The 46,427-nt window shown below is 59.4% G+C and carries 38 protein-coding genes and 1 pseudogene (1 of these 39 cut by a window edge); 15 read left to right on the top strand and 24 right to left on the bottom strand.

Going from position 1 to position 46,427, the window contains the following annotated elements; translation table 11 throughout:
- Nucleotides 1-586: 586 nt before the first annotated feature.
- A complete protein-coding gene (locus tag H8F22_RS08740) occupies nucleotides 587-964 on the bottom strand; it encodes a DUF6124 family protein (RefSeq protein ID WP_194939958.1) in 378 nt (125 codons plus the stop codon).
- A gap of 332 nt (nucleotides 965-1,296) precedes the next feature.
- On the bottom strand, nucleotides 1,297-2,265 hold the full coding sequence (locus tag H8F22_RS08735) for a LysR family transcriptional regulator (RefSeq protein WP_027924598.1): 969 nt from the start codon (nucleotides 2,263-2,265) through the stop codon (nucleotides 1,297-1,299).
- Between the two features lie 272 nt (nucleotides 2,266-2,537).
- Here H8F22_RS08735 and H8F22_RS08730 point away from each other — a divergent pair, with 272 nt between their 5' ends.
- From H8F22_RS08730 to H8F22_RS08715, 4 genes are all read left to right on the top strand, one after another.
- A complete protein-coding gene (locus H8F22_RS08730; protein WP_027924599.1) occupies nucleotides 2,538-4,049 on the top strand; it encodes an efflux transporter outer membrane subunit in 1,512 nt (503 codons plus the stop codon).
- A gap of 139 nt (nucleotides 4,050-4,188) precedes the next feature.
- Entirely contained in the window at nucleotides 4,189-6,381 is a 2,193-nt protein-coding gene (locus H8F22_RS08725) for an FUSC family protein (RefSeq protein ID WP_027924600.1), read from the top strand.
- Nucleotides 6,371-6,571, top strand: a complete 201-nt coding sequence (locus H8F22_RS08720; RefSeq protein ID WP_007896379.1) for a DUF1656 domain-containing protein — start codon at nucleotides 6,371-6,373, stop codon at nucleotides 6,569-6,571. The genes H8F22_RS08725 and H8F22_RS08720 overlap by 11 nt, the downstream gene beginning before the upstream one ends.
- A 24-nt stretch (nucleotides 6,572-6,595) precedes the next feature.
- Nucleotides 6,596-7,459, top strand: coding sequence for an efflux RND transporter periplasmic adaptor subunit (locus H8F22_RS08715; RefSeq protein ID WP_194939957.1), 864 nt, complete (start codon nucleotides 6,596-6,598; stop codon nucleotides 7,457-7,459).
- A gap of 46 nt (nucleotides 7,460-7,505) precedes the next feature.
- On the opposite strand, the gene H8F22_RS08710 is transcribed toward H8F22_RS08715, so the two are convergent.
- The 3 genes from H8F22_RS08710 to H8F22_RS08700 all read right to left on the bottom strand — a co-directional run bounded on the left by H8F22_RS08710 (nucleotide 7,506) and on the right by H8F22_RS08700 (nucleotide 9,289).
- Complete coding sequence (locus H8F22_RS08710; RefSeq protein WP_027924602.1) at nucleotides 7,506-7,904, bottom strand: DUF4440 domain-containing protein; 399 nt, start codon at nucleotides 7,902-7,904, stop codon at nucleotides 7,506-7,508.
- A gap of 64 nt (nucleotides 7,905-7,968) precedes the next feature.
- Entirely contained in the window at nucleotides 7,969-8,793 is an 825-nt protein-coding gene (locus H8F22_RS08705; RefSeq protein ID WP_027924603.1) for an SDR family oxidoreductase, read from the bottom strand.
- 31 nt (nucleotides 8,794-8,824) lie between these two features.
- Nucleotides 8,825-9,289, bottom strand: a complete 465-nt coding sequence (locus H8F22_RS08700; protein ID WP_027924604.1) for a hypothetical protein — start codon at nucleotides 9,287-9,289, stop codon at nucleotides 8,825-8,827.
- Between the two features lie 166 nt (nucleotides 9,290-9,455).
- Between H8F22_RS08700 and H8F22_RS08695 the strand changes: the two genes are divergently transcribed.
- Nucleotides 9,456-12,263, top strand: coding sequence for an RHS repeat domain-containing protein (locus H8F22_RS08695; protein ID WP_194939956.1), 2,808 nt, complete (start codon nucleotides 9,456-9,458; stop codon nucleotides 12,261-12,263).
- 94 nt (nucleotides 12,264-12,357) lie between these two features.
- Here the strand turns inward: H8F22_RS08695 and H8F22_RS08690 are convergent, their stop codons facing one another.
- The 13 genes from H8F22_RS08690 to yaaA form a co-directional block, all read right to left on the bottom strand.
- The gene (locus H8F22_RS08690; RefSeq protein WP_027924835.1) at nucleotides 12,358-13,809 is read right to left on the bottom strand and encodes a mannose-1-phosphate guanylyltransferase/mannose-6-phosphate isomerase; all 1,452 of its coding nucleotides are present in this window, start codon (nucleotides 13,807-13,809) and stop codon (nucleotides 12,358-12,360) included.
- 209 nt (nucleotides 13,810-14,018) lie between these two features.
- Entirely contained in the window at nucleotides 14,019-14,675 is a 657-nt protein-coding gene (locus H8F22_RS08685) for an alginate O-acetyltransferase AlgF (protein WP_027924836.1), read from the bottom strand.
- A 14-nt stretch (nucleotides 14,676-14,689) separates the two neighbouring features.
- Complete coding sequence (locus H8F22_RS08680; protein WP_027924837.1) at nucleotides 14,690-15,865, bottom strand: alginate O-acetyltransferase; 1,176 nt, start codon at nucleotides 15,863-15,865, stop codon at nucleotides 14,690-14,692.
- Between the two features lie 11 nt (nucleotides 15,866-15,876).
- Entirely contained in the window at nucleotides 15,877-17,442 is a 1,566-nt protein-coding gene (locus H8F22_RS08675; protein ID WP_027924838.1) for an MBOAT family O-acyltransferase, read from the bottom strand.
- Nucleotides 17,443-17,653: 211 nt separating this feature from the next.
- Nucleotides 17,654-18,778, bottom strand: coding sequence for a mannuronate-specific alginate lyase (locus tag H8F22_RS08670; RefSeq protein ID WP_027924839.1), 1,125 nt, complete (start codon nucleotides 18,776-18,778; stop codon nucleotides 17,654-17,656).
- A gap of 8 nt (nucleotides 18,779-18,786) precedes the next feature.
- Nucleotides 18,787-20,235 carry an alginate O-acetyltransferase gene (locus H8F22_RS08665; protein WP_027924840.1) on the bottom strand — a complete coding sequence of 483 codons (1,449 nt, stop codon included), beginning with the start codon at nucleotides 20,233-20,235 and terminating at the stop codon, nucleotides 18,787-18,789.
- A gap of 10 nt (nucleotides 20,236-20,245) precedes the next feature.
- Complete coding sequence (gene algG / locus H8F22_RS08660) at nucleotides 20,246-21,835, bottom strand: mannuronan 5-epimerase AlgG (protein ID WP_059181587.1); 1,590 nt, start codon at nucleotides 21,833-21,835, stop codon at nucleotides 20,246-20,248.
- Between the two features lie 26 nt (nucleotides 21,836-21,861).
- A complete protein-coding gene (locus tag H8F22_RS08655) occupies nucleotides 21,862-23,349 on the bottom strand; it encodes an alginate export family protein (RefSeq protein ID WP_027924842.1) in 1,488 nt (495 codons plus the stop codon).
- Nucleotides 23,346-24,857: an alginate biosynthesis TPR repeat lipoprotein AlgK gene (algK, locus tag H8F22_RS08650; RefSeq protein WP_081743983.1), complete on the bottom strand. Its 1,512-nt coding sequence runs from the start codon at nucleotides 24,855-24,857 to the stop codon at nucleotides 23,346-23,348. Before algK ends, H8F22_RS08655 begins: the two co-directional genes overlap by 4 nt.
- A 9-nt stretch (nucleotides 24,858-24,866) precedes the next feature.
- A complete protein-coding gene (locus H8F22_RS08645; RefSeq protein ID WP_027924844.1) occupies nucleotides 24,867-26,036 on the bottom strand; it encodes an alginate biosynthesis protein Alg44 in 1,170 nt (389 codons plus the stop codon).
- 35 nt (nucleotides 26,037-26,071) lie between these two features.
- Entirely contained in the window at nucleotides 26,072-27,553 is a 1,482-nt protein-coding gene (alg8, locus tag H8F22_RS08640; RefSeq protein ID WP_032833612.1) for a mannuronan synthase, read from the bottom strand.
- 152 nt (nucleotides 27,554-27,705) lie between these two features.
- Nucleotides 27,706-29,022 carry a nucleotide sugar dehydrogenase gene (locus H8F22_RS08635; RefSeq protein WP_027924846.1) on the bottom strand — a complete coding sequence of 439 codons (1,317 nt, stop codon included), beginning with the start codon at nucleotides 29,020-29,022 and terminating at the stop codon, nucleotides 27,706-27,708.
- Nucleotides 29,023-29,847: 825 nt separating this feature from the next.
- Nucleotides 29,848-30,627 carry a peroxide stress protein YaaA gene (gene yaaA / locus H8F22_RS08630; RefSeq protein ID WP_027924847.1) on the bottom strand — a complete coding sequence of 260 codons (780 nt, stop codon included), beginning with the start codon at nucleotides 30,625-30,627 and terminating at the stop codon, nucleotides 29,848-29,850.
- A 238-nt stretch (nucleotides 30,628-30,865) separates the two neighbouring features.
- On the opposite strand from yaaA, the gene H8F22_RS08625 reads away from it, so the two are divergent.
- The 6 genes from H8F22_RS08625 to H8F22_RS08600 all read left to right on the top strand — a co-directional run bounded on the left by H8F22_RS08625 (nucleotide 30,866) and on the right by H8F22_RS08600 (nucleotide 36,217).
- Entirely contained in the window at nucleotides 30,866-31,990 is a 1,125-nt protein-coding gene (locus tag H8F22_RS08625; RefSeq protein WP_194939955.1) for a polysaccharide deacetylase family protein, read from the top strand.
- A gap of 345 nt (nucleotides 31,991-32,335) precedes the next feature.
- A complete protein-coding gene (locus H8F22_RS08620; RefSeq protein WP_027924849.1) occupies nucleotides 32,336-33,730 on the top strand; it encodes a PhoH family protein in 1,395 nt (464 codons plus the stop codon).
- 234 nt (nucleotides 33,731-33,964) lie between these two features.
- Nucleotides 33,965-34,438, top strand: coding sequence for a cyclic pyranopterin monophosphate synthase MoaC (moaC, locus tag H8F22_RS08615; RefSeq protein WP_027924850.1), 474 nt, complete (start codon nucleotides 33,965-33,967; stop codon nucleotides 34,436-34,438).
- Complete coding sequence (gene moaD, locus H8F22_RS08610; RefSeq protein ID WP_027924851.1) at nucleotides 34,435-34,677, top strand: molybdopterin converting factor subunit 1; 243 nt, start codon at nucleotides 34,435-34,437, stop codon at nucleotides 34,675-34,677. Before moaC ends, moaD begins: the two co-directional genes overlap by 4 nt.
- 3 nt (nucleotides 34,678-34,680) lie before the next feature.
- Nucleotides 34,681-35,133 (top strand): molybdopterin synthase catalytic subunit MoaE, encoded by a 453-nt coding sequence (gene moaE, locus H8F22_RS08605; protein WP_027924852.1) that lies wholly within the window; start codon nucleotides 34,681-34,683, stop codon nucleotides 35,131-35,133.
- A gap of 307 nt (nucleotides 35,134-35,440) precedes the next feature.
- A complete protein-coding gene (locus H8F22_RS08600) occupies nucleotides 35,441-36,217 on the top strand; it encodes an ABC transporter substrate-binding protein (protein ID WP_027924853.1) in 777 nt (258 codons plus the stop codon).
- Between the two features lie 127 nt (nucleotides 36,218-36,344).
- Here the strand turns inward: H8F22_RS08600 and H8F22_RS08595 are convergent, their stop codons facing one another.
- The 5 genes from H8F22_RS08595 to H8F22_RS08575 form a co-directional block, all read right to left on the bottom strand.
- Nucleotides 36,345-36,971 carry a helix-turn-helix transcriptional regulator gene (locus H8F22_RS08595; protein ID WP_027924854.1) on the bottom strand — a complete coding sequence of 209 codons (627 nt, stop codon included), beginning with the start codon at nucleotides 36,969-36,971 and terminating at the stop codon, nucleotides 36,345-36,347.
- Between the two features lie 90 nt (nucleotides 36,972-37,061).
- A complete protein-coding gene (locus H8F22_RS08590) occupies nucleotides 37,062-38,189 on the bottom strand; it encodes an NAD(P)/FAD-dependent oxidoreductase (RefSeq protein ID WP_027924855.1) in 1,128 nt (375 codons plus the stop codon).
- Nucleotides 38,190-38,336: 147 nt separating this feature from the next.
- Nucleotides 38,337-39,284, bottom strand: coding sequence for an ornithine cyclodeaminase family protein (locus H8F22_RS08585; RefSeq protein WP_027924856.1), 948 nt, complete (start codon nucleotides 39,282-39,284; stop codon nucleotides 38,337-38,339).
- 138 nt (nucleotides 39,285-39,422) lie between these two features.
- Entirely contained in the window at nucleotides 39,423-40,910 is a 1,488-nt protein-coding gene (gene rhlB, locus H8F22_RS08580; protein WP_027924857.1) for an ATP-dependent RNA helicase RhlB, read from the bottom strand.
- 84 nt (nucleotides 40,911-40,994) lie between these two features.
- Nucleotides 40,995-41,651 (bottom strand): alpha/beta hydrolase, encoded by a 657-nt coding sequence (locus tag H8F22_RS08575; RefSeq protein WP_059181583.1) that lies wholly within the window; start codon nucleotides 41,649-41,651, stop codon nucleotides 40,995-40,997.
- A gap of 467 nt (nucleotides 41,652-42,118) precedes the next feature.
- Between H8F22_RS08575 and H8F22_RS08570 the strand changes: the two genes are divergently transcribed.
- From H8F22_RS08570 to H8F22_RS08555, 4 genes are all read left to right on the top strand, one after another.
- The gene (locus H8F22_RS08570) at nucleotides 42,119-43,150 is read left to right on the top strand and encodes an amino acid ABC transporter substrate-binding protein (RefSeq protein WP_027924859.1); all 1,032 of its coding nucleotides are present in this window, start codon (nucleotides 42,119-42,121) and stop codon (nucleotides 43,148-43,150) included.
- Nucleotides 43,151-43,215: 65 nt separating this feature from the next.
- Nucleotides 43,216-44,397, top strand: a complete 1,182-nt coding sequence (locus H8F22_RS08565) for an amino acid ABC transporter permease (protein ID WP_059181582.1) — start codon at nucleotides 43,216-43,218, stop codon at nucleotides 44,395-44,397.
- 10 nt (nucleotides 44,398-44,407) lie between these two features.
- Entirely contained in the window at nucleotides 44,408-45,505 is a 1,098-nt protein-coding gene (locus tag H8F22_RS08560) for an amino acid ABC transporter permease (protein WP_027924861.1), read from the top strand.
- A gap of 10 nt (nucleotides 45,506-45,515) precedes the next feature.
- Complete coding sequence (locus tag H8F22_RS08555) at nucleotides 45,516-46,280, top strand: amino acid ABC transporter ATP-binding protein (protein WP_010463090.1); 765 nt, start codon at nucleotides 45,516-45,518, stop codon at nucleotides 46,278-46,280.
- Between the two features lie 57 nt (nucleotides 46,281-46,337).
- Here H8F22_RS08555 and H8F22_RS08550 read toward each other — a convergent pair.
- A pseudogene (locus tag H8F22_RS08550) lies at nucleotides 46,338-46,427 on the bottom strand (type II toxin-antitoxin system MqsA family antitoxin) (its annotated part continues 345 nt past the right edge of the window); the annotation flags it as partial.

Below are 46,427 nucleotides of genomic sequence, written 5' to 3'. Positions count from 1 at the left end.
ACTGGAAGCTGGCAGATGCGGTGTATTTGAACCCAGAACGCCCTGAAGTTAACGGCGCAATGGGTTAGCAGCGGAAGTACCAAGGCGACAGGTACCTTGACACGTACCGAACGCCAAAAAAGTACCCAAAAAGGCTCGCCCCGAGCGTCCGGCCCCTCGCTTAGGCTCGGCGTTCCTTCGCTCCGGTATCCATCCGGGGACACTGCCCGCAGGTTGGCTTCGCTACGACCTACATGCAGCGTGTTCGACTGTGTCGAACGGCGCTGCGCGCCACTCCCCGGATGCACACCTCCACTCAGCCTCCCGAGGGGGCGGGTGAATCAAAAGCCAGATCAAAAGCTTTCAGGCGAGCTAACGCTCGGCCTGATGAGTGGTGAGAAGCGGCGGGTGTACACCGATGTATGTAGGAGCCTGGCTTGCCAGCGATGGCGGCCTGACAGCCGACCAATCTCCATCAGGTGTACACAACCCAACTGTGGGAGCGAGCCTGCTCGCGAAAGCGGTATGCCAGACAACATTGATGTTGAATGTTAAATCGCATTCGCGAGCAGGCTCGCTCCCACAGGGATTGGCGTTTACTGGGGGATTAGCGATGTGGCGCGGGTTTGGGCAGTTCGAGGTTGTCCATCATCCGGTTCGCGGCCAGTTCGGCGAGCATGACGATCTGCTGGATGGCCATGGCGGTGTTGCGGTGCGGGCCTTCCAGGTAGGTGGCAAAATCGCCGGCCATGACGCTGGCCTGGGCCAGGGTTTCACAGGTGTGGGCCAGCAGATCTTCGTCTTTGAGGTCCGGTGCGAGTAGGAACATGGTGCTGGGTTTGCGGGTGGGCGGTGATTTCAGGGCTGCGGGGTTGAGGTAGTGATTCAACGCGCGTTCGGCGGCGTCGTGGAATTTTTTGGAATCGACGGAATCGTAGGGGGAAACGTCGTCGGTTTCCGGGGGATTCGGAGTTTCTTTAATCATATGGAAGTTACTCAATGGCGATGAAATGGAGCTGCCATCTTTCGATTTCCAGGCGAAAGGGTGGCAACTGTGCGCGGACTGGAAAAACCGGACCACCATCACACCCGGCAGACCTGAAGGTCTCCCGCGCACAGCCGCCATAACAAAGAACTGCGTGCAAAAAAAGCGCCGCAGTATGCCATGAGGTGTGATGGAGGGTTGTCAGGTTTTCCAGACCTGATCGCTGATTTGGCAGCGACACCCAAAGCCTACCCATTTCCCGTCTGACCCAACAACCGACAGAACGCGTCGGAATCCTTCCTCAAAATCAGCGCGTCTGTAGGACCGTGAGATCAGTTCGCCAGCCGAGCCCCGCCCAGACTCCCGCTCAATTCATACGCCGCCAGCTCCGCCTGATGCGCCGCCAGAATCTCCGGCAACGAGCCGCGCAAGTACTCGACCCAGGTCTTGATCTTCGCGTCGAGATATTGCCGTGAAGGGTAGATCGCATACAGGTTCAGTTCCTGCGAGCGGTAGTTCGGCATCACCCGCACCAACGTGCCGTTGCGCAGCCCTTCAATCGCCGCATACACCGGCAGCACGCCAACGCCCATGCCGCTGGTGATCGCGGTTTTCATGGCGTCCGCCGAGTTGACCAGGAACGGTGAGCTGTTGATGGTCACGGTCTCCTGGCCATCGGGGCCGTCGAAGGCCCATTTCTCCAGCGGGATCACCGGGCTCACCAGGCGCAGGCACATGTGGTTCAGCAGATCGCTGGGCTTTTGCGCGCAACCGTTGGCTTTCACGTACGCCGGCGAGGCGCAGACGATGCTGTAGGTGATACCCAGCCGCTGGGACACGAAGCCGGAATCCGGCAGTTCGCTGGCGAGGACGATGGACACGTCGTAGCCCTCGTCGAGCAAGTCCGGCACGCGGTTGGCCATGGTCAGGTCGAAGGTCACGTCCGGGTGCGTCTTGCGATAACGGGCGATGGCGTCGATCACGAAGTGCTGACCGATGCCGGTCATGGTGTGCACCTTGAGTTGCCCGGCCGGCCGCGCATGGGCGTCGCTGGCCTCGGCTTCGGCTTCTTCTACGTAGGCGAGGATCTGCTCGCAGCGCAACAGGTAGCGCTTGCCGGCCTCGGTCAACGCGATGCGGCGGGTGGTGCGGTTGAGCAGGCGGGTTTGCAGGTGGGCTTCCAGGTTGGAGACCGCGCGCGAGACGTTGGCGGTGGTGGTGTCCAGTTGCACGGCGGCAGCGGTGAAGCTGCCGGCCTCGGCCACGTAACTGAAGGCGCGCATGTTTTGCAAAGTGTCCATGGGGTGCTCTCAAGGGAGATGGCAAATTGTGACACAAGGTTTCAAGGTCTGAGACCCCGACCAAGGGATTATCGCGTGAACGGTAACAAAGATTCACAAGAATCCCAGCTTATCGCCAACCAGACCCACCCCTAGAATTGCGCCACTGCAGGAGCCGGGCTTGCCCGCGATGGCAGCACCGCGGTCATCCAGACCCACCGCGGTGCTGCCATCGCGGGCAAGCCCGGCTCCCACAGGATTTCGTACCTCCCCTATTTCAGGAAATCGCAGCAGTGCCGCGTCGCATCAGCAGAGCGCTTCAGACGCTCAGTGTTTTGGCTTTAACCCTGGCAATCAGCGGCTGCATCGGTACCGGAGGTATTGCCCCGCAGGGCAAGGCACTGGAGGCTGATTCACTGGCCACCGACGAAGCTATTCAACACGCTGCGCAGGACGCGCACTGGCCCACCGCTCAGTGGTGGCGGGCCTATGGTGACCCACAACTGAACCGCTGGATCGACCTCGCCGTGCAAGGCAGCCCGAGCATGGCCATGGCGGCGGCGCGGGTGCGCCAGGCCAAATCCATGGCCGGCATCGCCGAGTCAGCCGAGTCGTTGCAGATCAACGGCGAATCCACCCTCAAGCGCCACAACTGGCCCACCGATCAGTTTTACGGGCCGGGCGAGCTGGCCAACACGACCACCTGGGACAACAACGCCGCGCTGGGCTTCAGCTATGCGCTCGACCTCTGGGGCCGCGAAAGCAATGCCACCGAGCGCGCCGTGGACATGGCGCACATGAGCGCCGCCGAAGCGCGTCTGGCGCAGCTCGAATTGCAGAACAACATCGTGCGCGCCTACATCGAGCTGTCGTTGCATTACGCCCAGCGCGACATCATCGAGGCGACGCTGCAGCAGCAACAGCAGATTCTCGACCTCGCACAGAAGCGTCTGAACGGAGGCATCGGCACGCACTTTGAAGTCAGTCAGGCACAAACGCCGTTGCCGGAAACCCATCGCCAGATTGATGCGCTGGACGAAGAAATCGCCCTCAGCCGCAACCAGCTTGCGGCCCTGGCAGGCAAGGGGCCGGGCGAAGGCGCGCAATTGCAGCGGCCAACGCTGTCGTTGGGCGCCGCGCTGAAATTGCCGTCGTCGTTGCCCGCGCAATTGCTCGGCCAACGCCCGGACGTGGTTGCCAGTCGCTGGCAAGTGGCGGCGCAGGCTCGCGGTATCGATGTCGCCCACGCCGGTTTTTACCCCAACGTCGATCTGGTTGGCAGCCTCGGCTACATGGCCACGGGCGGTGGGGCGCTGGAGTTTTTGACCGGCAAGAAACTCAACTACAGCGTCGGCCCGGCGATCTCGTTGCCGATTTTCGACGGCGGGCGTTTGCGCTCCGAGTTGGGCGAAGCGTCGGCGGGGTATGACATCGCGGTGGCCAAGTACAACCAGACGCTGGTCAACGCGCTGAAAAGCATCTCCGATCAGTTGATCCGCCGCGAGTCGATGGACAAGCAACAGACTTTCGCCGCCGAGTCCGTGGCCACCGCGCAGAAGACCTATGACATCGCGATGATCGCCTATCAACGCGGGTTGACCGACTACCTCAATGTGCTTAACGCGCAGACGTTGTTGTTCAAGCAGCAGCAAGTTCAGCAGCAGGTGCAGGCGGCGCGGTTGAGTGCTCATGCGGAACTGGTGACGGCGTTGGGTGGCGGGCTGGGTGCGGGTAATGATGTGCCGAAAGATAGCCAGACCGCAGCGCCGAAAACCCCAGCCCTGCTTAAGAGCCTCTCGAATTGAACACGAACCCTGTGGGAGCGAGCTTGCTCGCGATGAGGCCGTGTCAGTCAATGCATGTGTCGCCTGACACTGCGCCATCGCGAGCAAGCTCGCTCACACAGGTTCTGCGACTTAATCGAATCTCAATGAGCAGGATTTCATGACTCCCTTGCCCGCACCCTTGCGCTGGCTGTATTCCCTTGAATGGCGCCGGGGCTTTTTCGACTGGGCACGCAGCGATGGCGTGACCTGGGTCTACATCTTCAAGGTGTTGTTCGCCGCCTTCCTGACCTTGTGGCTGGCCATGCGCCTGGAATTGCCGCAACCGCGCACGGCGATGATCACCGTGTTTATCGTCATGCAGCCGCAAAGCGGTCAGGTGTTCGCCAAGAGTTTTTACCGCTTTCTGGGCACCTTGACCGGCTCGGCGGTGATGGTGGCGCTGATTGCCTTGTTCGCGCAAAACACCGAACTGTTCCTCGGCTCGCTGGCGATCTGGGTCGGCATCTGTTCGGCCGGTGCGGCGCGGTATCGTAACTTTCGCGCCTACGGTTTTGTGTTGGCCGGCTACACCGCCGCGATGGTCGGTTTACCCGCGTTGGCGCACCCGGACGGCGCGTTCATGGCCGCCGTTTGGCGGGTGCTGGAAATCTCCCTCGGCATTCTCTGCTCGACGCTGGTCAGCGCCGCGATCCTGCCGCAAACCGCCAGCGCGGCGATGCGCAACGCCTTGTACCAGCGTTTCGGCGTGTTTGCCCGGTTCGCCACCGATGGCTTGCGCGGTCGCAGCAAACGGGAGGCTTTCGAAGCCAGCAACGTGCGTTTCATCGCTGAAGCGGTTGGGCTGGAAGGCTTGCGCAGCGTGACCGTGTTTGAAGACCCGCACATGCGTCGGCGCAACGGTCGGCTCAATCGTTTGAACAGCGAGTTCATGGGCATCACCACCCGCTTCAACGCCTTGCATCAGTTGCTCGAACGCTTGCGTAGCAGCGGTGCCGAGCCTGCGGTTGCGGCAATCAAACCGGGTCTGCAGGACCTCGCGGAAGTGCTCGACGGTTTCAGCGGTCGTGCCCTGACCGATGCGGACGCGGCACGCCTGGTTGTCGAGTTGAGCGCTTATAAAGAAGGTTTGCCGGCGCGGGTTCGCCGCTTGCGGGCGACTTTCCAGGAGAGCAACCCGAGCGACGCCGAGCTGCTGGATTTCCACACCGCGTACGAGTTGCTCTATCGCTTCGTCGACGACCTGCACAGTTATGCACAGACCCACGCCTCACTCGCCGATCACAGCCACGCGCGCGAGCAATGGGACGAGCCGTTCACCCCGCAAACCAACTGGATGGCCTCGGCGGCGTCGGGGATTCGGGCAGCGTTCATTCTGGTGGTGCTCGGCAGCTATTGGGTGGCGACCGCATGGCCCAGCGGCGCGACGATGACCTTGATTGCGGCAGCAACTGTCGGCCTTTCAGCCGCCACGCCGAACCCGAAACGCATGGCGTTTCAGATGGCCTGCGGGACGTTCCTTGGCGCACTGATCGGTTTCGTCGAGATGTTTTTCATCTTCCCGTGGATCGACGGATTCCCGTTGCTGTGCGTGATGCTCGCGCCGGTGATCGTGCTCGGTTCGTTCCTCACGTCGCGACCGCAATACGCCGGTGTCGGTCTCGGCTTGCTGATCTTCTTCAGCACCGGTTCGGTGCCGGACAACCTGACGGTCTACAACCCTTACGCCTTCATCAACGACTACATCGCCATGGTGCTCGGCATGCTGGTGTGCGCGGCGGCCGGGGCGATTATTTTGCCACCGAACAGTCGCTGGTTGTGGCGGCGGTTGGAGCAGGATTTGCGAGGGCAAGTGGTGTACGCGATCAGCGGCAAGCTCAAGGGATTGGCGTCGAGTTTTGAGAGCCGCACGCGGGACTTGCTGCATCAGGCGTATGGCCTCGCAGCGGGGCAACCGCAGGTACAAAGCAACTTGCTGCGCTGGATGTTCGTGGTGCTGGAAGTCGGCCACGCGATCATCGAGTTGCGCAAGGAGCAGGCGGTTCTGCCGGTGCATCCGGCCTACGCCGAATCGCAGCCGTGGCGCCAGGCAATCCGGGTGATGGGGCGTTCGCTGGTGCGGCTGTTTCTGCAACCGAGCCAGAACAATCTGGAGCGCAGTCTGGTCGCGGTCGACCATGCGATCAGCCGTGTGCAAGCCACTGACGAACCTTTCGCACCGCACTTCGACACCTCCGCCTTGCGTCGGGTGAAGAGCTACCTGCACTTCATTCGCACCTCGTTGCTGGACCCGCAATCACCGCTCTCGGCCTACACGAAAACCGCGCCGCAAGGACTTGAACATGCCTCGTGAAATCGCCTTCCACGGCGTGTACATGCCCACCATGACGCTGATGTTTTTCATCGCCGCCGCACTGGCCTGGGCGCTGGACCGGTTCTTGTCCGGGTTCGACCTGTACCGCTTCTTCTGGCACCCGGCGCTGCTGCGCCTGAGCCTGTTTACCTGTCTGTTCGGCGCCCTGGCGCTGACCGTTTACCGTTGACTCTCTTTCACTGAGAACGCCCTGATGAAAAAGCTTTTCAGCCTGCTCGCCACCCTGTTGGTGCTGGCCCTCGCGCTATGGATCGGCCGGACCTTGTGGGTGCATTACATGGACACCCCGTGGACCCGCGATGGCCGGGTGCGCGCCGACATCATCAACGTCGCCGCCGACGTCACCGGGGAAGTGGTGGACGTACCGGTGCGTGACAACCAACAAGTGAAGAAGGGCGATCTGCTGATGCAGATCGACCCCGAGCACTATCGCATCGCGGTCAAGCAGGCGCAGTCGCTGGTCGCATCACGCAAGGCAACGTGGGAGATGCGCAAGGTCAACGCCCGCCGCCGTGCGGACATGGACAACCTGGTGATCTCCCGGGAAAACCGTGACGACGCCAGCAACATCGCCGACTCGGCACTGGCCGATTATCAACACGCGCAGGCGCAACTCGAAGCCGCCGAGCTGAACCTCAAACGCACCGAAGTGCGGGCGGCGGTGGACGGGTACGTGACCAACCTCAACGTGCATCGCGGCGACTATGCGCGCATCGGCGAAGCGAAAATGGCCGTGGTCGATATGAACTCGTTCTGGGTGTATGGCTTCTTCGAAGAAACCAAATTGCCGCACGTGCGCGTGGGCGATAAGGCCGACATGCAGTTGATGAGTGGCGAGGTGCTGAAAGGGCATGTGGAGAGTATTTCTCGCGGCATCTACGACCGGGATAACCCTGAGAGCCGCGAACTGATTGCCGATGTGAACCCGACGTTCAACTGGGTGCGATTGGCGCAGCGAGTGCCGGTGCGGATTCACATTGATGAAGTGCCAGAGGGGGTGCTGTTGGCGGCGGGGATTACGTGTACGGTGGTGGTTAACTCAGCAGTTGGCGAGTAACCCTGTGGCGAGGGGGCAAGCCCCTTCGCCACAAAAAGCGACCGAGTCAGCCTTTGCAAAACGTCTCATGCAAGTGCCGCCAGATCAGCGTGCCGTCGGCGTCTTTCTCAAACACCACGGTCGAACGCCGATCCGAATGCAGCCCGGTGGCATCGGTCTGTTGCTCGCGATAACTCACCACCGCGCCGCCGTCATACAGCGCCACACCGCGCAATTCACTGAGTTCGATCCTGAACCCGAGCTTCTTGCCGCCCGCCAGTTGAAACAGCTCGCTCAATGCCTCGAAATCCAGCACCCGGCCCAATGGCGAGATCATGGAAAACTGCGGTGAAAACCGGCTCAGCAGTTGTTCAAGTTCCGAGTCGTCTTGTTCTTCGGCCAACCATTGCTCGATGGCGACGTGGGCCTGGATGACTTCGTCGAAGTAGTGGGTGTAGTCGGTCATTGAAGTGTATTCCTGAAATGTTCTGTGTTTGTTCGGACGCCATCGCGAGCAGGTCGGCCCGGTCTCAGAGCTGCCCGCGCAACCCGAACCGCTTCATCAACCCCGATTCCAGCAACCCTTTTGGCAGCAAACCCGCTAACAACGGCAACGCCCGGCTGCCATTGCCCAATCGAATCAAACGCGGTGGCTTGCCCTGCTGCACCGCCTTGAGCAACCCCTGCGCAAACTCCCGGGCCGGCGTCGGTTTGTCCTGAGATGCCTTGGCCCGCGCACGAATGCCTTCGCGCAGGGGAAACCATGGCGATTGCTCGGTGATCAATTGTTCCGCTTCATGCCCGGCATTTTTAGCGAAGCTGGATTCGATGGCGCCCGGCTGGACTTCCATCACGCGAATACCGAACGGCGCCAGTTCCATGCGCAGCGCATCGCTCAACGCATGAACGGCTGCTTTCGAGGCGCAATAGGCGCCAGCAAACGGCGTGACCAGAATCCCTGAAACACTGCCGATGTTCACCACCAATCCCTTGGCGCGACGCAGCACCGGGAACAGCGCGCGTGTGACCCCGACGATGGCAAATACATTGGTCTCGAACTGCCGCTGCATCGCCGGTACACCGCCATCGAGCAGCGGCCCCATCGCGCCATAACCGGCGTTGTTGATCAGGATGTCGAGGCCGCCATGTTGCTGATTGATCTGCTCGCTCAGCTGTTCGAGCGCGGCGCCATCATTGACGTCCAGTTGCACGGCGGTGAAACCGGCGGCGGTTAGCGCGGCCACGTCTTCAGCCTTGCGGGCACTGGCCCAGACTTCGTAGCCGGCATTTTTGAACACGTCGGCAAGGGCACGGCCAATGCCGCTGGAGCAACCGGTAATCAACGCAACGGGCATGGCGCGGTCCTTGTGCAAATAAGAAGTGGGATTAATCGGAGAAACTACCCTGCAAACGCTCGGCGCGAAACTCCAGGGTTTGCGGGCGATAGCCGGGACGCAAGGGTGGCAAGGGCAAACAGTCTTCCCAGTTGGCGCCGGCCTGGAGCTCGCCGGGGCCACGATATCGCGGGGCTTCGTATTGGTTGTCGGCCAGATTGACCGTGTCACCCGGTGCATACGCCGCGATACGCCAGCGCAATTCGGTCAGCGGCACGTCGTTGCCATTGTTCATTTTCAGCTGTAACGGACGATCCGCCGGGCACTGCTCGGGCGCGTAGGTGATGCGCAGCTCCAGGCGCGCGAGTTGCTTGACCTCGCGGTTGTCGAGCCAGATCACCCATGTGGCCACCAGACCCAAACCGACGGCGGCCGCCACCGACACGGGAAACGCCTTGGACGGGTAGCGCAGCAACAGGATCAGCCAGGTGATGACCAGCAGGACGCCGATGAACATGTATGTACGCTCCTTGAACTCATGACCTCCATCCTACCGAAGGGCTGCGCGAATGGACATTCGTGGATCAAGCGCTGTTGCCGCTGGTCGCAACTGTAATTTCTGACAGTAGCCAGCCCACGTCACAAGCGATTAGCTGACCACTGGCTTACAGGGACGCGCCGGCATGCACTCTAAAACCTCCACCGTTTCGGTCGTCGACTCGCGAGCGCTGACGATCCGTTCCATTGATTATTGGCGCGAGGTTGAAGGCGAGCCGACTCAGGCACGCATCAACCGCACGCTCCACAATGCCGCCGGGCTCCCAATCATGCAGTGGGACCCCCGGCTTTGGGGGTTACGGGAACAAGATCCGCTGGCACCCGCCAATCTCGTCACGGTGTATTCGCTGTCCGATGTTGCCGTATCGACGCTGAGCGTGGATGCCGGCTCGCAGATCAATTTCTTCGGCCTGGCCAATGAAGTGCTGCAAGGCTGGGACAGTCGCGGCACACGACGCGAGGTTGAATACGACGAACGGCTGCGTCCGGTGACGGTATTTGAACACGTCGCCACAGCCCCACGACGTTGTGCCGAACGCATGGAGTATGGTCGTCCCGGTCAGGGTACCCAGGACCACAACCTATTGGGGCAATTGATTCGACAGGATGGCCCCGGCGGGACCGTGTTGTTTAAGGCGTTTACGATCACCGGTCAATGCTCTAGACACGTTCAACACTTCGCTCTGGACCCCGTCGCCCCTGATTGGCCAGCGTCGATTGCTGATCGCAATGATTTGTTGGAACCCGGCGATGGAGCTGTTTCGACCTGGCGATTCGGTCCTCTCGGGAACGTGCTGGAGTCGGTTGATGCCAGGCAGAACTGTCAGACGTTTGGTTTCACCCTTGATGGCCGACTGCGCCACAGTGTCTTGAAACTGGCAGGCAAGCCCTCTGGGCAAACACTGGTCAGCGAGATTGAGTACAACGCCCAAGGACAGATCACTCGCGAAGTGGCGGGTAACAACGTACAGACGACCCTCAAATATTCTCCGCAAGACGGACTCCTGATCGAGCGCCGGGCGCACAGCGAGCACCGCGGCTTGCTGCAACACCTGTTCTACACCTACGACCGAATGGGCAATGTGCTGAGTATCGAGGACAAGGCCTTGTCGACGCGCTACTTCGCTAATCAGCGTATTGAGCCGATCAGTCGTTTTTTCTACAACAGCCTTTATCAATTGATCAAGGCGACGGGTTGGGAGGCGCGCGCCCCCAGCCAAGGGCCGGCATCCGTTGGGCGCAACGATCCCGCGGCGCTCAGCAACTACGAGCAAACCTACCGTTATGACGAAAGCGGGAATTTGCTGAAGCTGGCACATGTCGGCTCGCAAAGTCCGGGACGTGATCTGAAAGCTGCGCAGTACAGCAATCGCTGTTTGCCCTGGCGTAACGGCGTGCCCCCCACGGAAGAACAAATCACGACGGCATTCGACGCCAAGGGCAATTTGCTGGAGCTGGATCAGGGGCGTTTTTTGACGTGGGACCTGCGCAATCAGTTGCAGTCGGTCAGCCCGGTGGAGCGCGATTCCGGACGCAATGACGTTGAGTCCTACCTCTACGATGGCGGTGGCCAACGGGTACGAAAAATTCGCTCGTTGCAGACCCATGCCAGAACCGTGATAGCCGAAGTGCGTTACTTGCCAGGGCTGGAACTGCGTACCGACAGTGGCACCGGTGAGAGGCTGGAAGTCATCACCGCACAGGCTGGCCTTAATTCCGTTCGGGTGTTGCACTGGGAAAGCGATCCACCGCCCGGCATCAACGATCAGTATCGGTACACCCTGGTCGATCACCTGAATTCCTGCACGGTGGAACTGGCTGACGATGCACAAGTCATCAGCCGGGAAGTTTTTTATCCCTTCGGTGAGACCGCGTGGTGTGCCGACACAGATGCCGTTGCAGTCGACTACAAAACCATTCGGTATTCAGGCAAGGAGCGGGATGCGACGAGGCTTTATTATTATGGGTTTCGGTACTACATACCGTGGCTACAGCGTTGGCTAAATCCCGATCCGGCAGGTGCGGTGGATGGTTTGAACCTGTATCGAATGGTTAGAAATAACCCTGTCACGTTGATCGATATCGATGGACGGAAGCCTGATAAACCGAATACCCCCCCCGCACCTCCAAGGCCACCTTCACTAGCCCTGCCACCTCCACCACCGCCTGGTTTCGGCCCAGTGCCGCCAGGGCCATCAGGGTCTGGGCAAGCCGCGCAGGCTCATAGGCTTTTTGAGCCAATTGTATTGGCGCGTCCGCAAATGCCAGCGAATCAGGCCTCAACGACATGGAAAACAGGTGACTATGTCGACACGGCCCAGCTGGCCAACACGATCAGTCAACTATTTGGTGTATCGGTTCGCCCTATAAAAGTAGTGGATGTAACACACGAAGAACTTTTTGAAAAAATCAGGTCTGTTCCTGGCAATGAAACGATGCAGTTCAACCAGGAAGAACTGCGTGCCAATCCTGCCGCCTGGACGTCGCCAGACGGAATAATTTATATGGGAGTAACCGCACCGGATTATTCTGAAAATGGTCAGCTTGATAGAGATAAAATTCGCTCGACGATTGTTCACGAAGCCTTGCATGCTTCTTCGCACGGACATATAGGTTTTCAGCAAGAGACGGATACGTCTGTCAGTAACAGTAATTATGACGAACACATTACCGACTACTTTGCCCATCAGGTCTTCAATGATATGTACCCCGGAGCGTTGTACAAAACGGGTTATTTCACAACGAGCGTAGGTGGCGAGGCTCAACATTGGGGCGGGAACATGGCTAAATTCATGATCGATTCCGGCCATGTGACAAGGAGCGAATTACAAAGCGGCTATTTTCAGACAGGCAGATTGAATCCGTTACCTAGCCAGTTGTTAGACAAATGGAAAACCTTTGCAAAGCAAAATAGAAATCCATTGAAAATGTGATTTGGCATGACATCGGCAGAAAAAAGCCCCCGCCCAACCCGCTGCGGATAGGAGACGCAGCGGGCTGGACGGGGGCTTTTATTTTGCTGAACGCTTACTGCGCGATGGTTTTCACCGACACGCCGCGCTCGATCGGGGTGGAGCGACCGTAGATATCTTCGAACCGCTCGATATCGTCTTCACCCAGGTAGCTGCCCGACTGCACTTCGATGATCTCGAGTGGAATCTTGCCCGGGTTACGCAAACGGTGGACCGACGCGATCGGAATGTAGGTCGACTGGTTTTCGCAGAGCAGGAACACGTTGTCGTCGCAGGTCACTTCAGCGGTGCCGCTGACCACGATCCAGTGTTCGGCGCGGTGGTGGTGCATTTGCAGCGACAGGCACGCACCCGGTTTGACCGAGATGTGCTTGACCTGGAAGCGGCCGCCCATGTCCACCGAGTCGTAGGAACCCCACGGACGATAGACTTCGCAGTGGTTCTGGGTTTCGCTGCGACCCTGTTCGTTGAGGGTGTTGACCATCTGTTTCACGCCTTGGACCGAGTCCTTGTGCGCAATCATCATGGCGTCCTTGGTTTCGACCACCACGATGTTTTCCAGGCCGATCACCGACACCAGTTTGCCGTTGCCGTGGATCATGCAGTTTTTGCTGTCCTGGATGACCACGTCGCCTTTGGTGACGTTGCCGTTGGCGTCTTTTTCATTGACTTCCCACAGCGACGCCCAGCAACCGACATCGCTCCAGCCAGCGGTCAGCGGCACGACGCAGGCACGCTGGGTTTTTTCCATCACCGCGTAGTCGATGGAGTTGTCTGGGCAGCAGGCGAAGGTGGCTTCGTCGAAGGTGATGGTGTCGGCATCTTGCTCGCTGCGTTCGAGGGTCAGCAGGCAGGTGTCGTAGATGTCCGGGTCGTGCTTTTTCAGTTCTTCGAGGAAGCGGCTGGCGCGGAACAGGAACATGCCGCTGTTCCAGAAATAACCACCGGATTCGACATATTCGGTGGCGCGTTTGACGTCAGGTTTTTCGACGAAGTGCGAAACGCGGCTGACGCCTTCCGGCAGCAGCGAATCATTGGTCGACTTGATGTAGCCATAACCGGTTTCCGGTTTGGTGGCCGGCACGCCGAACAGCACCATTTCGCCGTTTTCCGCCGCGACGGTGGCCAGGGCCAGGGCGCGTTGCAGGGCTTTCTGGTCTTCCAGCACGTGGTCGGCCGGCAGCACCAGCATCAGCTCGTCACGACCTTCATTGACCAGCATCATCGCGGTCAGGGCCACGGCCGGCGCGGTGTTGCGACCGAACGGTTCCATCAGGATGCGCTGGGCTTCGAGTTTGCGGTTACTTAACTGCTCGTTGACGATGAAGCGGTGGTCCTTGTTGCACACCACGATAGGGGTGTCCATGCCTTCGAACACCAGGCGTTCCAGGGTTTGCTGGAACAGTGTGTGTTCGCCGGTCAGGGCAAGGAATTGCTTGGGAAACTGTTTACGCGAAAGCGGCCAAAGACGTGAGCCGCTACCACCTGACAAGATCACCGGAATCATGTTGTTACTCCTTTAAAATCGATTGGTTAGAGCTACGAACGTTCTGTCGTTTCACTCTTGTTGTTGTCTCGTTCTGAACGCTCACCTCGGCCCCTGTGGGAGCCTGGCTTGCCAGCGATGCAGACGACTCGGTTTTTCAGATTCACCGAGGTGATGCCATCGCTGGCAAGCCAGCGCCCACAGAGAGCCGGGTCAGTTCAGAGAATTGATTAGCGCGTCGACACCGGGCGTTTTACCCAGACTGGCGACAGGCTGCTGCCGTTGCCGGTGACGTACAGCACGGCCGCTTCACCGCGTTCCAGGGCAACCGGTTTTACATCGCCGACTTTTTTGTCGCCTTCAAACAGCGCCAGGCTGACTTTCACCGGGTTGATCTCACGCTCGCCACGGCCCTTGGCGGCCACGCTTGGCACCACGTCGGTCTTGCCGTCAGCGGTTTTCAGGGTCAGCGGCTTGTCGCTCAGGTTCTGCAGACGCACCAGGGACTTCTGCTTGTTCTTGAACGGCGGTTCTTCAATCAGTTGCGGCGCGCCGGAAGCGTTGTTGACCAGGGTGTAATAGTGGTCACCGGCGAGTTTCACCGGCAGGGTCTGGCTGCCGACCTTGGCGCTGTAGTCGCCGCCCGGCATGAAGCTGAAGTCGGTGCTGGACAGCGGTGCGACGTCGCTCAGGTTAGTGGTGCCGACGGTGGCGCTGACTTCAGCATTACCGGCGTTGTAGACCCGTACGAAGCTCGAGCCTTTGGGTGCGGTCGGGCCGTAGAGTGCGGCGTCGCCACCGGCGAAGGCGTGCATCGACAGAACGCTCATGCCAGCGACAAGAGCGAAAGTCTTAGCGAGACGGCGAGGAGTAGTAGTGAAAGTCATGGTGTACCTCTCTTTCAGTTTTGCGCCCGGTCGGGCGTCTCGGATTTAGTGTTTGCGGCTACGTTTTGTTGGCGGGCGCCGGCTTCTTTGAGCTCTGCGACCCACTGCGGGTCGGCGTCGCCGATTTCGTTGTTCACAGGCAGATAGCGTTCAGGAAACTCCCAGATCAGCACCTGTGGCGGGCTGTTCTTGAAAGCATCGCTTTTCAGGTAACTGAGCATCGGCAGGATCGGGCCGTGGCCGTCTTCGGCGTAATTGACCACATCGCTGCGCAGCGCTTGTTTCAGTGCGCCGACGAAGTTCCAGTTCGGGTTGGCGCTGTAGCTGGTGCCGATCAGGGCCACCGGCACTTCAGTGTTGGCGAACAGGGCGTCGTCACCGGCCGGCTGATCGCCAGCCGCCACGGTGTTGCGCTTCTGCAGCGGTTCTTGCGCCGGCATCAGGTTTTCGAACAGCGGGTCCAGCGGCAGGAACAAGCGCAGGTCGCCTTTGTGCGTGACTTTCTCTGCAGGTGTAGTGACGAAGTTTTGCGGTTCGCCGCTCAGCGGGAGTTTGTCGGCGATGGTTTTGGCCAGGGTCTCGGCGGCGACTTGTGCGCCTTCCGGCGTCCAGTGAGTGTCGGTGCGCAGGAACACTTGCTGACCATTCTGCTTGGCCTTTTGCAGCGGGCCGAGCAGGTCGGGGGCGAGGATCTTGTCGGCCGCGACACGGTCGTGGAAGTCCTTGTAGAGGTTGGCGTGAATGCTCGAAGGCTTCACCTCACCCAGGTGTTCCGGGTACAGGCGGGTCTTGGCCGGCACGATCGCCATCACCAGTTGCACGCCTTGCTCTTTCAGGGTCTGGCGCACGCCTTCGACCAGCGCGTAGTTGCCTTGCAGGTTCAGCTCTTCGTTGACGATCGGGTTGAACTCTTCATCGCTATAGAGCCACTGATCGCGGCCGAGCACGACGCCCGGACGACCTTCGTTGAACAGTTTGAAATCCAGCGCGGCCCAGAGGTTGGTGCCCAGGCGCTTGATCGGAAACTCGTCGTCGTAGTGCGTCTCCACGGCTTTGGTCCAGCGGCCGTTGAGCACCGTGGTGTCGGCACTGGTGCTGAAACCAAAGAAGCTGCGCGTGGACCACAGGCCCAAGACCAACAGGGTCAACAGGAACAGGGCGATGTAGAAGATGCGTAATGAGCGGGTCATGGTCAGATCCCTCAGAACTGGAAGTAAAGGAACGGCGAGAAGCTTTGCGCCGAGAGTTTGAAAATCGAAGCGATGAACAGCAGCAGCACCAGGGCGCGCATCACGTAACGCGACCAGTCAGCGGTCCAGTAGGCCGGTTGCACGGTGGCTTCGACGCCAACGGTGTAACCCGGTTGGTGGATGCTGGCCGGGTTGTCGCCCGGTACGGCTTTGATCGTTCCAGGGGTCGCAGCGGCAGGACCATCGGTCTCGACGTTGACGGCAGGCTTGGTCTTCTCTGGCGGACGGTTAGTGTAGAAATCACGGATGCCGAAGAACGCCAGGGTCACGTAAGCCACCACCAGGGTTGCCACTTGCAGGCCGGTGAGGCTGGCCTGGTTGAGTTCCGACAGCGACCATTCGCCGAAGCTGAACATCGCGCCGTACATACGGCCGGCAACGTGCAGGTTTTCCGAGCGGAAGATCACCCAGCCCATCACCACCAGCAGGAACGTCAGCGCCCAGCGGATCGGGTTGATGCTGCGCGGCGAGGTGTTCAGGCCCAGCGCTTTTTCAATCGCCAGCCACATGCCGTGCCACGCACCCCAGACGATGTAGGTGATGTTCGCGCCGTGCCACAGACCACCGAGCAGCATGGTCAGGAACAGGTTGCGATAGGTCATCAGTGTGCCTTTGCGGTTACCGCCCAGCGTGATGTACAGGTAGTCACGCAGCCAGGTGGAGAGGCTGATGTGCCAGCGACGCCAGAACTCGGTGATCGACTGGCTGATGTACGGCTGCTTGAAGTTTTCCATGAAGCGGAAACCCATCATCAAGCCCAGGCCGATGGCCATGTCGCTGTAGCCGGAGAAGTCGAAATACAGTTGCGCGGTGTAGGCCAGTGCGCCGAGCCAGGCATCGCCCGTGGTCGGGTTTTGCAAGGCGAAGCAGTGGTCGGCGACGACGGCGAGGGTGTCGGCGATGAAGACCTTTTTGATGAAACCCTGCATGAACCGCGTGCAGCCCTCGGAGAACTTGTCGAGGGTGTGGGTGCGGTTGTTGAACTGGTCGGCAAGGTCGCGGAAACGCAGGACCGGGCCGGCAATCAAGTGCGGGAAGATCGCCACGAACGCTGCAAAGTCGATCAGGTTGCGGGTCGCTGGGGTGTCACCGCGGTAGACGTCGATGATGTAGCTGATGGACTCGAAGATGTAGAACGAGATCCCGATCGGCAACAGCACGTGGGTCAGGATGAACGGCGACAGACCGACCGAGGTCATCATCGCGTTGATGCTGTCGACACCGAAATTGGCGTACTTGAAGTAGCCCAGGATGCACAGGTCGACGGCGACGCCGAGCAGCAGCCAGCGCTGGGCCGGTTTGGTCCGCACGCCCGCGGCACCGACTTTGAGGCCGATCCAGTAGTTCCACAGCGTGACGGCGGCGAACAGCGCGAGGAAATCCACGCGCCACCAGGCATAGAACACGTAGCTGGCGATCAGCAGCAGCAGGTTGCGATAGCGTATTCCGCTCAAGTAGTACAAGCCGAGAAAGATCGGCAAGAACAGAAACAGGAACACATTGGATGAAAATACCATCCCGATCTCTCCATGTTTAACCAACAGTCAAGGGCCGCAGCCCCCCCAAACCCCCCACCGAAATCCGGAGGGCGTAACACACAAAACTCAAACTTGACGCTAAACCTGTGGGAGCGGGCTTGCCCGCGATAGCGGTGGGTCAGTCGACATCAATGTTGAATGTCAGACCGCCTTCGCGGGCAAGCCCGCTCCCACAGGTTTTGTATTTTTCCTAGGAACCCTTGTTGCCTTTTTCATTGGCCGGGTCGTAGACCTTGGTCAGATCCCCACCGAGGCGGAAGGTCTTGAACGGCTGCATCTTGTGTTTCTGTTGCAGCACATCCGGCGCGCAGGTGTAGAGCGTGCAGAACGGTTCGAGCCAGGCGAATTTCGAGTCGATCTTGAGATCGGTCATGTCCTGTTCCTTGCCGTTCTTCTTCTCGAAGATGTCCGGGTCTTTAATCCCGGCCAGTACCTGATCACCCAGGCGTTTCAGCGCGCCGTTGTTTTCCTGGCGCAAGTCCACACCGTTGACCTGAGCGAAACTGGCGATCATCGCCAGAGGCGGCAACGCGTAGTTGTGGTAGGCGAGGGCGCGTTGCTGGCGCTTGAGTTCGTTCGGCAGGAAACCCTGCGCGTCGACCTGATTGGCGCCGACCTTGTATTCCTTCACGGCCCAGTCAAACAGGTCGCGGCGGTTGGTTGCGACCGACGTGGCCATCACCGACCAGGCCGCCCAGTACGAGTGATTGTTGGTTTTCTCAAGCGGCAGGTTGTCCCAGTCGCTGACCACCTGATCGGCCATTTTGCTGAACCAGGCTTCGATCATCTGCGACTCTTGCTGATGGTTGGCCAGCGGATGCGAGTCGGAGAACTTCAGGCGGATGTACGACGACGCCATGCTGCCCAGTGCCCATTTGCGCATGGACTTGCCGGTGTGGTTGAAGTCCTTGGACATCAACGCATCGGCCTTGGCCCAGGCGGTCAGCCAGGTCAAGGTGCATTCGAGTTGTTCCGGGCGACCGTCACGCATGAATTGCATCACGCGCTTGCTGGTGCCGCGTTCGATCTTGGTGATGTCGGCGGTGCTGTCGCGGAAGGCTTTTTCCGATTGCACGTTCAGGGTCGAACGGGCTTTGTCGGAGCCTTCGTATTTGCTGCGAAATTGCAGCGAGCCGGTGTACGGCGTCGGCATCGCATCACAGCCTTCACTGCTGTCGCCGGTTTTGACTTTTTCAATCGGCGCGAAGTAACCCTGTGGCGGGCGCAGGGGCGCGGCAGCCTGGGTGGCGCCGGCGAACATCGCCAGGGTCAGTAACGATGGCGCGAGCAGATTTTTCAACGTTCGGTTTCGCATGGCAGACCTCATTGCCCGGCCTGAGCAGTTCGCTGCTCAGCACTCGGGAACACGTTGCGTTTGCAGATTTTCGCTTCGACTTTTTGCGGCGCGGCACCGGCTTCAGGGCCCTGGACTTCGACGGCCAGCAGATTCTGCGAGGCCCAGTCTTCGTCTGTGCGCAACTCAAAGGCGAAACGCCCGTCGGTGTCGGAGGTTTCCGGTTTTTCGATTTTGATGTCCTCGTGGCGACCGTTCATGTACCAGAGGGTGGCTTGCAGGGTTTTCACCGACGGATCGGCGAAGCGGATGTCGACCTGGTGGCTGCTGTTTTGCAGGTTCAGGTTTTTGCTGTTGACCATCAATTCGTTCTTGCCCGGCTTCAGCGTGGTGCTGCCGGACAGTTGTGCATCCTTGCCTTCGCAACCGTTGTCCAGCAGCGCCATCATCTGGCGGTAGATGGTTTCCTGGTCGAGGCGATAGAGCGGCGAGAACTCCCAGATCAAAATCTTTGGCGGCTTGGTCTGGAATTCTTCGCTGCCCAGGTACTGCAGCATCGAACCTTCCAGGCCACCGCCGGGGAACGCCACGTTGAGGATGTCGGCGCCGATGGCCTCTTCGAGGAAACCGGCGAAGTTGTAGTTCTTGCCACTGTGGCTCGTGCCTACCAGGGTGATCTCCGGATTGCCGGCGTCGCTGAACAGATCGCCGTCGGCGGCTTCGCCCTTGGGCTCGGTGGTGAATTGATCCATGTACTGGATCGCGTAGCTGGTGCCACAGAGTTGACCGGCCATGTTGTGCAATGTTCCGGTCTTGCCCATGCGACCCGACCTGTGGGTCTCGAATTCGCGTTTCGGAATGCCGGCAAACGCTGGAATCTGCTTGACCTTTTCCGCGACGATTTTCGCGGTGCGCTGGGCGCCATATGGCGTCCAGTGTTGGTCGCCGCGGAAGTAGAAGTCGTGGGCGGGCAGGGTGTCGGGCAGCGATTCGTTGGTCAGTGGCGACAGGTCCGGCACGACGTAACCCATGGCGGCGAAACGCCCGAGCATGGTCTTGTAGTTCTTCAATGCTTTGTCGAAATCGTACTTGGCTTTTTCTTCCGGGTTGAGCTTGTTGCGGTTCACCAGGCCACGAGTGGGTTGATAAACAACAACGAGCTCCACGCCTTTGCTCTTGAACGCATCGTGCAGTTCTTTCATGCGTTTGTAGCCGGCGGGGGAGGTGTCGAATTCGGTGCGCAAGTCTTCTTGCGTACGGAACAGCCAGTCGCCCTGAGCCTGCACCAACGTGGTGAAGTTCTGTTGATAACGCGTGGTGTAATTCTTCGCGTCATGGGCTTCGGGGCACAGGTTGCAGCACGGTTCGGCAGCAAACTTCGGCGCTTGAGCGTCGTCCGCACGAACACCAGCGCTGGCCGCGAGAATGCCGGCGGTCAGGGCCGACAGGCTGAGTAATTTGATCAAGTGTGGGTGCATAAAATTATCCTCAGTCCCGCATTTCGGTCTGGCGTTCGACAGGGTCGATCAGCACGGCTTTCTGCTGGCGCACCAGCAAGTCGAGAATTTCATCCTGACGCTCGCCCAGAATCCCGCTGAAGCTGATGCCGCTGGATTTGGTCGGGGCGAGCATGGACACGCGATACAACTCGACGCTCAGCGGCGAGTCGATGGACAGCGGGCCACTGCCGTTGCCGGCCAGTTCACCGCCGACTACGATCAGCGAGACTTCGGCGTCGAACGGGTCGAGCTTGATGTCGCGGTCGGTGTCGCTCAGGTCCTTGATGTGGCCGTAGACGCCGGTCAGGCCGTTGGCCAGGGACAGGTTTTCATAGAGGCGGATGTTCACGCTGTTACGAATACGGATGCCGTGGCGTTTGTTGCTGATCACCTTGTTGCCGTAGATCAGGTTGTCGGCACTCTCGTAGAGGGTGATGCCGTCGGTGTGGTTCTTGTAGATCTCGTTGTAGGCGATCAGGTTGTTCACGCTGTTACGGTCGATCACCAGGCCCGACAACTTGTTGTCGTAGCTGCGGTTGTTGAAGATGAAGCTGTCGTTGACCTCACGGGAAATAATGATCCCGTGCTTCTTCTTGGTCCCGTAGACGGTGTTGTCGGCAATGATCAAACGGTGCGAACGGTCATGCGGGTCGATGCCGTAGACGATGTTGTCTTTGTAGGTGTTGCCTTTGACCACGAAGTCGCGGGTTTCGTAGCAGTAGAAGCCGTACCACATGTCCGAGAACTCGGAACCGACGATCCAGCCGGTCGGCTCAGGTCGCTTCAAGACCTTGGCCATGTTCGGCGTGTACTGGGAAATACTCACGCCGTAGGACTTACTGTTGGCGTAGCCGAAACTGGCGATCTTGCTGTTGGCAATGTAGGTCTCGGTGCCACCCCAGGACAGCAGGAACGGACGGAATTCCTTGGGCGAGGTGAACGTCGCCGGGCCGTTGTCCTTCTCGCGCCAGCCGGTGATCTTGGTGTCACGCACAAACAGCTGGCCGTCGTTGACCAGGAACGAACCGGCCTCTTGGGACAGACGCAGTTCCTGGGTCTGCTTGTCGATTTCGAGGATGCCGTGACGGCCAACCACAATCGGCAACTTCGCCAGGAACACCCCCGGCGAGGTTTCGCTGAAGTACTGCTTGGGCAGCTTCTTCGCCAGGTCCTTGAGGTTCATGTAGCCGTCGTCGACAAAGATTGCCTGCGGGATACCGTGCTGACGCACCACCCACTCGGCCATCTTGTTGTCGCCACCGATGAAGTCCTTCAGGGCGTCTTCCTGCATCATCCGGCGCACGCTGATCTTGCCGGCCTTGGTGCGCACGATTTTTGCGGCGATGGCTTCGGCGGTATAGCCGGACAGGTCCGGTAGCGTTGGCTTGGCCAGCTCCAGCGGTGCGGTCGGTGCGCTGCTGACGGTGTAGGTCTTGGCCTGTTGCAAACCTTTGGCAATGGTCTCCGGTTGCCCTTTCTGCACGGGCACGACCGGTTCCACATTGGCGAAGGCAGCCGCGCTGGCCAGCAGCATCGCGCCGGCCAGCAAGGAGATCGAACCTCGCTTCGAATTGTTCATGTCGGGCACTCCCTTCGCGGTTCGCATCAGAAGCGCCAGATCACGTCGATGAATGCGCGGTGCATGTACGAATCGACTTCCTTGCCGTACGCATCACCCGGCTTGAACACACCACCACGGAAACGCACGAGGGCCGAAGGCTCGTCGATCGACTGGCTCAACGCCGCCGGCAACAGGCCCTGCTTGAAGTACTTGGTGACGACCAGGTCCATTTCCTGACCGAGGTCTTTTTCGCCATCGTTCAGCGGCAGGGACGTGGTGGAGAGAATCGCGCCGGTCGGGTCGTCGGTGTTGTTCTCGACCGCGTTGATGCCGTTGCTGCCGATCGGCTTGTTGCCGTCGACGCGCCAGAACTTGTGGTAGATCACGCTGGCGTCGTATTCGTCGTTGAGCATCCACGAACCGAACAGGGTAGCGGTCTGCATGTTCTGCATTTCGCCACGGAAGGCTTCGCCGAAACGGTGAACCCGCGAGCGGGTACCGGTGTAGTTCGAGCGGTTGCTTTCCAGGCCGTTCTGTTCGTACTCGGCACTGGCGCGGGCATAGGCGGCACCAACTTGCCATTGCGGATCGAGGCGCAGACGCACGCCGACATCCGTGGCCCAGCCATTGAGGTCTTGGCCGCGTTTGGCTTCGGTCGGAGGCGTGCCATTGGCGTTCAGCGGGTTGACCGTGTCGGTGTCGCCGCTCATGCCGGTGATGCTGCCCCAGTAATTGACGGTGTTGGTGTTGCGCCAGTTATAAGCGTCGCTGTCGGCGGTCAGGCCCAGCCAGGTGAGGTCACCGTTCTGTTTCTTGTCCAGCGAATCGGTGGGTACGCCCGGCTGCGGGTAGTCGAGCTTGCCGTCATCGTGGGTGTGATGAGCGCGAATGCCCGCCCACTGCCCCGGCGTCCACTGATACTCCGCATCGGCGTAGACGTGCAGGCGATCCTTGTCTTTTGGAGCCAGCTCCGTGAGGTCGGTGCGGTACTCGCTGAAGCGTTCGGCGACGCCCATGTTGGCGCGCAACAGGGTGGTGTCGAAGGTCCAGTTCAGGGCTTCGATGTTGGTGTCGCGCCATTGGCCGTCGGCGTTGTGCAGGCGTTGGCGACCGAGCTTCAACTGTTCGCCGGGATACGGCGTGAGGCCGCTGTATCCGACCCAGAATTCGCGCATTGCCAAGTAGTTTTTCTTGGTCTTGCGATCATCGTTGGTGGTCGGCGTGGTGCCATCGCTGGCGGTCCCTTGCAAGGTGTCCGTCTCGATGATGTCAGTGGCGGTCACGGCCTGGCCCATGGCATAGGCGCTCCACGCGCCGCTCTCGCCATAGATCCATGGACGCAGGTCGAGACCGACGCCATTGACGTCGCCGCCGCTCTGGGTGCCGAGGTCGCTGTCGTCCTCGGACTGGCCGGTGACTTTCACTTCGAGGCCGAAGTTTTTGGTTTCAGTGATCGCGGCCAGTGTCGGGCAAGACCAGATCAGCGCGAACGTGAGGCCGATGCCGGCCTTCATGAATGGATTCAACTTCATAGGGATTCCTCGCCGTCTTCTTCTTGCAGGGCATGCAGTTCCAGCGTGTTCTGGCTCAAGGACCCACGAATGGCCTGTTCTTGTTTCAACAGGCGTTGGGCCTCGGCGAGCTGGGCAGGCGGCAGTTGTGCTTCGAGTGTTTGCGCAAGCTCGGTGGCTTGCGGGGTGTCTTGAGCCTTGGCCAACTGACTGAAGACGTAAGCGTTAAGCGGGTTGGGTTTGGTGCCCTTGCCTTGGGAAAACAGCTGGGCGATGGCGAAGTCGGCGCTGTTCTGGCCGTTGCGCGCAGCGGTCAGCAAGTGATCCAGGGCCTTCTGCGAATAGACTTTGCCCAGGTAACCGCGGCGATAGATCTGGCCGAGGTAGTAATCGGCGGCGACTTCGCGGCCGACGGCTTTCTGGAAATGTTCTTCGGCGACCTTGGCGTCGGCCGGGACCATTTTGCCTTCGTAATAGAGCTTGCCCAGCAACAGTTCGGCGCGCGGCTGGTCGGCGGCGCGACCGTTGTCCAGGTACTTCATCATCTGGTCGACGTCACCCAGTTCAGGGAAGTCGTAGATCAATTGCGCGAGGGTGACCCACGACGCCGGGTAGCCTGGAGCGATAGGTTCGAGCAGCGACTGCGCGGTTTTCTCGTCGGTCTTGCCCAGGGTCGGGTCCGCGAGTACACGGGCGACGCTGTCGACTCGTTGCGCAGAGACGGTGCCGCGAGCGTGTGCGGCTTGCATCTGCTTGATCAGCTCGGCTTGTTGCTCGGGCTTGGCCTGTTTCTGATAAACCGTGGCCAGTTCGACGTAGCAGATGTCGGTGGTGTTCAGTGCGGCTTTGCAGATGCTGGCGATTTCGTCCAGGTGCTGGTCGTAAGTACCTTGGGTGCGATAGAGCAGCACTTGCGCCAGACCCGCTTCCGGTTTGCCTTCGGCGCGCCATTGGCTGATCTGCTTCTGCGCATCGATGTTGGGAAAACTGTGCGGGTATTGCAGGTACAGCATCGCCAGTGGAATCAGGGTGTTGCCTTCGCCATTGGCCGAGGCCTTTTTCAACAGGCCTTCGGCTTCGTGCTGTTCGGCTTCAGTAGATCCCGGCTTGGCCACCAACAGGCGACCGAGGCGAGCCTGCGCCCTTGGCGAGACATCGGCCGCCGCGCGGTAAGTCGCCTCGGCCTGTTTGATCTGCGCCGGGTCGCGGCTGTCGACCTGAATATCGGCCAGGCCCACTTGAGCCTCGCTGTAGCCGAGGTCGGCCAGTTGCTTGTAATTCTGCTGCGCGAGCGCAGTGTCACCACGCTTGAGGGCTTCGTTGGCCAGACGCTGGTCGGGCAGGCCGGCGCAACCGGCCAGGCTCACTGCCAACGCGATTGCACACACCGCATATCCAGTATGGGAGCGGGCTTGCCCGCGATGCAGGCGCTGCGGTGCATCAGATAAACCGAGTTGATCCCATCGCGGGCAAGCCCGCTCCCACAGGGTTTGTGGTGTTTTCAGGAAACTGATAATCGTCACGGGCATGTCCTCGACTTAAAGACCGGCGGCCATGGCTTTGTCGATCAGCCAGTTCAGGTTCGGGCCACGATCGCTGTTCACTTCCACCGGGCGACCGGCGAGGCTGCTGTCCAGGGCTTCGTCAGGCTGGATCAGCACACGGATGTCGGACGACAGGTCGGCGCTTTTCAGGCTGGTGCTGCTGACGATCTTGCCGGTGCGGGTTTTGTCTTCGCCGGCGATCTGGAAGCTGACCGGAGTACCCGGACGCACGTCACGGAACTGGCGATAAGAGAAGCGCGCTTCGATGTTGGCTTCGGTGTTGCGCGGCACCAGTTGGAAGATCACGTCGCCCTTGCTGGCGTATTGACCGTTGGCAACCATTTGTTGGGCCACGGTGCAATCGCACGGCGAGGTCAGGGTGCCGGTCATTTGCTTGCCGAACAGTTCTTCAACCTTGGCCGGTTGCAGTTGGTCTTCGTCCAGATGCCCTTTGAGCACGTCGAGCATGCTGGTGCTGAACGTGGCGAGCGGGGCGCCTTTGGCGGCCACGCCGTCAGCCTTGATCAGGCTCTGCACGGTGCCGTCGCGCGGCATGGTGATGTTCATGCCCGGCACGCTGACCAGACCGGCCTGTGCGTGGCTGACGAAGTACATGCCGTACACCGATTTGAAAATGAAACCGAATGCCGCGACGCCGACGATGAAAATCCCCAGGCTGAAGGTCACTGCACGCAGACGACCGAACGCGGTCATGCCGTGGCCGCCGTCCTTGACCTTGCGCGCCTTGGTGAAGTTGTCGCGCTGCAGGGTCGCCAGCACTTCACCCATGCTGACGATGTCGCCGGCCAGGTGAGAGGTGATCAGGTGACGCAGGGTCGAAATGTCTTGCGGTTCGAGGTTCTGGAATTGGCAACCGGCACGGCCGGTCTGGCGGTCAAAGGAGCGAACCTGCAATTCCACGTCCATGGCCAGGCCGAGGTTGTCGATGACGAATTGCAGGCGAGCCTTGTACACGTCACCGATCTTCAGCGGCAGTTGACCGGCGTTGAACGCCAGGCCGCCAGCGGAAAGGTCGATCACACGGGCTTCAACCGGCGTCCGGTCCGGACCGAAGAAGCGCAGCTTGGCCGGGATTTTCACTCGGGCGTGTTGGCGCTGGGCTTCAGATTCATGCACTACGTTGGCGTTGACGGCGGTATTCATAGGGGCGATTTCCTTGTTAATTCAATAGGGGCGGGTCAGACCATCATCAGCAGCACGGCGACAAAAATGCTGCCGGCGGAGAAGGTCATGGTCCGAGACGACCAGGTGTTGAACCAACGTTGAAAGCTGGCGAGATCACGGGTCAGAGAAGTGGGCTGGCGAGTCCAGGACTGTTGATCGAGGCGGAAGAACACGTAGATCTTCACCAGCGCGCCGACGATCTGGTTGTAATAGAGAATCGCCGGGTAGGCCGGGCCGATCCGGTGACCGGAAAGGGACAGCAGCACGGTCAGGATCAGGCGGGTAATGCCGATCCACAGCAGGTACACCAGGATGAACGCGGTGCCATATTTGAAGCTGGCAATCAGCGCGACTGTCAGGCCCAGCAACGACGTCCACATCGACACGCGCTGATCGAACAGCACCACCGAGGTGAACAGGCCGAGGCGTTTCATCCCCAGGCCCAGGGCGCGGGAGTTCTGGCGCAGGTTGTTGCCGTACCAGCGGAACATCAGCTTGCGGCTGGCCTTGATGAAGCTCTTTTCCGGCGGATGCTCGACGGTGTTGATCGCGGCGTCCGGCACGTAGAAGGTGTCGTAACCCAGGCGCATCAGGCTGAACCAGCTCGACTTGTCATCACCGGTAAGGAACTTGAAACGACCCAGGCGCCAATGTTGCAGCGAGTCGCTTTCCACGTCGGCGATGAATTCCGGGTTGGTGACCACCGTGGCACGGAACACCGACATCCGGCCGGTCATGGTCAGTACGCGCTTGGACAAGGCCATCGAGCACATGTTGATGTGGCGCTGGGCGAAACGCAGCTTGTGCCATTCGCTCATGATGTAGCCGCCGCGCACTTCACAGAACTCGTTGGTGGTCAGGCCGCCGACGTTGCCGAACAGCTGGAACCATGGCACGGTCTTGCGCACGGTGCCTTCGCCGAGCACGGTGTCGCCATCGATCACGGCGACCACGGCGCGGTCGTCCGGCAAGTGGCGGGAGATGGCGCGGAAACCGTAGGCCAGGCCGTCGCGCTTGCCGGTGCCGGGAATGCGCACGAAGTCGAGCTTGACCCGGTCCGGCGGATTCATCCGCGACCAGAGGCTCTTCACCAGCTTCTCATCGGACATTTCCACGATGGAGCAGACCATGGTGGTCGGCAGGCCGCAGTCGATCGCTTCTCGAATCACCGAGGCGTAGACCTGCGCGGTGGTCAGCGCGTCGATACGGAAACTGGTGACCATCAAAAATACATGGGACGGGTCCGCCGCTTTGCCCAGTTTGCGCACTTTGCGCCGCAGGTGCGGGTAGACCACGTACAGGAACAGCATGCCGCGCAGAAAGTGCGTGGCACCCATTGAGTAACGCCAGATCCCGATGAAGCCGATCAGGAAAATGAAGTCCTTCGACTCGGAGTCGAACGTGGACGCAGGCAACGCCATGGCGATGCCCATCAATAAACTTAGGTAAAACAGCCAACCTGCGGCCTGAAGTAGGCCGTGCTTTAGCCTGTGCATAATCGGAATCCTAAAGTCAGTTGCAAGCCCCGCGCCCCTGTAGGAGCCCGGCTTGCCGGCGATGGCGATCTCAAGTCCGTCATCGTCGGCAAGGCGGGCTCCTACAGGTGTTTCATCCGCAATAAGCGCGGTGTCGGAGACGGGATTCCGTATTACCAGCAGATGCCTTCGGTGCGGCCGCTGACGCTGGTGGCTTTAGTCATGAAGCCCACCAGGTCGACCACTTGCTTGCCGTGCGGGGCGTTCTGCGCCAGGGCGCGGAATTTCTCGTCACGGTTGCCGAGGATGATCACGTCGGAGTTGTTGATCACGTCGTCGAAGTCGGAGTTGAGCAAGGACGAGACGTGAGGGATTTTCGACTCGATGTAATCCTTGTTCGCGCCGTGGACACGGGCGTATTCGACGTTGCTGTCGTAGATGCTCAGGTCGTAACCCTTGCCGATCAGCATTTCGGCCAGATCCACCAGCGGGCTTTCGCGCAGGTCGTCGGTGCCGGCCTTGAAGCTCAGGCCCAGCAGGGCGACTTTGCGTTTGTCGTGGCTGGACACGATGTCGAAGGCGTTCTGCACCTGGGATTCGTTGCTGCGCATCAGCGAGTTCAGCAGCGGTGCTTCCACGTCCAGGGAACCGGCGCGGTAGGTCAGGGCACGCACGTCTTTCGGCAGGCAAGAGCCGCCGAACGCGAAGCCTGGGCGCATGTAGTACTGGGACAGGTTCAGGGTTTTATCCTGGCAGACCACTTCCATCACTTCACGACCATCGACGCCGACTGCCTTGGCGATGTTGCCGATTTCGTTGGCGAAGGTGACCTTGGTGGCGTGCCACACGTTGCAGGTGTACTTGATCATCTCGGCAACGGCGATGTCCTTGCGGATGATCGGCGCGTCGAGTTCTTCGTACAGCGACTGCAGAACGTCGCCCGATGCTTTGTCGAACTCGCCAATGACGGTCATCGGAGGCAGGTCGTAGTCGGCGATCGCGGTGCTTTCACGCAGGAACTCTGGGTTCACTGCAACGCCGAAGTCGATGCCGGCTTTCTTGCCGGAGCAATCTTCGAGGATCGGGATCACAACGTTGGCCACAGTGCCTGGCAATACGGTGCTGCGAACCACGATGGTGTGGCGGGTGGTCTTGTCACGCAGGACAAAACCGATTTCGCGGCACACGGCTTCGATGTAGTTCAGTTCCAGGTCGCCGTTTTTCTTGCTGGGCGTACCGACGCAGATCATCGACAGGTCGGTGTCACGAATCGCCTCGGCGAAGTTAGTCGTGCCACGCAGTTTGCCGGTATCGATACCTTTGCGCAGAAGTTCGCCCAGGCCCGGTTCAACGATCGGCGATTTGCCGGCATTGATCATATCGATTTTGTCTTTGGCAACATCGACGCCAACGACGTCATGGCCCCGTGCAGACAGGCAACCGGCACAGACAGCGCCGACATAACCCAAACCAAATATGCTGATGCGCATCGCAATTACCTCACTGTTATCAAGACTGTATTCACAAGCCATTAGATGGCCGGAGTTAAAGGTGTTTAGCGGTCATAGTGCACTCGAAAGTGCGGCTTACAGGCGCCACAATGCCGTGTGCAGGCATACTAAGTTCCGAGTGTCTAAATAAGTGCACTCAAGATGTGCGCAACTAGGCCTTATTATTATGACGTGCCCTGTTATGCAGCCGGTCCTCTGGCCTGAGGACGCTTGTGCAAGGATTTTGCGCGCTCAATGCCAGGCAATAAGCCCGTAAATCAAGCGGTTGGGTGCTCGGGAGAGCACGTTTATAGGGGCGCTGCCTTGGCCTTGTAGGGGATATTAATGGTGCGTATCTCCTGTCCTTCGTGTGTTGCCCAAATAAGCGACTCATGTTCGGAAGTTAATGTGACAACTTCGCTATGTGAATGGCTTGTCTGCGTAAGTTATCTCGTACAAGCACGTTGATAATCGTTACCGGTGGTATGAGCTACGCATTTGGACATAGTTCCAGTCCGCTCATCGCGAATTCTGAAATTTCTTGAAATATTAAGAAAGATGGCACTACTTTCATATTGATGGCACTTGCTGTTTCACCCTTGATACATAGGGGGCTAACCGAGTTCGATAGTTTTATGCCACTACCGATAAAAATTTTCAGTGCCACTACTGAAAAAAAACACCGAAGTCGAGTGAAACAAAAGTTAGAAAATTATGTGGTGTTTTATTGGCGTCAATAAGTCGACGAAAGAAGGAGGGATTGTTCGACGAACGGGCGTCGGCGCACGACGAGGATTATGAGAGTCGTGCGCCGGGTTGGTGCTTTTATTCGGGGGCGTGATCGCGCAGGAAAACCAGGTTGTCCGGTTTGGACTGTTCAGCGCTGTAGCGGTAACCCTGAACGTCAAATTGCTTGAGGTCGGCAGGGTTGTTGATGCGCTCTTCGATGACGAAGCGGCTCATCATGCCGCGGGCTTTTTTCGCGTAGAAACTGATGATCTTGTACTGGCCGTTCTTCAGGTCCTTGAAGTCGGTATTGATGATGCGCGCGTTCAAGGCGTTGCGTTTGACCGCCGAGAAGTATTCGTTGGACGCCAGGTTCAGCAGCACGTCATCGCCTTGGTCGGCCAGCGCCTCGTTCAGCCATTCGCTGATGCGCGTGCCCCAGAAGGCATACAGGTCCTTGCCACGGGCATTCGCCAGTTTGGTGCCCATCTCCAGTCGATACGGTTGCATCAGGTCCAGCGGGCGCAGCAGGCCATACAGGCCGGACAGCATGCGCAGGTGCTGCTGGGCGTAATCGAAATCGGCTTCGCTGAAGGTTTGTGCGTTGAGGCCGGTGTACACATCGCCTTTAAAGGCCAGCAGCGCCTGCTTGGCGTTTTCCGGAGTGAACGCCGGTGTCCAGCTGCCGAAACGCGCGGCGTTGAGCCCGCCGATCTTGTCCGAGACGTGCATCAATTCGCTGATTTGCGCCGGCGTCAGGTCGCGCAGCTGCATGATCAGCTCTTGGGAATGATCGAGGTACTGCGGCTGGGTAAAGCGCTGGGTCGCCGGCGGTGTTTCGTAATCGAGGGTCTTGGCGGGGGAAATCACCATCAGCATGAAGTCGTCTCCTTTAATCGTGGGCGCGATTCTAGGGGGTAGAGGCGGATGACTCCAGCTATGGGTGTCATAGGTGATGGGTGGTGTCAGTGGGACAGATCGCAGCCTCGCGTTGCTCGACAGCTGCTAGGGGACCGATTGGGATCGGAATGTAGCAGCTGTCGAGCAACGCGAGGCTGCGTTCTTTTGATCGTCTCGATATATAGTGCGCCGCGGGTTTTGTTATGGAGACATCCCATTGCGTATCGTTTTTCTTTTCTCGGCCTGGCTATTGAGCTTTGGCGCCCTGGCGGCGCCCGGTGATCTGGCGACGCTGGACCGCAGCACCTGGCCTGAGAAACTCAGCAGCCCGACCCTGTTCGACGTGGCATCGCGGGCCGAAATCCTCATGTTTGCGCGAGTATTGCTGGCCAGCGAATCGCTGGATGAACCCGCACTGGCCCAACGCCTGGGGTTGCGCAAAATCAATCTGGAAGCGGTCAACCAACTGCGCCAGCGCCTGTGGCAGCGCTTGTTGACCAACTACAACTTCGCCCAGCAAAGCTGCGATCAGGATGCGTCTTTCTGTTTCCTGGTCGAAGACATGGAGACCTTGCGCGGGCAAGCAGCCAAGTTCCTGGTCAGCGACGACAGCTACTACATCAAGTGGGCCGAACCGAGCCGGTTGTTCCACGCGCAGTACCTGGACGAGCAACTGCGCAAGGCCGCCCTGTTTCCGCAGACCAGCAGCGAAGTCGATCGTTTTGGCGACTATGAGCACAATGGCGATGCCATGCATGACCGGCTGTTTTTGTTGACCTTCGACAGCGCCGCCAACATCGCGCCGGACAACACCGGGTGGGCTGCCGAGTACCTGCGCAAGATGAACATGAGCGGCACGTTCTTCGTTCTCGGCAAGGACATTCAGGCGCGCCTGGCTGCCGACTCGGTGGCCAGCCTGCAAGCGATGTATTCACAGCAATGCATCGGCGTGCAGGGCTGGGAGTTCCGCTCTCACAGCCATTGGCAGGACTGGCAGGACTCGGTGCGACGCAGCGTCGAACTGGTCAAGAGCAAGTTGCCGGAGAACTACGTGCCACTGTTTCGTCCACCTGATGGCCAACGTCGCTCCGATGCCGAAGGCTTCTTCAATGCCCAGGGCTTGCAGGTGGCGTTGTGGGATATCGATGCTCAGGACGGGGCGGGCAAGCTCAAGGGCAACCCGAGCGCGCAACGGGTGTTGACGCTGATGCTGCTGTGGCGCCACGGCGTAATCAATTTCAATGTGAAACAGGACGCGGTGAAAACGGCGATACCCTGGCTCATCACGCAAACGGCGCAAAGCGGGATCGGTTGGGAAGACTGTCAGGACGGTTTTCGCTGAAACGCAGCGAATTGGCACAAGCGCCGTAAACATTGGGTTTGGGGCGTTTTTGGGAGGGATTTCGATGCAGGCGGACTTCCGACTTTAACGGGGTGATGGCAGTCCGCCAAGTGCTATTGGTCATTCTGAAAAATAAACTTCAAAAAAGCGTCAAAGTACTTTTTTCTGTCACACGTTTTGGAGTATTACGAAGACAGACCGCCGAAACCTGCAACACAGGTGGCGTCTTCCAAGACCCGTTTGTTTGCAGTCACTTGACTCTCCGCAGGTGAGATTCGGCAGTCACTTCGAGGCGCAGCACCGCCAAGGTATTGCGTCTACTGGCTCCCACAAAGGTGACCGAGTATGGATGATCACGGACGTAGCTCTTCTTCCAACCAGCCAATCCTTTATGTACTCGATACCAACGTATTGATTCACGATCCAAACGCGCTGCTCAACTTCGAAGAACACCACGTTGCCATCCCGATGACCGTCCTTGAAGAGCTCGACAAGCTCAAGAGCGGGCATCACAGCGTGGCTGCGGAATGCCGTCAGGCCATTCGCCTGATCGACAAGACGCTGGGCGATGCCAGTCCTGAAGACGTCGAGCTGGGTGTACCGATCCAGCGTGGCAAAAGTGGGCCCAAGGGTTTGCTGTCAATTCTGATGAGCAAACGCGCCGAACCGAACATCATTCTTCCCGAACACCTGAACGACAACATCATCATCAACCAGTTGATCGACCTGCACGCGCGCGCGCCCACGTTGCCCGTCGTACTGGTCACCAAAGACATCAACATGCGCCTCAAGGCCCGGGCGTGCGGGATTGCGGCCGAGGACTACAGCACCGACCAACTGGTTGATGACGTATCGCTGCTGCCCAACGGTTACCACAACATGACCGGCTCCTTCTGGGACCTCGTCAAGAATGTCGAAACCCGCCAGGATCACGGCCGCACCTGGCACCAGGTGAGAATGATCGACAACCTGCCGGCTGTGCACATCAACGAGTTCATCATCGACGAACAGGGCTTTGTCGGCTGGATCAAGGAAATTGACGAAGACAAGCTGCTGATTCTCGACCTGCACCAGGAACCGCTGCTGCATCAGGAGGCCTGGGGCCTGAAACCGCGTGACATCTATCAGAGCCTGGCGCTGTACGCCTTGCTGGACCCGGATATCCACCTGGTCAACCTGTCCGGTGCTGCCGGTTCGGGTAAAACCATCCTGGCCCTGGCTGCGGCGATCGAGCAGACCATGGTCAGCAAACGCTATCGCCGGATCATCGCGACCCGTAGCGTGCAGGGCCTGGACCAGGAGATCGGCTTCCTGCCCGGTACCGAAGCAGAAAAAATGGAGCCGTGGCTGGGCGCCATCACCGACAACCTCGAAGCCTTGCACATGGATGATGAAAACACCCATGGCAGCGTCGACTACATCCTCAGCAAAGTGCCGTTGCAGTTCAAATCCCTCAACTACATTCGAGGCCGCAGCTTCCAGCAGAGCCTGATTTTGATCGATGAATGCCAGAACCTGACACCGCACCAGATGAAAACCATCATCACCCGTGCCGGTGCCGGTTCCAAAGTGGTGTGCCTGGGCAACCTGGCGCAGATCGACACCCCTTACCTGTCCGCGACCAGCTCCGGGCTGACGTACCTGACCGAACGCTTCAAAGACTTCCCCAACGGTGTGCACATCACCCTGCAAGGGGTGCCTCGTTCGATTCTGGCCGAGTACGCTGAATCGCATTTGTAACTGCTCCACCCAAACCGGGCGGCCCCAAAGGTCGCCCGGTTTTTTATGGATGAATGCAAGCCTGTAGGCGCGTGGCTTGCCCGCGATGCAGACACCGCGGTGCATCAGACATAACGCGTTGATCCCATCGCGGGCAAGCCGCGCTCCCACAAGGTTCAATGTGATCTTGCAATCAAACGTGCGGAAAATTGACCCACAGGTTTACAATCGACGCTCCTGATCAGGAGTAACCCTGTGCTGACTCATCTCGATTCCCAAGGGCGCGCCAACATGGTCGACGTCACTGAAAAAGCCGTGACGTTCCGTGAAGCGACGGCCCAAGCGCTGGTGCGCATGTTGCCCGAAACGTTGCAGATGATCGTCAGCGGCGGTCACCCCAAGGGTGATGTGTTCGCCGTGGCGCGTATCGCCGGCATTCAGGCGGCGAAGAAAACCAGCGATCTGATTCCACTGTGCCATCCGCTGATGCTGACCGGCGTCAAAGTCGAGCTCAGTGCCGAAGGTGACGATACCGTGCGCATCGTCGCGCGTTGCAAGTTGTCCGGGCAGACGGGCGTCGAGATGGAAGCGCTGACTGCTGCCAGCGTGGCGGCACTGACCATCTACGACATGTGCAAGGCCGTGGATCGCGGCATGACCATCGAAAGCGTGCGCCTGCTGGAGAAGGTCGGCGGCAAGAGCGGTCATTTCCAGGCGGATCAGCCATGAACGTTACCGTGAAGTTTTTCGCGCGCTACCGTGAAACGCTCGGCGTGGATTCGGTCAAGGTTGAGGGGGATTTCGCCACGGTCGACGACGTGCGTGCGCTGCTGGCCCAGCGCGACGGTGCCGACGTATTGAACGAGCAGAACCTGATGTGCGCCCGCAATGAAGACCTTTGCCAGCTCGACGAGCCGGTGAGCGATGGCGATGAAGTGGCTTTCTTTCCAACCGTGACCGGGGGCTGATCCATGGCGATTCGCGTGCAGTCCACGGCGTTCGATCCGGGCGCTGAAGTCAACGCCATGCACGCTGCCAATGTCGGCGTGGGCGCGGTGGTGAGTTTTGTCGGCTACGTGCGCGACTTCAATGACGGACTCGATGTGGCCGGGATGTTTCTTGAGCACTACCCGGGCATGACCGAAAAAGCCCTCGGCAAGATTGCCCTCGAGGCCGAGCAGCGCTGGCCGCTGTTGAAGCTGGAAGTGCTGCACCGCATCGGCGCCCTGGAACCGGGCGAACCGATCGTCTTCGTCGGCGCCGCCAGCGCCCACCGCCAAGCCGCGTTCGATGCCTGCGCCTTTGTCATGGACTACCTGAAAACCCGTGCGCCGTTCTGGAAGAAGGAAAATACCCGCGATGGCCCGCGTTGGGTTGAGGGGCGTGACAGCGATCATGCGGCGGCGGATCGCTGGAAGAAGTAGTTCCTGCAGCGTACTCAAGCCCGTCTTCGCGAGCAGGCTCGCTCCCACAGTTGATCTTCATGAACACACTGTTTGTGTACGATCCAGATCCCCTGCAGGAGTGAGCCTGCTCGCGAAGGGGCTATCAGCTCCACCGCAAAACGCCCTGATTCACTGCCCGACCACCGGCCGCAGCGAACTGCGCACACCCGATTGACGCTTTGTACATTAAAGTCCAGTATGGAATTATAAGTACAAAAAAGGCGTCCCCTGTTTCTGCTCTTTCTTCTGTCTTGCCAAACCAACAACAACCCGCGAGAGAACGAACATGAAGAAATTCCCCCTCATCACCGGTCTGGCCCTGAGCCTGTTGGCGTGCACCAGCGTGTTTGCCACCGAGAAAGCCCTGCGCATCGGTATCGAAGCCGCTTACCCGCCGTTCGCCTCGAAAACCGACGAGGGCAAAATTGTCGGTTTCGACTACGACATCGGCAACGCGTTGTGCGCACAAATGAAGGTCCAGTGTGTGTGGGTCGAAGGCGAATTCGACGGTCTGATTCCTTCCCTGAAAGTGAAGAAAATCGACATGGCGCTGTCGTCCATGACCATCAATGAAGACCGCAAGAAGTCGGTGGACTTCACCCACAAGTATTACTTCACTTCGTCGCGCCTGGTGATGAAGGACGGCGCGGTGGTCGATGACCAATACGCCAGCCTCAAAGGCAAAACCGTTGGCGTGCAGCGCGCGACCACCACCGACCGTTATGCCACCGAGGTGTTCGAACCGAAGGGCATCAACGTCAAGCGCTACGGCAACAACGAAGAAATCTACATGGACCTGGCCGCCGGTCGCCTCGATGCGATTTTTGCCGACACCATCCCGCTGAATGACTTCCTGTCGATGCCGCGTGGCAAGGGTTACGCGTTTGTCGGGCCGGAGTTGAAGGACCCGAAATACGTGGGCGAGGGCGCGGGGATTGCGGTGCGCAAGGGCAACACTGAATTGGTCAGTGAATTGAACGCGGCGATTGATGGCATTCGGGCGAGTGGCGAGTATCAGAAGATTTCGGACAAGTACTTCAAGTCCGATATCTACGGCGACTGATAGTCCGTCATCGCGGGCAAGTCGAATCGTCGCACCGCCGGCTCCCACATGGGTTCTGTGTCAAACACAAATCCTCTGAGGGAGCCGGCGGTGCGACGATTCGAGGGCCCGACCAGCCAACACAATCTCAGCCTTTCAATTCTTTCAAATGCTTGTAAACCGTCGCCCGGCCCATGTTCAGTACATTGGCCACATAGTTCGACGCGCTCTTGCCCTTGAAAGCGCCTTCGGCGTGCAGCGCCAGCACCAGTTCGCGTTTATGGTCGCGTGTCAGCAGGTTCAGGCTCAGCTGGCGCTCACGCAGCCAGGCATGCAGGAAAGTATTGATGCGCTCCTGCCAGTCATCACGAAACAGTGAATCCGGTTGCGGGATCAGCTTGCTCGGCGACAGGAACAGGTCGAGCGCCGCCTTGGCATTCTCGAACAGCGAGATGTTCAGGTTGACGCACAACACGGCCAGCGGATGACCTTCGCTATCGCGCAATACGGTGCTCAAGCTGCGAATCTTCTGGCCGTCCCAATTGAGCTTTTCGTACGGCCCAATGTTGGTTTCGCTGACATCGTCGCTGAGCATGTCCTCCAGCGCCGCGTCATCGCCGATTTCCCGTTTCGACAGGTTGTTGGCGATGTAGTCGATCTTCTGCGTGCGCAGGTCGTGCAGCACCACCTCGGCATGAGGAAAGAACAGCGTGGCGATGGCATCGGCGATCGCTCGGTAATTGTCCAGCGCCGGGTCTTTTTCAGGTGCGTTCATACAGTGGAGCTCCAGGCAGCGTCAGCGCCCGGTAAAAACGGGCGCTGGAAGTTTGCCGTAATCGTGGCGACACGTCACCTGAACAGGCGATCAGCCGAGGCGAGCCAGGGAAAGCATGTCGGCGTCCAGACCGAAACGCGTGAGCTGCTCGGGCAAGCGTTCACCGCGTACCAGCGCTGCGCTGGCCTGGCCCATGGCCGGCGAAGTCTGGATGCCATAGCCGCCCTGTGCCGCCACCCAGAATAAGCCCGGGACCTGCGGGTCGAAGCCGGACAGTAAATCGCCGTCGCTGACAAAACTGCGCAACCCGGCCCAGGTGCGGGTCGGGCGGCGAATGGTCAGGGTGGTGGCTTCTTCGATCTGGTAAATGCCCATGGCGATGTCCAGTTCCTCCGGCTGTACGTCATGCGGTTCCACCGGGTCGGCGTTGGCCGGCGAGCCGAGGAACATACCGGCGTCGGGCTTCATGTAGAAAGACTCGTCGAGGCTGACCAGCATCGGCCAATGGTGGATGTCCACGCCCTCGGGCCCGGCGAAGATGAAGGCGGCACGCCGTTTCGGTTGCAGGCCCAACGGTTTGGCACCCGCCAGCTGACCGATTTTGTCAGCCCAGGCACCGGCGGCATTGATGATGACGGGGGCGCTGAAGGTCTGGCCATTGGTGGTGACTTGCCACACACCGTCAGCATCGCGGGTCAGGCTTAGCACTTCGGTGTCGGTAATGACTTCGCCTTTGTTGCGTCGGATGCCGCGCAAGTAACCCTGGTGCAGGGCATCGGTGTCGATGTCGCTGGCGGTCGGGTCGTAGATCGCGCCGTGGACTTTTTCCCGCCGCAGGATCGGCAGGCGCGCGCAAGCGTCATCGGCGCTGAGCAGTTGCATCTCGGGCACGGTGGCTTTGGCGCTGAGGTATTGATTATTGAGCTCGGCCGGGTCGCCGGTGAAGTCCACGGTCATCTCGCCGCGCGGTGTCAGCAGTGGGTGTTCGCAGAAGCCGGCAGGCGGCGCGTCGAAGAAGTCGCGGCTGGCCTGGGTCAGCGCGCGAACCTGGGGTGTGCCGTAGGCGGCGGTGTAGAGCGCGGCGGAGCGTCCGGTTGAGTGATAGGCCGGATGGGATTCGCGTTCTAGCACAATCACCCTGGCCTGCTGCGACAGCCAAAAACCGGTGGAAGCCCCGGCAATCCCGCCGCCGATGATGATGAAGTCTGCCTGGCTCATGAACGTCTCCTGTGGGGCGCAAATGCCATTGATAGATAGGAACCCTGTGGGAGCCGGGCTTGCCCGCGATTGCATCGCCGCGGTGTGCCTGACAGAGCGTGGCGCCTGCATCGCGGGCAAACCCGGCTCCCACAAGGGGGCGTGGTGTTAATGCTGTAGGTGATAGATGGCATTCGCCAGTGCGATGTCTTCCAGTCCCAGGCCGATGGAGCGGAAGAACACCGTCCGGTGGTAGTCGGGGCGTTGTACCTTGCCGCTCAGCAGGTCGGGCAGGTCGCCGACTATCGAGTGCTTGTCCCAGCCATGCCGCTCGCCAGCAATCAGCATCTCGCCCGCCGAACCCGGCGTGGTCAGACGATAGTCGCAGAACACCTGCATGTCATTGAGACTCTGCGGCGGTACTTCGTGGGCGCGCGGGGCGTTGGTGCTGATGGAGGTGATCAGCGCCGGTTTGCTCAAGATAGCCGGGTCGATCACCGGGCCGGCGGAAGAGGTGCACAGCATGATCACGTCGGCGTTCTGAATGGCCGCTTCGCGGCTGTCGACAATGGTCAGACGAGGATCGAGACGCTGGAGCTGCGCCAATACTTCGGGGTTTTGCTCGCTCAGGCTCGGCGAGTAGAGGCTGATGCTTTGCCAGTCGCGCAGGCCTTTGACGTAGTGCAAGTGCGCCTGGGCGACTTTGCCGCTGCCGATGATCGCCAGGCGCTGCGCCGTCAAAGGCGCCAGTGCATCAACAGCGACAGCGGTGGTTGCCGCCGTGCGTGCGGTGGTCAATTCACCGGCATCGCACAGTAGCAGCGGCTGGCCGGTCTGCATCGACATCAGCAGCGTCCAGGCAGTCACCAGCGGGCCTTGTTCGCGCACGATGTACGGTGAGGTTTTAACCCCGTAGACGCCATCTTGCGCCAGTACGCCGAGGTAGTTGATGAAGTCGCCCGCACCCTGAGGGAATTCCACCAGTTGCTGCGCCGGTTGCACCGCTTGCCCGGCCGCCAGATCGCGAAACAGCTTACGCAGGATTTGCGGCACGTCGACCTTCGCCAGCAGTTCGCGGGCCTGAGGCTGGGTGATCACATAAGGCGTACTGGACATGGTCGGCTCCGGAAGCTGCAAGTAAACTAATTTGTCTATTATGGACTTTTAGTTGCGTTGGGCAAGCGCTTGTAAAAAAGCGGGGCGAAAAAAAAGCGCAGTCCGTTTCCGGCTGCGCCTCTTTCTGACAATTCCCGGTTACGGGCGTTTGCGCTCAACCGCCCGCAGTAGATGCGTCGGCGGTGTTTCACAGCTGATCTTGCGGCCCAGCAGCGCCTCGATGGACGGTAGCTGGTAGGAGTCGTCTTCACCGGCAAAACTGATGGACACGCCATCGGCACCGGCGCGACCGGTACGACCGATACGGTGTACGTAGTCGTCCGGAACTTCCGGCAGGGTGAAGTTGATCACGTGGCTGATGCCGTCGATGTGAATGCCGCGACCGGCGACATCGGTGGCGACCAGCACGCGAATCTTGCCCTCGCGGAATCCTTCCAGCGTCTTGATGCGCTTGTGTTGCGGTACATCGCCGGACAGTTGCGCGGCGTTGACGCCATCGCGCACCAGGCGTTCTTCGATGCGGCGCACTTCATCCTTGCGGTTGGCGAACACCATTACCCGTTCCCAACCGTTGTCGTTGACCAGGTTGTAGAGCAGTTTGTATTTGTCGGCACCGGCAACGGCGTAGATGTGCTGCTCGACGTTTTCGCTGGCCACGTTCTGCGACTCGATCTCGACGATCGACGGGTCGGTGGTCCATTGCTTGGCGAGGTTCATCACGTCTTCGGTGAAGGTCGCGGAGAACAGTAGCGTCTGACGCTCGTTCTTCGGCGGTGTCTGGCGAATGATCTGACGCACTTGTGGGATGAAACCCATGTCGAGCATCCGGTCGGCTTCGTCCAGCACCATCACTTCGACCATGTCCAGGTGCACGTCGCCGCGCTGGTTGAAGTCGAGCAGGCGGCCCGGGGTGGCCACGAGGATGTCGCAGTGACGGGCTTCGAGGTGCTTGAGCTGCTTGTCGAAGTCCATGCCGCCGACAAAGGTCATGACGTTGAGGCCGGTGTACTTGGTCAGGTCGGCCGCGTCTTTGGCGATCTGCACCACCAGTTCGCGGGTTGGCGCGATGATCAGCGCCCGTGGTTCACCCATGTAGCGCTCTTTCGGCGGCGGGGTTTCCAGCAGTTGGGTGATGATCGAAATCAGGAACGCGGCCGTTTTGCCGGTGCCGGTCTGGGCGCGACCGATGGCGTCTTTGCCCGCCAAGGTAAAGCCAAGCACTTGCGCCTGGATCGGCGTGCAGTACGGGAAGCCCAGGTCCTGGATGGCGTGCATCAGTTCTGGGGCGAGTTTGAAATCGTGGAAGCGGGTTTTGCCTTCCTGGGGTTCGACGACGAAGTCTTCGAGTTTCCAAGGGATAACTGGCGCTTTTGGCTTCGGTTCACGACGTGGTTTTGCAGGTTTCGGGGCTTCGCTGAGCGGTTGTTCCGCTGCGATGACCTCGACAGGAGGGGCGGCCGGTGTGGTCACTGGCTCGTGTTTCGGTGCCGCTACCGCAGCGGTCCGGCCAGGCTGATGACCGTCGGTGCGGTGGCTGGGGATGTGAGACGGAGCGCTGGCGACTGGGGCGAGCTGCTCAACCTCGCTTTTACCGAACATCTTTTTGAGTGCTTTGAGCACGGTCATCTCATCAATTGGTTAAGGAATGTACGCCGGCCAGTGTAATGCAAGAAACGGGCGCGGCGTAGCGGGATGATCAAAGGAAGGCTTTTAACGCAAGCGCTCGGCGAGCCAGGTGCCAATATCGCTAATTTCTTCGGGTAACACTTCGTGGCCCATTGGGTATTCCTGCCATGTCACGGTGACACCACGCTGCTTTAAATGCTCATACGCAGAACGGCCCATGGCGTTTTGCACCACGTCATCGTACCGACCGTGCAAGCACAGCACCGGGATACGCTGTTGGCTGGCGGAAAGCTCGAGTGCATCGCTGAACGTCGGCGCGTAGGTGGAGAGGGCAAGTACGCCACCCAGCGCCCCCTGCCATTTCAGGAAGGCCGTGTGTAATACCACGGCACCGCCCTGCGAAAAGCCTGCGAGAAAAATCCGCGAGGCGTCTATTCCAACGGCTCGCTGCACTTCGATCAATTTAACGACCCGTTGCGCTGACTCCTCCAGTTGCTCGCGGTTGATCGCGCGCGCCGGGCTCATGGCCAATATGTCGTACCAGCTCGGCATCTCGTAGCCACCATTAATGGTGACGGCGCAGGTCGGCGCCTGAGGCAGGACGAAGCGTGTGGTCAACAGGCTTTCCTGCAGGGCTTCGGCCACCGGCAGGAAGTCGTAGCGGTCGGCGCCCAGGCCGTGCAGCCAGATAACGCAAGCGTCTACGGGCTTTACGGGTTCAAGAATAAGGGGCTCGGTCATGGCTGCTCCATTGTTGTGCGTGCGCTCTTATTGGGTGCGAGATCCCAGTGCGCCTCAGGTTGATCAGTTAAGAAGATGTCGCAAGGCTACAAGTTTTGCTATTGACCTGTCGCGCAATCGGTTCAGCCAGCGGTCTGGTACGGGCTTTGCTATGGGAAAGCGGTGCAACCCATCTCGCCTCTTGCGGTAACACTATCAGTGTACTGCTGACGGCGAGATAGCAAAGAATCCGGTGATGGATGTTCGCCAGTGGCCGTTACGGGCTTCGCGAACGTGAAAGGGCTACAGCCCGTTCGGCCGATTGGTGAGAAGTGAGTTATCCATGATGTGGATTTTCTCCTACTAGACTCATAGCGCAGGTCCTACGTCGGTTGACCCCAAAAAAAGCCAACTCGGGTCGATTACGCCTCAAAAGGGTGCGGCAGGACTCAAGCTCCGACACAACAAGAGCAAAACTGGAGGTTTGAATGAAGATGTTGAAATCCACCCTGGCTATCGTGACTGCAACCGCAGTACTCGGTATCAGTGGGTTCGCTCAGGCGGGTGCAACCCTGGATGCAGTGCAGAAGAAAGGTTTCGTACAGTGCGGTGTCAGTGATGGTCTGCCGGGCTTCTCGGTTCCAGACTCCACCGGCAAGATCGTTGGTATCGATGCTGACTACTGCCGCGCCGTGGCGGCTGCAGTGTTCGGCGATGCAAACAAAGTCAAATTCAGCCAGTTGAATGCCAAGGAGCGTTTCACCGCTCTGCAATCCGGCGAAATCGACATGCTGTCGCGCAACTCCACCATGACCAGTTCCCGTGACGCGGGCATGGGCCTGAAGTTTCCTGGCTTCATCACTTACTACGACGGCGTGGGCTTCCTGGCCAACAGCAAGCTGGGCGTGAAAAGTGCCAAGGAACTGGACGGTGCAACCATCTGCATTCAAGCCGGTACCACCACCGAGCTGAACGTATCCGACTACTTCCGTGCCAACAACCTGAAGTACACCCCGATCACTTTCGACACCTCCGATGAAAGCGCCAAGTCGCTGGAATCCGGTCGTTGCGACGTGTTGACCTCCGACAAATCCCAGCTCTACGCACAGCGCAGCAAGCTGGCTTCGCCGAAAGACTACGTGGTTCTGCCGGAAACCATTTCCAAAGAACCTCTGGGTCCAGTCGTGCGTAACGGCGACGACGAGTGGCTGGCCATCGTTCGTTGGGTTGGCTACGCCATGCTCAACGCCGAAGAGGCAGGCGTGACTTCCAAAAACGTGGTTGAACAAGCCAAGTCGACTAAAAACCCAGACGTTGCTCGTCTGCTCGGCGCTGATGGCGAGTACGGCAAGGACCTGAAACTGCCGAAGGACTGGGTCGTCAAGATCGTCAGCCAGGTCGGCAACTACGGTGAAGTCTTCGAGAAAAACCTCGGCAAGAGCACTCCGCTGGAAATCGACCGTGGCATGAACGCCCTGTGGACCAACGGCGGCATTCAATACGCACCACCAGTGCGCTGATGGTTCTATCACCCGGTGGGCCAACCACCGGGTGATGTTCTGTTCCATTACATCCGGGGCACTTCATGCAAAATTCAATCGGCGCACCAAAGCAGAGGCTCAGCCTCAGCGATCCCAAAGTGCGTGCGTGGCTGTTTCAGATCATCACCATTGTGGCGGTGGTCTCGATGGGCTGGTATCTGTTCGATAACACGCAGACCAACCTTCAACACCGGGGTATTACTTCCGGTTTCAGTTTTCTGGAGCGCAGTGCCGGTTTCGGCATCGCTCAACACCTGATCGACTACACCGAATCGGACAGCTATGCCCGGGTGTTTGTCATCGGCCTGCTCAACACGCTGCTGGTGACGTTCATCGGCGTGATCCTGGCGACGATCCTCGGGTTCATCGTCGGCGTGTCACGACTGTCGAAGAACTGGATCATCAGCAAACTGGCGACTGTTTATGTGGAAGTCTTCCGCAACATTCCGCCGCTGCTGCAAATCCTGTTCTGGTACTTCGCGGTCTTCCTGACCATGCCGGGGCCACGCAACAGCCATAACTTCGGCGACACCTTCTTCGTCAGCAGCCGTGGCCTGAACATGCCGGCCGCGTTGGCGGCGGACGGGTTCTGGCCGTTTGTGGCGAGCATTGTCGTGGCCATTGTCGCCATCGTGCTGATGAGCCGCTGGGCGACCAAACGCTTCGAAGAGACCGGCGTTCCGTTCCACAAATTCTGGGTTGGCCTGGCGCTGTTCCTGGTGATCCCGGCGCTGTGCGCGTTGATCTTCGGCGCGCCGCTGCACTGGGAAATGCCGGAGCTCAAGGGCTTCAACTTCGTGGGTGGCTGGGTACTGATCCCGGAACTGTTGGCATTGACCCTGGCCCTGACGGTGTACACCGCGGCGTTCATCGCCGAGATCGTGCGTTCGGGCATCAAGTCGGTCAGCCACGGCCAGACCGAAGCGGCGCACTCGCTCGGGCTGCGTAACGGTCCGACCCTGCGCAAGGTGATCATCCCGCAAGCCCTGCGCGTGATCATTCCACCGCTCACCAGCCAATACCTGAACCTGGCGAAGAACTCCTCGCTGGCGGCCGGTATCGGTTACCCGGAAATGGTGTCGTTGTTTGCCGGTACGGTGCTGAACCAGACCGGGCAGGCGATCGAGGTGATTGCGATCACCATGAGTGTGTACCTGGCGATCAGTATCAGCATTTCCCTGCTGATGAACTGGTACAACAAGCGCATTGCGCTGATCGAGCGGTAAGGAATAGCGCATGAGTACTCATACTTTCAAACCAGACATGCCTCCACCGAGCAGCAGCATCGGTGTGATTGCATGGATGCGCGCGAACATGTTCTCCAGCTGGCTCAATACCTTGCTGACCCTGTTCGCGTTTTATCTGATTTACCTGGTGGTGCCACCGATCCTGCATTGGGCGATCCTGGACGCCAACTGGGTCGGCACCACGCGCGCCGACTGCACGAAGGAGGGCGCCTGCTGGGTGTTCATCCAACAGCGGTTTGGCCAGTTCATGTACGGCTACTACCCGCCGGAACTGCGCTGGCGCGTCGACCTGACCGTGTGGCTGGCGGTCATCGGTATCGCACCGTTGTTCATGTCGCGCTTTCACCGTAAAGCGGTGTATGGCCTGAGCTTTCTGGTGCTGTACCCGATCATTGCCTACTTCCTGCTGCATGGCGGCATCTTTGGCCTGACTCAGGTGGCGACCAGTCAATGGGGCGGCTTGATGCTGACCCTGGTGATCGCCACCGTCGGTATCGCCGGCGCGTTGCCGCTGGGTATCGTCCTGGCGCTGGGGCGTCGTTCGAACATGCCGGCGATTCGTGTGGTCTGCGTGACCTTCATCGAGTTCTGGCGCGGCGTGCCGTTGATTACGGTGCTGTTCATGTCGTCGGTGATGCTGCCGTTGTTCCTGCCCGAAGGCATGAGCTTCGACAAGCTGCTGCGGGCACTGATCGGCGTGATCCTGTTCCAGTCGGCCTACGTCGCCGAAGTGGTGCGCGGTGGTCTGCAAGCGATTCCAAAAGGTCAGTACGAAGCGGCTGCCGCGATGGGCCTCGGCTACTGGCGCAGCATGGGCCTGGTGATCCTGCCGCAAGCCCTGAAGCTGGTTATCCCAGGCATCGTCAACACCTTCATTGCGCTGTTCAAGGACACCAGCCTGGTGATCATCATCGGCCTGTTCGACCTGCTCAACAGCGTCAAACAAGCCGCCGCCGACCCGAAATGGCTGGGCATGGCCACTGAAGGTTATGTGTTCGCGGCCCTGGTGTTCTGGATTTTCTGTTTTGGTATGTCGCGCTATTCCATGCATCTGGAACGCAAGCTCGACACTGGCCACAAGCGTTAGGAGTTTTGTAATGAGCGAAGCAATCAAAAAGCCTGTGAGCCCTGAAGGCATTATTCAGATGCAGGGCGTGAACAAGTGGTACGGCCAGTTTCACGTATTGAAAGACATCAACCTGAACGTGAAACAGGGCGAGCGTATCGTGTTGTGCGGCCCGTCGGGTTCCGGCAAGTCCACCACTATCCGTTGCCTCAACCGACTGGAAGAACATCAGCAGGGCCGCATCGTCGTCGATGGCGTGGAGCTGACCAACGACCTCAAGCAGATCGAAACGGTGCGCCGTGAAGTCGGCATGGTGTTCCAGCACTTCAATCTGTTTCCGCACTTGACCATCCTGCAGAACTGCACCCTGGCGCCAATGTGGGTGCGCAAAATGCCCAAGCGTCAGGCCGAGGAAATCGCCATGCATTACCTGGAACGCGTACGCATTCCGGAGCAGGCGCATAAATTCCCGGGGCAACTGTCCGGTGGCCAGCAACAGCGTGTAGCGATTGCCCGCGCGCTGTGCATGAAACCGAAAATCATGCTGTTCGACGAACCGACTTCGGCACTCGACCCCGAGATGGTGAAAGAGGTGCTGGACACCATGATCGGCTTGGCTGAAGACGGCATGACCATGCTTTGCGTCACCCACGAAATGGGCTTCGCCCGCACCGTGGCCAACCGTGTGATCTTCATGGACAAGGGCGAAATCGTCGAACAGGCTGCGCCGAACGACTTCTTCGATAACCCGCAGAATGATCGGACCAAGATGTTCCTGAGCCAGATTCTGCATTGATGTCGGCTGACAGGTAAAACAAACCCGGCCCTGTGCCGGGTTTTTTGTGTGTGCTGTTCAGGTCACAGTGAGCGTTTCATGTTCTTTGTGAACGATGTCCTTGAATCCCCTCAAGTCTGCGCCTTCGCCAAAACTTCGCGCATCGGT

The sequence above is a fragment of the Pseudomonas mucoides genome, assembly GCF_015461845.1.
Classification (GTDB): domain Bacteria; phylum Pseudomonadota; class Gammaproteobacteria; order Pseudomonadales; family Pseudomonadaceae; genus Aquipseudomonas; species Aquipseudomonas mucoides.
The sequence above is the reverse complement of the archived record's forward strand: the minus strand, read 5'-3'. Positions and strand labels throughout refer to the sequence as shown.

What these genes read in the sequence shown, in the direction of transcription:
- H8F22_RS08680 (WP_027924837.1), bottom strand. Translation starts at nt 15,865, where the DNA reads ATGACCCGCTCATTACGCATCTTCTACATCGCCCTGTTCCTGTTGACC.
- H8F22_RS08715 (WP_194939957.1), top strand. Translation starts at nt 6,596, where the DNA reads ATGAAAAAGCTTTTCAGCCTGCTCGCCACCCTGTTGGTGCTGGCCCTC.
- H8F22_RS08555 (WP_010463090.1), top strand. Translation starts at nt 45,516, where the DNA reads ATGAGCGAAGCAATCAAAAAGCCTGTGAGCCCTGAAGGCATTATTCAG.
- H8F22_RS08570 (WP_027924859.1), top strand. Translation starts at nt 42,119, where the DNA reads ATGAAGATGTTGAAATCCACCCTGGCTATCGTGACTGCAACCGCAGTA.
- H8F22_RS08595 (WP_027924854.1), bottom strand. Translation starts at nt 36,971, where the DNA reads ATGAACGCACCTGAAAAAGACCCGGCGCTGGACAATTACCGAGCGATC.
- H8F22_RS08675 (WP_027924838.1), bottom strand. Translation starts at nt 17,442, where the DNA reads ATGGTATTTTCATCCAATGTGTTCCTGTTTCTGTTCTTGCCGATCTTT.
- algG (WP_059181587.1), bottom strand. Translation starts at nt 21,835, where the DNA reads ATGAACAATTCGAAGCGAGGTTCGATCTCCTTGCTGGCCGGCGCGATG.
- yaaA (WP_027924847.1), bottom strand. Translation starts at nt 30,627, where the DNA reads ATGCTGATGGTGATTTCCCCCGCCAAGACCCTCGATTACGAAACACCG.
- moaD (WP_027924851.1), top strand. Translation starts at nt 34,435, where the DNA reads ATGAACGTTACCGTGAAGTTTTTCGCGCGCTACCGTGAAACGCTCGGC.
- H8F22_RS08710 (WP_027924602.1), bottom strand. Translation starts at nt 7,904, where the DNA reads ATGACCGACTACACCCACTACTTCGACGAAGTCATCCAGGCCCACGTC.
- H8F22_RS08725 (WP_027924600.1), top strand. Translation starts at nt 4,189, where the DNA reads ATGACTCCCTTGCCCGCACCCTTGCGCTGGCTGTATTCCCTTGAATGG.
- H8F22_RS08645 (WP_027924844.1), bottom strand. Translation starts at nt 26,036, where the DNA reads ATGAATACCGCCGTCAACGCCAACGTAGTGCATGAATCTGAAGCCCAG.
- rhlB (WP_027924857.1), bottom strand. Translation starts at nt 40,910, where the DNA reads ATGACCGTGCTCAAAGCACTCAAAAAGATGTTCGGTAAAAGCGAGGTT.
- H8F22_RS08705 (WP_027924603.1), bottom strand. Translation starts at nt 8,793, where the DNA reads ATGCCCGTTGCGTTGATTACCGGTTGCTCCAGCGGCATTGGCCGTGCC.
- H8F22_RS08585 (WP_027924856.1), bottom strand. Translation starts at nt 39,284, where the DNA reads ATGTCCAGTACGCCTTATGTGATCACCCAGCCTCAGGCCCGCGAACTG.
- H8F22_RS08600 (WP_027924853.1), top strand. Translation starts at nt 35,441, where the DNA reads ATGAAGAAATTCCCCCTCATCACCGGTCTGGCCCTGAGCCTGTTGGCG.
- H8F22_RS08700 (WP_027924604.1), bottom strand. Translation starts at nt 9,289, where the DNA reads ATGTTCATCGGCGTCCTGCTGGTCATCACCTGGCTGATCCTGTTGCTG.
- H8F22_RS08620 (WP_027924849.1), top strand. Translation starts at nt 32,336, where the DNA reads ATGGATGATCACGGACGTAGCTCTTCTTCCAACCAGCCAATCCTTTAT.
- H8F22_RS08590 (WP_027924855.1), bottom strand. Translation starts at nt 38,189, where the DNA reads ATGAGCCAGGCAGACTTCATCATCATCGGCGGCGGGATTGCCGGGGCT.
- H8F22_RS08685 (WP_027924836.1), bottom strand. Translation starts at nt 14,675, where the DNA reads ATGACTTTCACTACTACTCCTCGCCGTCTCGCTAAGACTTTCGCTCTT.
- H8F22_RS08695 (WP_194939956.1), top strand. Translation starts at nt 9,456, where the DNA reads ATGCACTCTAAAACCTCCACCGTTTCGGTCGTCGACTCGCGAGCGCTG.
- H8F22_RS08665 (WP_027924840.1), bottom strand. Translation starts at nt 20,235, where the DNA reads ATGCACCCACACTTGATCAAATTACTCAGCCTGTCGGCCCTGACCGCC.
- H8F22_RS08560 (WP_027924861.1), top strand. Translation starts at nt 44,408, where the DNA reads ATGAGTACTCATACTTTCAAACCAGACATGCCTCCACCGAGCAGCAGC.
- H8F22_RS08575 (WP_059181583.1), bottom strand. Translation starts at nt 41,651, where the DNA reads ATGACCGAGCCCCTTATTCTTGAACCCGTAAAGCCCGTAGACGCTTGC.
- H8F22_RS08690 (WP_027924835.1), bottom strand. Translation starts at nt 13,809, where the DNA reads ATGATTCCGGTGATCTTGTCAGGTGGTAGCGGCTCACGTCTTTGGCCG.
- moaE (WP_027924852.1), top strand. Translation starts at nt 34,681, where the DNA reads ATGGCGATTCGCGTGCAGTCCACGGCGTTCGATCCGGGCGCTGAAGTC.
- H8F22_RS08565 (WP_059181582.1), top strand. Translation starts at nt 43,216, where the DNA reads ATGCAAAATTCAATCGGCGCACCAAAGCAGAGGCTCAGCCTCAGCGAT.
- H8F22_RS08635 (WP_027924846.1), bottom strand. Translation starts at nt 29,022, where the DNA reads ATGCGCATCAGCATATTTGGTTTGGGTTATGTCGGCGCTGTCTGTGCC.
- alg8 (WP_032833612.1), bottom strand. Translation starts at nt 27,553, where the DNA reads ATGCACAGGCTAAAGCACGGCCTACTTCAGGCCGCAGGTTGGCTGTTT.
- H8F22_RS08720 (WP_007896379.1), top strand. Translation starts at nt 6,371, where the DNA reads ATGCCTCGTGAAATCGCCTTCCACGGCGTGTACATGCCCACCATGACG.
- algK (WP_081743983.1), bottom strand. Translation starts at nt 24,857, where the DNA reads ATGCCCGTGACGATTATCAGTTTCCTGAAAACACCACAAACCCTGTGG.
- H8F22_RS08740 (WP_194939958.1), bottom strand. Translation starts at nt 964, where the DNA reads ATGATTAAAGAAACTCCGAATCCCCCGGAAACCGACGACGTTTCCCCC.
- H8F22_RS08735 (WP_027924598.1), bottom strand. Translation starts at nt 2,265, where the DNA reads ATGGACACTTTGCAAAACATGCGCGCCTTCAGTTACGTGGCCGAGGCC.
- H8F22_RS08655 (WP_027924842.1), bottom strand. Translation starts at nt 23,349, where the DNA reads ATGAAGTTGAATCCATTCATGAAGGCCGGCATCGGCCTCACGTTCGCG.
- H8F22_RS08670 (WP_027924839.1), bottom strand. Translation starts at nt 18,778, where the DNA reads ATGCGAAACCGAACGTTGAAAAATCTGCTCGCGCCATCGTTACTGACC.